Raw genomic sequence first — 57671 nt, 5'->3', positions numbered from 1 at the left:
ACCACGGCACCGACCACGCCGAGGTCCGGGCCGCCGGCCGCGCGCAGACCACGGTCGATGCCCTGTTGGATCGCCACCGGTACGGCCGCCCGGCCGATCATCGACACCAGGGCGAAGCCGAGGGTGCCGGCGAGCCCGGTGCGCAGTTCGGGCGAGAGCGCCAGACCACGCCGGAGCGTACGCCAGGTCCCCTCGGTCGGTTCGGTGCCGGCCACGGTCGCCGCGTCGGTGCTCACGCGCTCACCTCGCTCACGTCGTCGTCGGCTACGGCGGCGCGGGTCCCGGCCGGGCCGCCCGTCGTCGGTTCGGCGTCGGCCGACTGCTCCACGTACGCCTTCTCCCGTTCGCGTTCGGCTTCCGCCTTCTCGTAGGCGGTGACCAGGTCGGCGTAGCCCGGCACGGTGGCCAGCAGTTCGGTGTGGGCGCCCCGGGCGATCACCCGGCCCTGCTCCACGTAGATCACCTCGTCGGCCAGCGCGATGGTCGCCCGGCGGTAGGCGACCACCAGGATCGAGGCGGCCGACCGCCCGCCGCCCGACCCGCCCGGATCGGACCCGCCCGGGTCCGGGCCACCGGCCCCCGGATCACCGGCCGGACCACTCCGGCTCAGGGCGGCGAGGATGGCCGCCTCGACCCTCGGGTCGACCGCGCTGGTCGCGTCGTCGAGGACGAGCAGGCGAGGTCGGCCGGCCAGGGCGCGGGCCAGGGTGAGGCGCTGCCGTTGGCCGCCGGAGAGCGAGGTGCCACGTTCGCCGACGGCGGTGTCCAGCCCGTCCGGCAGGGCGGCGACAAAGCCGTCCGCCTCGGCCAGCCGCAGCGCGGCCCACACGTCGTCGTCGCCGATGCCCGGCCGGTCCAGGGTGATGTTGGCCCGGATGGTGTCGTCGAAGACAAACGGCACCTGCGCCACCAGCGCCACCGTCTCGGTGAGCGAACCGGCGGTCAGCGCCCGTACGTCGGTGTCGTCCAGGGCGACCGTGCCGGACTGCGGGTCGACCAGCCGTACGGCCAGCGACGCGATGGTCGACTTGCCCGAGCCGGTCGGCCCGACCAGCGCCACGGTGCGGCCGGACGGAACGGTGAAGGAGACGTCGTGCAGCACCGGGATGCGGGCGGAGGTGTCCCGGGACGGGGTGACCGGACCGTCGCCACCGGCCCGCCCGGCCGCGACGGCGGCGTCGTCCGGGTCGGCCAGCAGGTCGACCCCGACCGGGTCGGCCGGCACGTCCACCCCGTCCGGGTCGGGCGCGGCCGGTGGGCCGCCGAGACCGGTCGGGGCGTCCGGGTCGTCCGGGTCGGGAGGGTCGTAGCCGAACCGCACCCGGTCGAAGACGAGGGTGGCCGGTACGTCCTCGGGCTGCCGCAGCACCGTCTGCCCGTACGGCATGTCGCCGGTGGCGGTGAGCACCCGTTGCACCCGGTCCCAGCCGGCGACGCTGCGGGGCAGTTCGGCGAGGACCCAGCCGATCGCGCGTACCGGGAAGGCGAGCACGGTGAACAGGAAGGCGACGCTGACCAGTTCGGTCACGGTGACCGCGCCCTGGCTCAGCCGGAACGCCCCGACCAGCAGTACGGCGAGGGTGCCGAGGCTGGGCAGGGTGTCCAGCATCGGGTCGAAGACGCCGCGCAGCCGACCGACCGAGATCAGCGCGTCGCGCAGCTCGCCGGCCCGGTCGGCGAACCGGGCCGTCTCCTGCGCCTCCCGGCCCATCGTCTTGACCACGAGCGCACCGTCGAAGCTCTCGTGCGCGATCGCGCTGACCTCGGCCCGCAGTTGCTGGGCCCGGGCCTGGCGGGGGGCCATCCGCCGGGAGTAGACGACGTTGAGCGCGAAGAGGGCCGGGAAGATCGCCACCCCGACCATCGCGAGCACCCAGTCGGTGAAGAACAGCGAGCCGATCGCGGCGACCAGCATCACCAGGGTGCCGACGGCGAACGGCAGCGGCGCGATCGGGTACCAGGTCGCCTCGACGTCCGAGTTGGCGTTGGAGAGCAGGGTGCCGGTGGCGTGTCGGTGGTGCCAGGCCAGCGGGAGGTCGAGGTAGCGGCGGGTGACCCGACGCCGGTAGGTGGCCTGGAGCCGGTACTGCATGTAACCGGCGGCGATCCGGCGCCCGAACACCCCGAGCACCTTGAGCAGGCTGACCCCGACCAGCGCGGCGGCGGCGAGCGCCACCAGGGCGGCGTCGGCCCGGCCCTCGGTGAGCGAGGGCACGACCACCTCGCCGACGATGGCGCCGACCACGTACGCGCTGGCGATGGTGACCAGCCCGAAGAGCACGCTGCCGCTCACCGAGAGGGCGAAGATCCTTGGTTCCTCGCGGATCGCGTGCCCGAGCACCCGCAGTCCCCGGTTGAGTACATCCCGACTTGTCCTGGTCGCCACTCGCTCCCCCGCCGTAAGCCACCGGTGTCTACCTAATCCTTACCGACCGGTGTCCACCACATCCTTACCGATAAGAGTGGTCGGTGACGATCTGGGTCCGATTGTGGTGGCGGTCACACCCATCGTCGCGCGGATCGGCGGTTCGGTGTCGGGCGGCCTCGGATCGACGGCGCCTACGATCGAAAGATGCCGCGGTACGCCGAATCGGAACGCCAGTCCCTCGCCGACCTCCTCGTCACGCTCGGCCCGGACGGGCCGACCATCAACGAGGGCTGGGCCACCCGTGACCTCGCCGCCCACCTGGTGGTCCGGGACCGGCGCCCGGACGCCGCGCTGGGCATCGTGTTCCGGCCGCTGAGCGGTCACACCGAGCGGCTGCTGCGGGCGGCGGCGACCCGCCCGTACCCCGAACTGATCGACCTGCTGCGCCACCCGCCCCGGTGGAGCCCGGTGAGCAACCCCTGGCTCGACGAGCTGACCAACAGCATGGAGTTCTACATCCACCACGAGGACGTCCGGCGGGCCCTGCCCGACTGGCAGCCCCGGGACCTGTCGCCGGAGCACCAGGGCGCGCTCTGGAAGCAGGTACGGATGATGGCGCGGATGTCGTTGCGTCGCTTCCCGGCCGCGCTGCTGGTCCAGGCACCCGGACACGGCGAGGCGTCGAGCGGCGCCGGCGGGGAACCCGTACGCCTGGTCGGGTCTCCGGGCGAGCTGGCGGTCTTCCTGATGGGCCGGCAACGCGTGGCCCGGGTCCAACTGACCGGCTCGGCCACGCTGACCGAACGCCTGCGTACCAAGAAACTCGGCGCCTGACCCGGCCGGCTGCGGCGCCGGTCCGGCCACCGCACGAGGGGTGCCACCGGACGCCTCCGGTCGACGGTTCGCCGCACGGGATGCAACTTGTGCCCCACGCGGCACCCTACTCGTCGCCCGGTGCCCGTAGGCTTCATCCGCACCTCTCCCGGACACCACACGGCCGGCGGCCCGCGGTGTCCGGTCCACCTCTCGATCAACGTCAACGGCGCGGACCCGATGCGGCGGGTCACGGGCGGTTGGGTGACAAGGGGCGTTACCGGCACACCCCCTGGTGCCACCGGTCGTGGTCGACGCGGCCGCATCGTCCGTACTGGACGGTCGCCAGCCTGCCGCGCGCGTCTCGACGCCCGACCACCGCCTGTCGCGACGAGCATCGCGCGACAGGGGGCAACATGCGGTCCTTCGCCGTGGTGGCACTCATCGCGCCACCGTTTCCGGCGCGGCTCAATCCGCACGCGGCCGAGGCGGCGCGCCGGTCCGCCCGTTGGGCGACCGAACTCGGCCTGATCGTGACCTCCGACGCCGCCCGACGCCTGGACCGGGCGAACGCCGGTGACCTGGCCGGGCGGACCTGCCCGGACGCGGCGCCGGAACGACTCGGGCTGCTGACCGATCTCATCACCTGGCTGTTCGCCTTCGACGACGCCTGCGACGACGACGGCTTGGGCGCCGACCCGGGGCGGCTCTCCCCGGTGGTGAGCCGACTGCTCGACGTGCTGGACCTGCTCGGCGGCGACGCACCGAGCGGGCTGCTGACCGCCGCCGGACCGACCGGTGCCGCACTGCACGACCTGTGCCGGCGGCTGCGCGAAAGCGGCCAGCCGGACCTGCTCGTACGCTTCACCGCCCAGTTCCGCGACTACCTGCTCGCCCTGCTCTGGGAGGCCGCGAACCGGGAGCACCACCGGGTGCCGGCGGTGGACGAGTACGTCCAGATGCGACGGCACACCGGTGCCGTACATCCCAGCTTCACCCTCACCGACCACGCCCGGGACGCCCGTCCGGGCTGGTCGGAGCTGGCCGACCCGCGACTGTCCGCACTGGACCGGCTCGCCGCCGACCTGGTCTGCTGGTGCAACGACGTCTTCTCGTACGGCAAGGAGCGGCGACTGGAGCAGGACGGGCACAACCTGACCCTGGTGATCGCGCGGGAGAACGGGCAGGACGAGCAGACCGCGCTCACCGAGGCGGCCGGTCGGTTCAACACCGGGCTGGAGACGTACCTGGAGTGGGAGGGGTCCCTGCTGGACGGCGCCGAGCCGGCGGTCGAGCGGTTCGTCGCCGGGCGACGGGCCTGGATCCGGGCCACCTACGACTGGTCCATGAACGCCAGCCGGTATGCCTGACGGGGTGCACCAGCCGGGTGCCCGGTCGGAACGGAATTCCGACGACTGACGGGTACGTCGCACAGCCGGGCGGGAAGTGGGCGGGAAGCCTACTTCCCGCCCGTTCCATTCGTACCCGTCGCCGGCTCCGTCCATCCATCGAGACCGGACGAATCCAAATCGGTCGATCGCGTAACATCCTCACTTCTCTATATCGAGGTTTCCGCACGACAAGCCGTCCGGACCACCCGGGACCGGATGTTCGGCCATCGACAGACCCGGTCACTTCGGGGGTAGCCGAGGCCGCACCCGTGGCAATACTCTGCGGTAACCAACATTTAACGTGATGCCCGTCACGTACCCATATTCGGAAGGCTGACCCCCCTCATGGCTTTCGACCTCCCGTACCGGTCCGTCCCGGACATGCTTCTGCAGCGCATCGCGGCCACCCCCGACCTGGACGCGTTCGGCTACCCCGCGCCGGACGACTCCGGACCGGTCTGGCTGACCTGGTCACAGGTGGGCCAGCGGGCCAAGGCGATCGCCGCCGGGCTGCACGCGCTCGGCGTCGGTCGGGAGGAGCGGGTGGCGATCCTGGCCAGCACCCGGTTGGACTGGGTCGTCGCCGACCTCGGGGTGATGTGCGCCGGGGCCGCGACCACCACCGTCTACCCGACAACCGAGCCGGAGGACGCGAGCTTCATCGTGGCCGACTCCGGCTCCCGGGTGTTGATCGCGGAGAACGCCACCCAGGCCGGCAAGATCGCCGGGGCGGACCTGCCCGCGCTGGCCCACGTGATCCTGATCGACGGTACCGCCGACCCGGCCGCCGCCGTACCCCAGCTCACCCTGGCCGACCTGGAGATCCAGGGTACGCAGGTGCTCGACGAGGACCCGGGTCTGATCGAGCGGATCGTCGCGGAGATCAAGGGGGAGGACCTGGCCACCCTGATCTACACCTCGGGCACCACCGGGCGCCCCAAGGGCGTCGAGCTGCTGCACACCGGCTGGGTCTGGGAGGGCGTACGCCAGGCCGAGTTCGAGTTGCTCAGGCCGGACGACCTCCAGTACCTCTGGCTGCCACTGTCGCACTCCTTCGGCAAGACGCTGATCTGCGGCGTGATCCACGTCGGTCTGCCCACCTATGTCGACGGCCGGGTGGACAAGCTGGTCGACCTGCTCGGCGTGGTCCGCCCGACCCTGATGTGCGGCGCGCCCCGGGTCTTCGAGAAGGTCTACAACCGAGCGGTCACCACGGCCCAGTCCGGCGGCGGCGCCAAGGCCAAGATCTTCTCTTGGGCGGTCCGGACCGGCAAGGAGAAGGTGGTGCTGGAGCAGGCCGGCAAGCCGGTGCCGGGCGGGCTCGCGTTCCGTTACCGGCTCGCCGAGAAGCTGGTCTTCAGCAAGCTCCAGGCCCGCCTGGGCGGCAGAATCCGGGTGTTGGTCTCCGGAGCCGCTCCGCTCAGCCCGGAGATCGGCGCCTTCTTCGCCGCCGCGAACCTGCCGATCTCCGAGGGGTACGGCCTGACCGAGACCAGCGCGGGCAACTTCGTCAACCGCCCCGGCCACCTCAGGATCGGTACGGTCGGTCAGCCGCTGGGCGACCTGGAGTGCAGGATCGACACCGACGGCGAGGTCCTGCTGCGCGGGGCGCCGGTGATGCGGGGTTACCACAACCTGCCCGAGGAGACCGCCGCCGCGTTCACCGAGGACGGCTTCTTCCGTACCGGTGACATCGGTTCCCTCGACGAGCAGGGCTTCCTGAAGATCACCGACCGGAAGAAGGACCTGGTCAAGACGTCCGGCGGCAAGTACATCGCGCCGTCGCACATCGAGGGGCTGTTCAAGGCGCTCTGCCCGTACACCTCGCAGGCGGTCGTGATCGGACAGGCCCGCAACTACTGCGTGATGCTGGTCAGCCTGGACCCCGACGCGATGACCGCCTGGGCCGTCGGCGGCCCGCTGGCGGGCAAGCCGTACGCGGAGATCGTCGGCTCGCCCGAGGTCCGCGCGATGGTCGACGGGTACGTGGCCGAGCTGAACGGCAAGCTGAACCGCTGGGAGACGGTCAAGAAGGTGGCGATCCTGCCCCGCGACCTGACCATCGAGGACGGCGAGCTGACCCCGTCACTGAAGATCAAGCGCCGCGCCGTGGAGACCAGCTTCGCCGACGAGATCGAAGAGCTGTACCAGGGCAGCCTCGCCGAGATCTGATCCCCGCCCCCGGCCGCTCCCCCGGCCGGGGGCTGGGTAAGGAAGGGGCCCTTCCTTACCCAGCAGCTAGGCGATGACGGCGGGTTCGCGCCAGGACGGGCGGGTGGTGGCCCGGTCGAGGTCGTAGCGGACGGTGGCGATCCGGTGCACCGCCTCCACCAGCTCCGTGGCGGGCAGGGTGAAGGGCAGGCGCAGGAAGCGTTCCAGGGTGCCGTCCAGGCCGAACCGGGGACCGGGCGCGAGGCGTACGCCGACCTCCTCGGCGGCCCGGGACAGCGCGCTGGAGATCGGCCCGTCCAGTTCGGCCCAGAGGGTGACGCCGCCCCTCGGCACGATCACCCGCCAGTCCGGCAGCGATTCGCGCAACGCGGCGAGCAGGGCGTCGCGCTGCGCGGCGAGCTGGGCCCGCCGGGCGGCGACGATCGCCTCCCCGTCGGCGAGCAGGCGTACGGCGACGAGCTGGTCCAGCACGGGGCTGGCCATGTCCACGCCGACCCGGGCCGCCGCCAGCCGCTGCACCTGGGGCGCGGAGGCACGTACCCAGCCGATCCGCAGCCCACCCCAGTACGGCTTGCTCATCCCGCCGATCGAGATCACCCGGGAGTGCCGGTCGGAAACGGCGACGGGGGGCGGCATCGGCGTGCCGGTCAGCGGCAGGTCGACAAAGGACTCGTCCACCACCAGGTCGGTGCCGCCGGCATGGGCCGCCGCGACCACCCGCTCGCGCAGGTCGGCCGACATCAGGTGTCCGGTCGGGTTCTGGAACTCCGGGATCAGGTAGGCCAGCCGGGGCCGGCTCTGGCGCAACGCGCTGAGCAGCAGTTCGCCGTCCCAGCCGGGGGCGTCCGGGGCCAGGCCGTGGGTGGCGATGCGGGCCCGGCGGGCGGCCAGCGCGGCCAGCGCGTTCGGGTAGGTCGGGGACTCGACCAGGACGCTGCCGCCGCTGGGCAGGGTCAGTCTCAGCACCAGGTCGAGGGCGTGCTGGGTGCCGTTGGTGACCATGATCTGTTCGGCGCTGGTGGGCAGTCCGCGCACGGTGTACGCGCGGGCGACCGCGTCGCGCAGTTCGACGATGCCGGTGGGGTGGTAACCGGCGCCGCCGAGGTAGCGGGGCAGGTCCTCGGCGGCGGCGCGGGCGGCGGGGACGAGTTGGGCCGGTGCGGAGAGCGCGGCGCAGCCCAGGTCGATCATGTCCAGGTCGTCCTGCGGGGTCCAGAGGCCGGAGCTGGCCACCCGGTGGCCGCCGGGCAGCATGGTCCAGCTTCCGGCACCCCGGCGGCTGTTCAGGTGGCCGCTCTCGCGCAGTTCCCGGTACGCGGCGGTGACCGTGGTACGGCTGACCGTCAACGCCTCGGCCAGCTCCCGTTCGGCCGGCAGCCGTACGCCCAGTGCCAACCGGCCGTCGGCGAGCAGTCCGCGTACGGAGCTGGCCAGGGCGAGGTAGTCCGGACTGCGCCGACGGCCGGGCAGGGCATGCCACTGACCGAGCAACCGGGCCAATTGTGTGCCACGGACCAGGACTGTCATGGCCACCTACCCCCGATTGGCTCTCTCCCGGCTGCCGAATTGGTACTTAGGGTGGCATCCGTGACCCCGATTGGCAACCTCCGTGACCGGCTGACCCGGCGGCTCGTCCAGCTCTACATCGGACTGGCCGTGTACGGCTTCAGCATGGCGCTCATGATCGAGTCGACCCTCGGCCTCGATCCCTGGGATGTCTTCCACCAGGGCGTGGCGGAGCGGACCGGGCTCTCGTTCGGCACCGTCGTCATCCTGGTCGGCGCCGTGGTGCTGCTGCTCTGGATCCCGCTGCGCCAGCGCCCCGGGATCGGCACGGTCAGCAACGTGGTGGTGATCGGGCTGGTGGTGGACGCGGCCCAGGCGGTGCTGCCGACCCCCTCCGCGCTCGCCGCCCGGATCGGGTTCCTGGTCGCCGGGATCCTGCTCAACGGGGTGGCCACCGGTCTCTACCTGGGGGCCAGGCTCGGCCCCGGTCCCCGGGACGGGCTGATGACCGGGTACGTCGCCCGTCGCCCCGGCCGTTCGATCCGGCTGGTCCGGACCGGCATCGAGGTGACCGTGCTGGTGGTCGGGCTGCTGCTCGGCGGGACCGTCGGCTTCGGCACGGTGGCGTACGCGCTGGCGATCGGGCCGCTGGCGCACCTGTTCATCCCGATGTTCCAGGTCCCGCCGAGCGGGTCCGGCGGTCCCGTACCCGGTCGGCCGGCCGCCGCCGGCACCGGACCGGCATAGACGCGGTTCGCTGCGCCACGGTTGCCCGGGTGAACGGAATGAGGCGCGAAACACAGCCCCGGCAATGGTTCCCTGAACGGCGATCACACGGCATCATTTCCCCATGGGGGAAGAGGGTTGGCGTTGGGCAGACGCCTGGATCTTCGTGTCGCTGGTGATCGCCGGAGGCGCCGGACGGCACCGACGTTCGGCAACCACCCGGCGACCGGAGGGCGTGCGCCTCGCCGACGTGCTCTCCACCGCCGACCATCTCAACCACGCCATTCCGGCCCGGCACGAGGTCGAGGCGGCCGTCCGGCGGCTCGCCGGTGCCGGGCTGATCAACGTGGTGGACGGCTGGTTCCGGGTGACCCCGGCCGGCGAGCAACTCTGGCGCACCCGCCCGCACGGCGGGCTGGCGACCACGGTCGAGACCGTGCACGGTGTGCTGACCCGGCGGACCGAGCCCGGTTTCACCGACTGGGACCTGGACGAGGAGGAACACGCGGCGGCGGTGCAGGAGTTCGCCGCCCGCACCAGCGCGCCGCGCCCCCGACGCTCACCCGAGGGCGGGCCGCGCTAGAACGGCGGGACCGGGCCAGGACGGCCGGACCGCACCACGACGGCGGGACCGGGCCAGGACGGCGGGACCGGTCGGGGAGGTCAGCCTGGTGACGTACCCGGACCGCTGGCGCGGCCCGGGGGCTATCGGCGGACCGGGTGCCCGGCGTCCCGCAGGGCGTCCTTGACCTCACCGATGGCGAGTTCGCCGAAGTGGAAGACGCTCGCCGCCAGCACCGCGTCCGCGCCCGCCTCGACCGCCGGTGGGAAGTCGCCCACCGCGCCGGCACCGCCGCTCGCCACCACCGGCACCTCCACCACCTGCCGCACCGCCCGGATCAGCGCTAGGTCGAAGCCCGCCTTGGTGCCGTCGGCGTCCATCGAATTGAGCAGGATCTCGCCCGCGCCCAGTTCGGCGCCGCGCCGGGCCCAGTCGACCGCGTCCAGTCCGGTGCCCCGTCGACCGCCGTGGGTGGTGACCTCGAAGCCGCTCGGCGTGCCGCCGTCCGGCGCCCGCCGGACGTCCAGCGAGAGCACCAGCACCTGCCGGCCGAACCGGTCGGCGATCTCGGCGAGCAGCTCCGGCCGGGCGATCGCGGCGGTGTTGACCCCGACCTTGTCGGCGCCGGCCCGCAGCAGGGTGTCGACGTCGGCGACCTGGCGGATGCCGCCGCCGACGGTGAGCGGGATGAAGACCGACTCGGCGGTCCGGCGGACCACGTCGAGCATGGTGCCCCGGTCGTCGACCGAGGCGGTGACGTCGAGGAAGGTCAACTCGTCCGCGCCGGCCCGGTCGTACGCGGCGGCCAGCTCGACCGGGTCGCCCGCGTCCCGGAGGTCGAGGAAGTTGACCCCCTTGACCACCCGCCCGGCGTCCACGTCGAGACAGGGAATCACCCGTACCGCCACCGTCATGGTCCGAGCTTAGCCGCCCGGCCCGGTCCGCCGACCGGGCCGGGCGGGCGGCTCAGCCCGGTCCGCCGAGCGAGCCGGGTCGGTGGCTCAGAGCCGTACCAGCATCTTGCCGAAGTTCTCTCCGCGCAGCAGGCCGAGGAACGCCGCCGGGGCGTTCTCCAGCCCGTCGACCACCGTCTCGTGGTAGCGGATCTGGCCGGACCGGAGCCACTCGGACATCTCGCCGACAAACTGCTCCCGCCGCCCGAGGTGGTCGTACAGGAGGAAGCCACGCAGGGTCAGCCGCTTGGAGACGGCCAGCGACAGGTTGCGCGGGCCCGGCACCGGTTCGGTCGCGTTGTACTGGGAGATCATGCCGCAGATCGCCACCCGCCCGTTGAGGCGCATGCAGGCGATCGCGGCCTCCAGATGATCAGCACCGACGTTGTCGAAGTACACGTCGATCCCCTCCGGCGCGGCCTCCTTCAGCGAGCGGCGTACCGGTTGAGCGCGGTAGTTGAACGCGGCGTCGAAGCCCAGGTCGAGCAGACGGGCCACCTTCTCGTCCGAGCCGGCGCTGCCGACCACCCGGGCGGCGCCCTTGAGCTTCGCGATCTGACCGGTGAGGCTGCCCACCGCACCGGCGGCAGCCGAGACAAAAACGGCCTCGCCGGGCCGGAGGGCGGCCACGTCGAGCAGCCCGACGTACGCGGTCAGCCCGATCCCGCTGAGCGGCCCGAGGTACGCCGACACGGGCGCCACCGTCTGGTCGACCCGTTGCGCCGCCCGCTCGTCGAGTACGGCGTACTCCCGCCAGCCCTTGCCGTGCCGCACCAGGTCCCCGGGTCGGAACGCGTCGGTCTCGCTGCTGACCACCTCGCCGATCGCGCCGCCGTCGAGCACCTCGCCGAGGGCGTAGGGCGGGCTGTACGACCGGCGGTCGTCCATTCGCCCCCGCATGTACGGGTCGACCGACATCCACACGTTGCGGACCAGGAGCTGACCCGGTCCGGGATCCGGCACCGATACCTTGACCAGGTCGAAGTTCTCCGGGGTGGGCCAGCCGTGCGGACGGCTGGCCAGGCGGACCTCCCGACCGGCCCGGCTCACCGGGCCTGCCCCACCCGCAATACGACCTCGATGTTGCCGCGCGTGGCGTTGGAGTACGGGCAGACCTGGTGGGCCTGCTCGACGAGCTGCTCGGCGTCGGCCCGGTCGACCTCGGGCAGGTCGACGACGAGCGTCACGGCGAGACCGAAGCCCCCCGAGTCGGCCCGGCCGATGCCGACCTCGGCGTTGACGGCCGAGCCGGTGACGTCGGCCTTGACCCGGCGTCCGACGAGCTTGATCGCGGAGTGGAAACAGGCCGCGTAACCGGCGGCGAAAAGCTGCTCGGGGTTGCTGCCGCCGCCCTCGCCGCCCATCTCCTTCGGCACCGCGAGGTCGATCTCCAAGGTCCCGTCACTGGTACGCACCCGGCCGCCCCGGCCCTCGCCGGTCGACTGCGCCTCGGCGGTGTAGAGCACCTTCATCGCGATCACTGCTCCTTCTGGTGGTGGATCAGTTCGGTGATCTGGTTCAGGGTGCCGCGGAGCGCGACCAGGTCCGGTTCGGTCAGGCCGGTGCCGCCCACGATTCGCCGGGGCACCCGCCGGACCCGCTGCCGCAGGTCCCGTCCGGCCCCGGTCAGCTCGACCTCGACCAGCCGCTCGTCCCGGGCGGCCCGCCGCCTGGTCACCAGGCCGGTGCGCTCCAACCGCTTGAGCAGCGGGGAGAGGGTGCCCGAGTCCAGCCGCAGCGCGGCGCCGAGCTGTTTCACCGTGCGCGGCCGGTCGGGGCGTTCCCAGAGCACCAGCAGCACCAGGTACTGCGGGTAGGTGAGCCCGAACTCGTCCAGGATCGGCCGGTAGAGGTCGGTGACGGCGCGGGAGGCGGCGTAGAGCGCGAAACAGACCTGACGATCCAGGGCAAGCTCGTCCACGGCATCCATGAACGTCACTCTAGTGCGCGATTGAATCGCGCACAACCGATCTGACCGTACGGCGTTCGTCGAAGGTGGTCGAAGCCGTTTGTCGAAGGTGGTCAGTGCCGTTCGTCGGCGCTGTCAGTCCGGTCAGTGCCGTTCGTCGGGTGCTGTCAGTCCTGTCAGTGCCGTTCGTCGAGCACGGCCAGGGCCTCGGCGACGGTGAACGCGCCGGAGTAGAGCGCCTTGCCGGCGATCACACCCTCCACGCCGATCGGCTCCAGGGCGGCCAGCGCCCGCAGGTCGTCCAGGTGGGACACGCCGCCCGAGGCGATCACCTTCGCGTCGGTACGGGCGCACACCTCGCGCAGCAGGTCGAGGTTCGGCCCGCGCATCGTCCCGTCCTTGGTGATGTCGGTGACGACGTACCGGGTGGCGCCCGCCTTGTCCAGGCGTTCCATCACCTCGAACAGGTCACCGCCGTCGCGGGTCCAGCCCCGCCCTGAGAGGGTACGGCCGCGCACGTCCAGCCCGATCGCCACCTTGTCGCCGTACTCCCCCAGCACCCGGTCGCACCAGACCGGGTCCTCCAGCGCCGCGGTGCCGATGTTGACCCGGGCCGCCCCGGTGCCGAGCGCCGCGCGCAGGCTCTCGTCGTCCCGGATGCCACCGGAGAGTTCGACCGCCACGTCCAGCCGGCGGACCACGTCGGCCAGCAGATGGGCGTTGGAGCCCCGCCCGAAGGCCGCGTCGAGGTCGACCAGGTGGACCCAGGTCGCCCCGTCCTCCTGCCAGGCCAGCGCCGCCGCCAACGGGTCGCCGTACGTGGTCTCACTGCCGGCGGCGCCCTGGACCAGGCGTACCGCCTGCCCGTCGGCGACGTCGACGGCCGGAAGCAGGATGAGGCTCAAGGATGGTCTCCTGTCTGGGTAGTGCTGGTCAGATCCGACGTCCGAGCGCGATCACCACGACCGCCGGCAGTACGAGCAGCAGCAGCACGATCAATGCCAGGCGCAGCCCCAGGTCGTCGACGAGGAACCAGACGGCGCCGAGCGCCGTGATCGCGAGCACCACCACGCCGGCCCGCTCGCCACGGCTGCGACGGGCGAAGAGCCGACCGGTACGCCGGTCCGGCAACCGGGGGGTGAGCCGCCGCAGCAGTGCCCGGCGCCGCTGCCTCCGGGCCACCCGCCGGGCGCGTACGGCGCGCTCGCGCTCCTCCTGGGCCTGGCGTACCGCCCGCCGTCGGGCCCGCTCCTTGCTCACCCGGCCACCACCGGGCTGGCTGGCGCCGGGCGGGGTGCGGGCTGGCGCGACAGCGCGCTCACAGGGTGCCCAGCCAGTTGCGGAGCAGGGTCGCGCCGCTGTCGCCGGACTTCTCCGGGTGGAACTGGGCGGCCGAGAGCGGACCTCGCTCCACCCCGGCGACAAAGGGTCCACCGTGGTCGGTCACGGTCACCCTGGCCCCCGCACCGGAGAGCGCGGCGATGTCGGCGGCGGCGTACGAGTGCACGAAGTAGAACCGGCTCCCCTCCGGCAGCCCCGCGAAGAGCGTCGAGCCGGCGTCCGGCTCGACGGTGTTCCAACCCATGTGCGGGACCCGCTCGGCGGCCAGCCGGGTCACCCCGCCGGGCAGCAGCCCGAGCCCCTTGGTGACCAGGCCGTGCTCCTCGCCGTACTCGAAGAGGATCTGCATGCCGACGCAGATGCCGAGCACCGGGCGGCCGGCGGCGACCCGCTCGGCGATCACCGGGCCGGCACCGAGCGCCTCGATCCCGGCCATGCAGGCGGCGTACGCCCCGACCCCCGGCACCACCAGCCCGTCGGCGGCGAGCGCCGCGTCCAGGTCGGCGGTGACCGTCACCTCGGCACCGGCCCGGTCCAGGGCACGCTGCGCCGACCGGATGTTGCCCGAGCCGTAGTCGAGCACCACCACGCCGGGCATCACGCGTCACCCGGGACGAGCCAGAGCACGCCCCCGGCCGTGGCCATCAGGGCGAGCAGCCCGACGAAGACGATCACACCGACCGAGGCACCCTGGCGGTGCAGCGACCACGCCCCGCCGACCAGCACACCGGCCAGCACGAACAGTGCCGGTGCCACTACAACGCCCCTTTGGTGCTGGGTATCGCACCGGCGTTGCGCGCCTCGACCGTGACCGCCTCGCGCAGCGCCCGGGACACCGCCTTGAACTGGGCCTCCACCACGTGGTGCGCGTCCGGGTGGCCGCCCTCGCGGGCCGCCCGCAGCACCGACACGTGCAGCGTCATCCGCGCCGCCTGGCCGAACGACTCCCAGACGTGCCGGGTCAGGCTGGTCGGGTAGACCGGCCCGATGTACGGCGCCAGCGCCGGCTCGTCGTGCACGACGTACGGCCGCCCGGAGAGATCCACCGCAGCCCGGACCAGCACCTCGTCCATCGGGATGGTGGCCGAGCCGTACCGCCGGATGCCGGCCTTGTCGCCGAGCGCCTGGTCGAACGCGGCGCCGAGCGCGAGCGCGGTGTCCTCCACCGTGTGGTGCGCGTCGATCTCCAGGTCGCCGACGGTCTGCACGGTCAGGTCGAAGCCGCCGTGCCGGGCGATCTGGTTGAGCATGTGGTCGTAGAAACCGACCCCGGTGCTGATCTCGGCCAGGCCGGTGCCGTCGAGGTTGATCTCGACCAGGACCTTGGTCTCGTTGGTGGTCCGCTCGACCCGGGCGGTTCTGCTCACAGCGACTCCAGCACGATCGACAACTCGGTCAGAAAGGCGTCCGTCTCCGCCGGGTCGCCCGCGGTCACCCGGAGCCAGCCCGGCAGGCCGACGTCGCGGACCAGCACACCCCGGTCGACCAGGGCGCGCCACACCACCGCCTGGTCACCGCCGACGTGGAACAGGACGAAGTTCGCGTCGCTCTCGGCCACCCGCAGCCCCAGCCCGCGCAGCGTGGCGACGATCCGGTCGCGCTGCTCCTTGATCGCGTCGACCGTGGCGAGCAACGCGTCCCGGTGCGCCAGCGCGGCCCGCGCGGCGGCCTGGGTCAGCGCGGAGAGATGGTACGGCAGCCGGACGAGCTGCACCGCGTCCACCACCGCCGGGTCGGCGGCGAGGTAACCGAGCCGACCACCGGCGAACCCGAACGCCTTGCTCATGGTCCGGGTCACCACCAGCCGGGGGTGCGCGGGGAGCAGGCTCAACGCGGTCGGTGTGCCGGGCCGGGCGAACTCCGCGTACGCCTCGTCCACCACCACCATGCCGGGCGCGACCGCCAGCACCTCGGTCACCACGGCCGGGTCCAGCGCGGTCCCGGTCGGGTTGTTCGGCGAGCAGAGCAGGACCAGGTCCGGCCGGTGCGCCTCGACCTGCGCCACCGCGTCGGCGGCGGTCAGCCCGAACTCGGTGTCGCGGCGGCCGTCGAGCCAGGTGGTGCCGGTGCCGAGCGCCAGCAGCGGGTGCATCGAGTAGGCCGGGGTGAAGCCGAGCGCGGTCCGCCCCGGGCCGCCGAACGCCTGGAGCAACTGCTGCTGGATCTCGTTCGAGCCGTTCGCCGCCCAGAGGTTGGCCACACCCAGGCCGTGGCCCAGGTAGTCGGCCAGGTCCGCGCGGAGCGCCAGCGCGTCCCGGTCCGGGTAGCGGTTCAGGTCGGCGAGCTCGGCGTGCAGCGCCTTGCCGATCGCGTCGACCACGGTCTCCGGCACCGGGTACGAGTTCTCGTTGGTGTTCAGCCGGACGGCCACGTCGAGCTGCGGTGCCCCGTACGGCGAACGCCCCCGCAGGTCGTCCCGGAGCGGCAGGTCGTCCAGGGAGGTCACGACGGCTGCCCGAGACGCTCGTCGGGGAACCGGGCCCGGACCGCCTGCCCGTGCGCGGGCAGGTCCTCCACCTCGGCCAGGGTCACCACGTGCGGAGCCACGTCGCGCAGGGCGGCCTCGTCGTACTCCACGATGTGGATGCCGCGCAGGAAGGACTGCACCGACAGACCGGAGGAGTGCCGGGCACAGCCGGCGGTCGGCAGCACGTGGTTCGAGCCGGCACAGTAGTCGCCGAGCGACACCGGCGCGTACGGCCCGACGAAGATCGCCCCGGCGTTGCGTACCCGCAGCGCCCACTGCCGGGCGTCCCGGGTCTGGATCTCCAGGTGTTCGGCCGCGTACGCGTCGACCACCCGCAGTCCCGCCTCGAGGTCGTCGACCAGCACCACGCCGCTCTGCTCGCCGAGCAGTGCCTCGGTCACCCGGGGGGCGTGCTTGGTCGCGGCGATCTGGCGGGCCAGTTCCCGGTCGACCGCGTCGGCCAGCGCGAGCGAGGGGGTGACCAGCACGCTCGCGGCCAGCGGGTCGTGCTCGGCCTGGCTGATCAGGTCGGCCGCCACGTGCGCCGGGTCGGCGGTCTCGTCGGCCAGTACGGCGATCTCGGTCGGCCCGGCCTCGGCGTCGATGCCGACCACCCCGCGCAGCAGCCGCTTGGCGGCGGTGACCCAGACGTTGCCCGGCCCGGTGATCATGTCGACCGGCGCGCACCGCCGCTCGCCGGAGGCGTCGGTGGTGGAGCCGTACGCCAGCATCGCCACCGCCTGGGCGCCGCCGACGGCGTAGACCTCCTCGACCCCGAGCAGGGCGCAGGCGGCCAGCACCCGGTCGTCGGGCAGGCCACCGTTCTCCCGCTGCGGCGGGCTCACCACCACCAGCGACCGGACCCCGGCCGCCTGCGCCGGCACCACGTTCATGACCACGGTCGACGGGTACATCGCCAGGCCGCCGGGGACGTAGAGGCCGACCCGGTCGACCGGCACCCAACGCTCGGTGACGGTGCCACCGGGCACCACCTCGGTCGTGGTGTCCGTGCGCCGCTGGTCGTCGTGCACCCGGCGGGCCCGCTTGATGCTCTCGTTCAGCGCGGCCCGGACCGCCGGGTCGAGCGCCCGCTCGGCGGCGGCGATCGCCTCGGCCGGGACCCGGAGCTGGTCCGGAGCCACCCCGTCGAACCGATGGGTGGCCTCCCGGATCGCGGCGTAGCCATGCTCCCGCACCGCCTCGACGGTCGGGCGGATCTGCTCCACCGCCACCGAGACGTCCAGTTGGGCTCGGGGCAGCAGGCCCCGGGGGTCACGCGCGCTGCCGCGCAGGTCGATCCGGTTCAACACGCCCACGAGTCTAGGCGGCGCCAACCGGGCGGGCCGATCGACGCCCAGCGGGCGGGACGGTGAGTCGGACCACCCACACCCGGTCGGGGCGAAAACGGCTAGGCTCGACCGGTGCGCGCGCGGCTGCCGGTCTTCCCGCTCGGGACGGTGCTCTTCCCAGGTCTGGTCCTGCCGCTGCACATTTTCGAGGAGCGCTACCGGGAGCTGGTCCGGCACCTGATCGGTCTGCCCGAGGGTAGCCCCCGCGAGTTCGGGGTGGTCGCCATCCGCAGCGGCTGGGAGACCCAGCCGCCCGCCGGCCAGGCCGAGCCCGCCGCCCCGGTCACCCTGCACGAGGTTGGCTGCACCGCCGAGGTGCGCCAGGTCACCGAGCTGCCCGACGGACGGTTCGACCTGGTCACGGTCGGGCGTCGACGGTTCCGGATCAACGAGGTCGACGAGTCGACCACGCCGTACCTGACCGCCGAGGTCGAGTGGCTGCCCGAGCCGGTCGGCCAGGAGGAGGCCGCAGACCTGCTGGCGCCCCGGGTGCTCGCGGTGTTCCGGCAGTACCTGGGACTGGTCCGGGCCGACCCGGAGGAGATCTCCGAGCAGTTGCCGGACGACCCCACGGTGCTCTCGCACCTGGTGGCGGCGACCGCCGTACTGACCGTGGCGGACCGGCAGCGGCTGCTCGCCACCCCGGACACCGCCGGCCGGCTCCGCGCGGAGCTGCGGCTGCTCAGTCGCGAGGCGGCTCTGCTGCGTCGGGTGCGGGCGGTGCCGGTGCCGGTGGCGGAGCTGGGAGCGCCGCCGAGTCCCAACTGACCCCGATCGGCTCCGGCTCCGCGCCGAGCCCGGCGTACCGGGACCAGCCGGCCAGCATGGTGTACATCACCACCGCACCGAACGCCGGCATCAGCAGGTCGCCCCGGAGCGCGGGGACGAACCCGAAGAGCCACTCGAACCGGCCGGCACGCAGGTCCGGCGGCTTGCCGAACGAGGTCCCCGCCGCGGCGGTCTCCAGCATCCGGTGGTACTGGTCGAGACCGATCTGACGGCCCACCTGCCAGGCGACCACGGCCGCGCCGATCGAGCCGAGCGCGACCAGGACCATGCCGGCCGGTCCCCGGTAACGGCGCAGGACCACCCAGACCACGATCGCCGCCAGCAGACCGAAGACCAGACCGAACAGGCTGAACCACCCGTCGGCGGCGACGAACTCCTCCGGCTGCGGCTGGGCCAGCACGGCCCCGCCGTCGGCCTGGATCACCGGCACCGAGGGCGCGACCGCCCGCCACGCCAACCCGAGCGGTACGCCGAGCAGGACGATCACCAGCACGGTGCCCACCGCCACGGCCAGGGTGCGCCACGGGGCACGGGGCCGGGCGGGCACCGGATGCTCGTACGCCAGGAAGTAGCCGTCGGACGTCGGGCCGGGCAGCTCACCGGCGGCCCCCACCGCCACGGGTGCGTCCGGGCCGACGACCTCCCGAGAGTCCGGCCCGACCGCGGCACCGGCGGAATCGTCCGAGCGGGTAGTGGTACCGGCAGGATCTCCCGGACCGGCAGCGGCACCGGCGGAGACCGGAGCCGGCGGCACCGACGGCACCGGCGGAACCGGCGACGCGGCCGGCGAGGCGCCCGGACCGGTGGCCCCGCCATGGCTCGGACCAGTCGCCTCGCCGTGGCTCGGGTCGGTGGCCTCGCGATGGCTCGGGTCGGCCGCACCGGGCCGGGGTACGTCATCCCGGACGGGGTCGACCTCGTCCTCGGGGTGCTCTTTGTCGGGGATCGCCGGACTCACTCCGTGATCCTCTCAGGCCGACCGCCCCCACCGGGCAGCGGATCCACGACTCCACCCCACCCTCCCCCTCCCACACCCCCACCCTTCGTCGATCTAAGGCAAATCCGCCCTGATCACAGATCAACTAGCGCGGATTTGCCCTAGATCGGCGCGGTGGGGGCGGGGGGTGGGGGCAGGGGGGGGTTAGCCGGCTACGGCGCTGGGGCCTAGGAGCGCTTTGAGGTCGGCCATGAGGGCGGTGCTGGGGGCGACCCGCATCCGGCCGAGTCGCAGCAGCGTGGCCCGGGAGCCGTTGACCAGCTTGACGTGCACCTCGGCCGAGCCGGGGTGGCTGGTCAGCACCTCGCGCAGCCGCTCGACCAGCGGCGGCGTGCAGCGGGACGGTGGCAGCGCGAGCACCACCGGTTTGACCTCGTCGGCCGCGGTGATCTCCGGCATGGACATGTCCATCGCCATCATCCTGGGTTGGTCGTCGCGCCGGTCGACCCGGCCCTTGATCACCACGATGGCGTCCTCGGCGATGTACTGCCCGACCACCTCGTAGGTGTTCGGGAAGAAGAGCACCTCGACGGCGCCGCCGAGGTCCTCCAGGGTGGCCGAGGCCCAGGCCCGGCCCTGCTTGGTGATCCGCCGTTGTACGCCGGAGAGGATGCCGGCGAGGTTGACGATCTGACCGTCGCTGACGTGCCCCTCCTCGGCCAGGGACGAGATCGACATGTCGGCCGCCGCGGCGAGCACGTGCTCCACCCCGAAGAGCGGATGGTCGGAGACGTAGAGTCCGAGCATCTCCCGCTCGAAGGTGAGCAGGTCGGTCTTGTCCCACTCGGTGGTGGGGATGGTCGGGGTGACCGAGATGCCGGGGGCGGCGCTCGCGTCGCTGTCGAAGGCCGTACCGAACAGGTCGTACTGCCCGGTGGCCTCCTTCTTCTTCACGTCGAGGAACGAGTCGATCGCGTCGGTGTGGACCGCGAGCAGGCCCTTGCGGGTGTGCCCGAGCGAGTCGAAGGCCCCCGCCTTGATCAGCGATTCGATCGTCTTCTTGTTGCACGCGACCGCGTCCACCTTGCGCAGGTAGTCGTAGAAGTCGGTGAACTTGCCCTTCTCCTTGCGGGAGCGGCGGATCGACTCGACCACGTTCGTGCCGACGTTACGGACCGCCGCGAGCCCGAACCGGATGTCCTCGCCGACGGCGGCGAAGCGGGCGTTGGACTCGTTCACGTCCGGCGGCAGGACCTTGATTCCCATCCGCCGGCACTCGGCCAGGTAGACCGCGGACTTGTCCTTGTCGTCACCGACGGAGGTGAGCAGCGCGCCCATGTACTCGGCCGGGTAGTTCGCCTTCAGGTACGCCGTCCAGTACGACACCACCCCGTACGCGGCACTGTGCGCCTTGTTGAAGGCGTAGTCGGAGAACGGGACCAGGATGTCCCAGAGGGTCTTGATCGCGTCGTCGCCGTACCCGTTGTCCTTCATGCCCGCGGCGAACGGCTTGAACTCCTTGTCGAGGATCTCCTTCTTCTTCTTGCCCATCGCCCGGCGGAGCAGGTCCGCGGCGCCGAGGGAGTAGCCGGCGACCTTCTGCGCGATCGCCATGACCTGCTCCTGGTAGACGATCAGCCCGTAGGTGTCGCCCAGGATCTCGGAGAGCGACTCGGCCAGTTCGGGGTGGATCGGCACCACCGGCTTGCGGTTGTTCTTCCGGTCGGCGTACTCGTTGTGCGCGTTGGCGCCCATCGGACCGGGGCGGTAGAGCGCGCCGACGGCGGAGATGTCCTCGAAGTTGTCCGGCGCCATCGAGCGCAGCAGGGCCCGCATCGGCCCGCCGTCGAACTGGAACACGCCCAGCGTGTCACCCCGGCCGAGCAGTTCGTACGTCGCCTTGTCGTCCAGTGGCAGGTCCTCCAGGACCAGGTCGATCCCCCGGTTGTCCTTGATCGACTCCAGGCAGTCGTCCATGATCGTGAGGTTCCGCAGGCCGAGGAAGTCCATCTTCAGCAGGCCGATGGTCTCGCACGCACCCATGTCCCACTGGGTGATGATCGCCCCGTCCTGCTCCCGCTTGTGGATCGGCAGCACGTCGAGCAGCGGATCCCGGGAGAGAATCACCCCGGCCGCGTGTACGCCCCACTGCCGCTTGAGCCCCTCCAGCCCCTTGGCGGTGTCGACGATCTTCGCCACCTCGGCGTCGGCGTCGTAGAGCGCCCGGAACTCGGCCGCCTCCGGGTAACGCGGGTGGTTCGAGTCGAAGATGCCGCCGAGCGGGATGTCCTTGCCCATCACGGCGGGGGGCATCGCCTTGGTGATCCGGTCGCCGACCGCGAACGGGTAGCCGAGCACCCGGGCGGCGTCCTTGATCGCGGCCTTCGCCTTGATCGTGCCGTACGTGATGATCTGCGCGACCCGGGCCTCGCCGTACTTCTCCGTGGCGTACCGGATCATCTCGCCGCGCCGACGCTCGTCGAAGTCCATGTCGATGTCGGGCATCGAGATGCGGTCCGGGTTGAGGAACCGCTCGAAGAGCAGGCCGTGCTGCATCGGGTCGAGTTCGGTGATGCCGAGCGCGTACGCGATCAGGGCGCCGGCGGCCGAACCACGGCCCGGACCGACCCGGATACCCGCCCGCTTGGCGTGCGCGATGAGGTCGGCGGTGACCAGGAAGTAACCCGGGAAGCCCATCTTGAGGATGACGTCGAGTTCGTACTCGGCCTGCCGCTGCCGGTCCTCCGGCACCCCGTTCGGGAACCGCCGGTTCAGTCCGCGCATGACCTCCTTGCGCAGGAAGGTCTCCTCGGTCTCGCCCTCGGGGACCGGGAACTGCGGCATCAGGTTCCGGGAGGCGAACATCGCCGAGTAGTCGCCGACCTTCTCGGCGATCTCCAGGGTGTTGTCGCAGGCGCCCGGCACCTCGGCGTCCCACATCGCCCGCATCTCGGCCGGCGACTTCAGGTAGAAGTCCCGGGCGTCGAACTTGAACCGCTTCGGGTCCGCCATGGTCGAGCCGGACTGCACGCAGAGCAGCACCTCGTGCGCCTCCGCGTCGGCCGCGTGGGTGTAGTGCAGGTCGTTGGTGGCGATCGGCTTGAGGTTCAGGGTCTTGCCGAGCCGGATCAGGTCCTGCCGGATCCGGGTCTCGATGTCGAGGCCGTGGTCCATCAACTCCAGGTAGAAGTTGTCCGCCCCGAAGATGTCCCGGAACTCGGCCGCCGACGCGCACGCCTTCTCGAAGTTGCCGATCCGCAGCCAGGTCTGGATCTCACCGGAGGGGCAGCCGGTGGTGGCGATGATGCCCTTGCCGTACTCGTTGAGCAGCTCCCGGTCGGCCCGGGGCTTGTAGAAGTAGCCCTCCAACGACGACCGGGAGCCGAGCGCGAACAGGTTGCGCAGCCCGTCCGCGTCCTGGGCCAGCATCGTCATGTGGGTGTACGCACCACCACCGGAGACGTCGTTCTCGCCGCCGTCGGCCCACCGCACCCGGGTCCGGTCCCGCCGGTCGGTGCCCGGCGTCAGGTACGCCTCCAGGCCGATGATCGGCTTCACCCCGGCGCTGGTCGCCTGCCGGTGGAAGTCGTACGCGCCGAACAGGTTGCCGTGGTCGGTCATCGCGAGCGCGGGCATACCGAGCCGGTTGGTCTCGGCGAACAGCTCCTTGAGCCGGGCCGCACCGTCGAGCATCGAGTACTCGGTGTGCGTGTGTAGGTGCACGAACGAGTCAGACACCGAAACCCCCTTCATCTCAGCGTCAACACGATCGGGCGCCCCCCGGAGGAGACCGGCCGGGGGCCGGCCCGGGGTCGCCAGACCGAGAAGCCTAGCCCTTCTCGGCCGGGGATCGGAGCCGCCCGGCCGGGGAGACACGACACATCGCATCGGGCCGTGCCGTCACCGCGTCGGCTCGCGCGACACGGACTGCGATACCGTCTCAATCCAGTCGTGGCGCTCGCCATGCATCCCTAGCTCCCCTTCCAAAAGGAACGATCATGACCACCCAGGACAGCACGATGGTGCCGAACCCTCGGCTGGTGGTGACGACCCCGCCGGACCAGGGCGAAACGGTCCGCACCGACCGACCGGAGAGCGGTACGCCGGTCGCGCGGACCAGCCCCGGTGGCACCGACCCACGGGCCCGTCGGGCGCTGTGGCTCGGGATCGAGGCGGTGGCCAGCGTCGGAACGGCGGTCGCGTTCCTGGCCTGGAGCCGGAACATCGACGTCGACCCGCTCGACCGCAAGGGGCAGGTCAGCGGTCTGGCCGCGTTGCAGTTCCGGTTCGCCGTGGTGGCCATCGTCCTGGTAGCGGCACTGGTCGTGGCGCACCGACTGCTCGACGACACGCGCCGCAAGCGGGCCGTCACGGTGGGTTGTGCGGTCATCGCGGGCCTGACCACCGGGCTGGTCGCCGGTGGGATCGACGTCGCCCTGCGTGGCACCCAGTGGGGCCTCTGGGCCGGCGGCGGCGACTACGGCTGGATTCTCGACTGGATCAGCCGGATGGGGCGCGGCGAGAGCGTGCCGAACCACTACCCGCCGGTCATCTTCTGGCTGATCGGCGGCTGGGCGAAGCTGAGTGACCAGCCCGCGGCGTTCGCGATCAAGGAGATCCAGCTCGTCGGCACCGCCCTGTTCGGTCCGGCCGCCTACCTCGCCTGGCGGCTGGTCCTGCGCCCGGTCTGGGCGCTGGGCATCGGCGTGGTCGCCATGCTCCCGTTCATCGAGCCGGTGAAGCCCTACCCGCAGATCACCCTGGTCATGCTGATGCCGGTGCTGGTCAGCTTCCTCCAGCTCGTACGGCGCAGCGCGGCACTGACCACCGTCCGGGCGATCGGCTACGGCGTGGCCTTCGGCACCGGCCTGGGCCTGCTGTTCCTGCTCTACTCCGGCTGGTTCGTCTGGTGCGCGCCCGGGGCGGCGGCGGCCTTCCTGCTGCTCGCCCCCTGGCGACGCGGCTGGGCCAGGGTGTTGACGGTCGGCGCCTCCGCGCTGGTCTCCATGCTCCTGGTCTCCTGGGTGCACCTGCGCGGCCTGCTCGCCGACACCGGCGGCACCTCCGACAACTACTTCTACTTCGACACCGACACCGAACCGACCTACTTCGCCATGTGGCGTAACGACCGTCCGGCCGACGTCGGCCCGGTCTGGCCGCCACTGGGCGAACTGGGCGGTGTCGGGCTCTTCACAATCCTGCTCGCGATCGGGCTCGGCCTCGCGCTCTGGTTCGGCTGGCGACGTACCGTCGTGGCCACCATCGGCCTCAGCGCGGTCAGCAGTTGGCTGTTGCGGATGTGGCTGGCCAGCGAGCAGTGGGAGACGCAGACCGTACGCCTGTACCCGCGTACCACGATGATCCTGTTCTACTGCATGTTGATCCTCGCCGGCTTCGGGCTGATGTTCGCGTTCAGCGCGCTGCGCGAACGACTGCGCCACAGCTCGTACGCCAACCCGCTGGCCGGGAGCAGGGTCGGTGCCACGGTGCCGGTCGGGCTCATGTTCATCCCGCTGCTGCTGGTGCTCGCCTCGGCCGGCTCCGCCACCGCGAACCACTACATGCCAGACTCCCGCCGCAACAGCACCGGTTACTTCGCCTGGATCGCCCAGACCAGGTGGTACCCGCACGTGAAGACCTGCTCGGTCTACGGCAGCGACCACGACGCGTGCGGCAAGGACACCCTGCCCCCACCGGCGCCCGCCGCCACCACCCCGACGCCGACGCCCACCGCCACGCCCGGCCAGGCGTCACAGCCGGCGGCTCCGCCCTCCGGCCGGGCCGGGTCGCCGTCGGGCAAGACGCCGTCGCCGAGCATCACGGCGACCCGCTGATCCGGTAACCCGACAACCGGCCGGTCCGCCCCTCGGGAGGGGTCGGGCCGGCCGGCTCGTTGTCGGGGAGATCAGCGGGCGAACGGCTCGATCATCACCGAGGCTGCCTTCAACCACGCCTGTCGGGTCTCGTGCTGCAGGTTGGCGTACTCGATCGACGAGCCGCTCTCCAGCGCCGGGTCGTACGGCACCACCACCACCGCCCGGGTACGGGTGGCGAAGTGGCGCTCCAGGTCGGCCTGCAACGGCGACCGGCCCGGGGTCGGGCAGGAGACCAGGGTGACCGCGTTGTCGGCCAGCTCACCCATGCCCACCTCGTGCAGCAGGTCGAGCATCCAGTCGGCCGCGAACGCCGCGTCCTCCCTCGGCACCGTGGTGACCACCAACTGGTCCGCGGCCTGGATCACCGTCTGCCAGTTGACGCTCTCCACGTTGTTGCCGGTGTCCACGCAGATCACGTCCTGGGTACGCCGCAGCAGGTCGAGCACGCGCCGTACGGTCTCCTTGTCCAGCCGGGAGGCGAACCGGGGGCTCTCCTCACCCGCCAGCACGTTGTACGACCCGTCCGAGGCGTGCCGCAGGTAGTCGTCCAGCCGGCCGGTCAGGTCCGTACCGTTGCGCAGTTCGACCTCGGCCAGGTCCGTGATCAGGTGCCGGATGGTCCGGGCGTGCCGGGCGCTGCCGGCCCGCAGCCCGAGCGTGCCGCGCAGTTCGTTGTCGTCCCAGGCCAGCACGCCCCGGCTGCGTACGCTGCCGATGGTGGCGGCGGCGAGCACGGTCGCGGTGGTCTTGTGCACCCCGCCCTTGGGATTCGCGAACGCCAGCACCCTGGGGGTGCCGAGGTCGCGGCGGAGCACGCTGACCGCCCGTTCGACCTCCGGGTCCGCCTCGGCGTCACGCCGCTCCGGCCGGGCGGTGACGTACCCGTTGCCGCCGCTGCCGTTGACCGGCGCGGCGGCGACCCGGGCGGTGCCCGCGCCGCGTGCCGGCGCGGCGACCCGCGCCGCCGCCGTCACCGGGACGGCCGGCACCGGTTCGGTGACCGGTGGTGCGACCGGTGCCAGGGTCGGCACCGGGGCCGCGGCGGTGGCAGAGGCCGCCGCCTTCGGCACCGGGACGGCGGTCGGCACCGAGGCGGCACCGGCCGGAACTGCGCCGACCGTTGGTGGGCGGGGGACCGCGAGGTTCTGGTCGGGCCGTGGGTAACCGCCGGCCGCCCCCGCCTCCGGCCGCCCGTAGTCCTGGACCCGGGGGTAGTCCGGTTCGGCCCGGCCGTAGCCGGTGCCGGTGTCCGGGCGACCGTAGGTCGGTTCGGCCCGGCCGTAGCCGGCACCGGTCTCCGGCCGCCCGTAGTCGTTCTCCGGGGCACTGCGGCGGGGCGCCGGATCGACCCGGGCGTAACCCGCCGGAGCATCCGGTCGGCCGTACGCCGCCGGGTCGGCCTCGGGCCTGCCGTAGGGCTGCTCCGCCTGGCCGTAGCCGGCCGGGCTCTCCGGGCGGCCGTACTGCTGCTCGGCTTGGCCGTAGCCGGCACCGGTCTCCGGTCGACCGTAACCCGGCTCGGGCTGCGCACCGTAGCCCTGGCCGGACTCCGGCTTCGTGCCGTAGCCGGGGGTGGAGTCGGGCTTCGCGCCGTAGCCGGGGCTGGGCTCGGGCTTCACGCCGTAGGCGGGGGTGGAGTCGGGTTGCGCACCGTAGCCGGACTCCGGCTGCGCACCGTAGCCGGGAACGGCGTCAGGTTGCGCGCCGTAGCCGGGGGAGGACTCGGGCTTCGCGCCGTAGCCGGGGCCGGTCTCCGGACGGCCGTAGGGCGGCGGTTCGGCCTGGCCGTAACCCGCCCCGGTCTCCGGACGGCCGTAACCCGGCTCGGCCCGGCCGTAGTCGGCCTCCGGCGCGGCCCGGCGGTAGTCCGACTCCAGCGCCGCGTAACGGGACTCGATCGGTGGTCCCGCGTCGCGGTAACCGTTGTCCAGCACCGCGTACCGTGACGGGATCTGCTGGCCGGGATCGGAGTCGTAACCGGGATCCACCCGGTGTCCGCCGTCGTCCGGGGCGCCGAAGTCCCATCCGGACCGCCCGCCCGAACCCGGTCGGGGGCCCGCCAGTTCGGCCGACCCGCCGGCCGCGCGGATCTCGTCCACCCAGCGGTCCTCGGGCTCGGGCTGCTGTTCGGGGGAACGGCCGCCAAGCCTCGCTCGGTCCAGCAACGCGCGCCAGCGCGGTGCTGGTTCCGCCGGCCGGCTCCAGCCGGTCTCGGTGCCGTCCACGGCTCGCCCTCCCAGCGCCTTCGGTGCCCCGCCTGACAAGGCTATGAGGCAAACCCTATTAAGGCCACACCGGAGGGCTTACACCAGTGTCCGGTTCGGCAGACATTGCACTGCCCGCTCCGTCGTGACCCGGTTGGTCAGCGCGTCGCCGCCGGGTCGTTCTCGGTGGGCTCCACCAGCACGTCGTCGACAAAGCTCGGTGGCGGCGACGCCGTCGCCGGGGCCGTCGGACCGGCCGGGGACGGCGGCTCGACCGACGGCGGGGCACCGGTCGGCTCGTACGTCGGCAGGGTCACAGTCGGTGTGGCGGTGGGCGGGACCACCGTCGGCGGCATCGACTGGTTGGGCCCGGGTACCGGGTTCGAACTCGGGCCGACGGTCGGCGTGCCGGTCGGCCCGCCGGTGACCGGGGTGGGCAGGCCGCCGTCGACCGGTGGGCGGGCCACGTCGTGTTGCTCCGGCAGGGGCGGGGTGAACACCGCCCGGTCCAGGCGGCGCACCTCCGGCGCGGCGTCGACCGCCCGTACGCCGTTCCGGGCCGCGATCCGGTCGAGCACCTGCGGGGTGGCGCGGACGATCGCCGCGTACACGCAGGAACAGCCGGCCTGGTAGCCGGTCGCCTCGTCGAGGGCGACCTGCGCGCCGGTGTCGTAGAGCCGCCGCAGTTCCGGGTCGGCGTCGGGTGGCAGGTCGGCGGCGCGGTCCCGGTAGTCGGCGGCCTCCCGCTGCTTGCGCGCCGCGACCTCCCGCATCCCCGCCAGCACGTCGGAGGGGATGCGCATGGCCGGGATGCGGACGAGTTCGGTCTGGGTCTGCGGCCTCGGCACCCGGCCGAACACCTCCGACACCGACACGTCACCGATGATCGGGGTGAGCCGGTCGGGTGCGAGGTATGCGGCGAGGGTGACCAGCGCGTACGTCTGCCCGCCCGGCTCGGGCGGTGGCGTGGCGACCAGTGCCTTCAGCTCGCTGCGGCTGGACTCGACGTAACCCGGGATGGACTCCCCCTCGATCACCCCGACCCGGGTCACCTCGCCCACCGTCCGGTCGCCCCCGACCTGGCCCCGCTCCGCCGCCCAGACGGCGGTGACCAGCACGGCCACCGAGGAGAACAGGGCGGCGGTGGTGAGCACCCGCATCCGCACCGGTCCCTGACCGAGTCGGGCCAACCCTCTGGCGAGCGGTGGCAGCAGGCGTCGATCCAACTGTCGCAGCAGATCGCCGGCGCGCACGGACGGAACTCCCCCTTGTCGGGCGATCGATAGTGGTCGCTTCGACGCTCAGTCGCGCAGTACGGCGAGAGCGTGCTTCAGATCGTCAGGGTAGTCGCTGACGAACCGAACCTCTTCGGCCGTACGGGGGTGGAGAAAACTGAGCTCTCGGGCATGTAGCCACTGCCGTTCCAGACCGAGTCTGCCGGAAAGCGTCGGGTCCGCGCCGTACGTCAGGTCACCCACACAGGGGTGACGCAGGGCGGAGAGGTGCACCCGGATCTGGTGGGTACGCCCGGTTTCCAGCCGTACGTCCAACAGGCTCGCGGCCGGGAAGGCCTCGATCGTGTCGTAGTGGGTGATACTCGGCTTGCCGTCGGCGACCACCGCCCAGCGGTAGTCGTGGTGCGGGTGCCGGTCGATCGGGGCGTCCACCGTGCCGCGCAGCGGGTCGAGGTGTCCCTGCACCACGGCGTGGTAGCGCTTCTCCACCTCGCGGACCTTGAAGGCCCGTTTCAGCACGCTGTACGCCTGCTCGCTCTTGGCCACCACCATCACACCGGTGGTGCCGACGTCGAGCCGGTGCACCACGCCCTGTCGCTCGGCGGCGCCACTGGTGGCGATGGTGTGCCCGATGCCGGCCAACCCGCCGATCACCGTCGGCCCGGTCCAGCCCGGGCTGGGGTGCGCCGCGACGCCGACCGGCTTGTCCACCACCACGATGTCGTCGTCGGCGTAGATCACCCGCAGACCGGGCACGGACTGCGGGATGACCTGGGGCGCCACCGGCGGTGCCGGCAGCGTCACCTCCAGCCAGGAGCCCGCGCTGACCTTGTCCGACTTCGGGCGGGGAGTGCCGTCGACCCGCGCGTCGCCCGCCTCGACCAGGGTGGCCGCGGCGGTCCGGGAGAGCCCGAACAGCCGGGCGACGGCCTGGTCCAGCCGCATCCCGTCGAGGCCGTCCGGCACCGGCAGCGACCGCTGGTCGCCGACCGCGCGGGCGGGGCCGGAGTCATAGGTGGAGGTCATGCGCTGTCCCGATCCCGAGTGTCCGGACCCGACTCCGGGTCGGCACCCGACGCCGCCGGGGTGCCGGTGCGGGCACCACCGTCGGCCGAGCCGCTCCGGATCCGGGTGCCGTCCCGCTGCCGGCCGGTCAGTTCGAGCAGGATCGCCAGGATCACGCCGCTGACCAGCGCACTGTCGGCGAGGTTGAAGATCGGCCAGGTCTGCCCGTACGGGTCGAAGAGGCTGACCATGTCCACCACGTGCCCGAGCAGCGGGCCGGGGGCGCGGAAGATCCGGTCGACGAAGTTGCCGAGCGCCCCGGCCAGCACCAGCCCGAGCGAGATGGCCCAGGGCAGCGAGCGCAGCCGGGTCGCCATCCAACTGATCCAGCCGACCACGCCGACGGTGACCAGCGGGAAGACCCAGGTGTAGTCGGAGCCGAGGCCGAACGCCGCCCCGCTGTTGCGGATCAGCGTGAGGTAGACCGTGCCACCGAGCAGGCGCACCGGGTCACCCGGGTCGAGGTTCGACAGGGCGAGCTGTTTGGTGCCGATGTCGGCGAGCAGGACCAGCGACGCGGTCGCCACGAGGATGGTGATCGCCCGCCGACGGCCCACACCCGCCTTCGGCTCGGCGGTGTCGGGCCCGGCGGGCCGTACTGCGGTCATCTGCTCCCCATCGACGTTCAGCGGTACTGCCCTTCACCAGTGGCGACGCAGCCGCTTGGCCGGAGCGCCCGGGGTCCCGCCCCGGGCCACTCCGAGCCGGTCGCTCAGCGCCGCTCCTCCAACTGCTTGCACGAGACGCACAGGGTGGCGGACGGGAACGCGGCGAGCCGCTCCACCGGGATCGGGTTGCCGCACTTCTCGCACCAGCCGTAGCCGCCCTCGTCGAGCCGCTCCAGCGCCCGTTCCACCTGCGTGATCCGCTCCAGGATGCTGTTCGCGAGAGAGATCTCCTGCTCCCGCTCGAACGTCTTGGTCCCGGTGTCGGCCTGGTCGTCCCCGGCCGAGTCGGTCAGGCGGTCGCGCTGGAGTTCGGTGATCTCGCTCAGCGTCTGATCGTACTCGGCGCGCAAGTCGTCCCGCCGGGCCGCCAGGGCCGCACGGATCTTCTCGGTCTCCGCGACGCTGCGGGTGGCCCTCTCCGCGGGCTTGCGGCCCGCGGCGGTCTTGGTGTCAGCTGGCTTCGCCATCGTCGCTCCCTCGGCCGCGTTCCCCGCGGCGATCGGCGGTGCCTGGAAGGATCTGATCCGCGACACGGAGGCTGGACCCGGCCGCGCCGTTCGCGGGCACCGTGCCGGCGTCCGCCCCCCGCGTGCCCGGCGCCCGTCGAGCCATCGCCCACTTCGCCAGCGTGGCCGGACTCGGCGGGGTCACGGGTGTGACCGACGGCGGCCGGCCGTCCCCCCGGCCTTCCGGTTTGGCTTCCGCCGCTTCCGGTTTGGCTTCCGCCGCCTCCGGCGCGGGTGTACCCGTGGTCCGCCCGTCGTCGGTCTCCGACGACGACGCTGGATCCGGGGCCGCCCCGCCCGCGGTTTGCGCCCGCTCGGCCATTGCGCCCCCCAGTTGCAAAACGGGCGCGCGGCGGGCCGCCGCGCACTCCGGAGGTTGGCAAGAATACGGAACGTACACGCGTCCGACAACACGCCGCACCGATGTCACGCATTTCACCCCGGACTAATCCCTAATCCGGGCAAAAAGAACCTAGCAGATCATCCCTCGCGATCGTCCCCGCTTTCCCCGAACCAGCGGGCCAATCGGCCCCGCCGGCTGACCGCCCGGAGGCGACTCTCGGCCGCGTCCCGAACCTGCTCGGTGGCGACCACGAGCAGGCTGTCGCCGACCTTCAGCCGGGTGTCCGGCGCGGGTACGAAGCCGGTGCCGTCGCGCAGCACCAGGGTGATCGCGGCCCCGACCGGCAGCCGGAGCTCGTCGACGTGCACCCCGGCGAGTCGGGAACCCGACGGTATTTCGAGCTGGAGCAGGTCGGCGCCCATCTGCTCCAGCGGCGCCGTCTCCACCCGCAGCTCGGCGACCTCGGCCGGTGCCACCACACCGAGCCAGCGGGCCACCGGGGCCAGCGTCGAGGTCTGCACCACGGTGAAGATGACCACCAGGACGAACACCGCGTCGAAGAGCCGATCGGCGCCGGGCATCCGCTCGGAGAGCGGGATGGTGGCCAGCACGATCGGGACCGCCCCGCGCAGCCCCGCCCAGGAGAGGAAGACCTGGTCCCGTAGCCGGGTGGCGAACGGGAACGCGGAGACCGCCACGGAGAGCGGTCGGGCCAGCAGGACCAGTGCCAGCCCGGCCACCACCGCCGGCAGCAGGGCGTTGTCCAGCCGGCTGGGCGAGACCAGCAGGCCGAGCAGGACGAACAGGCCGATCTGGGCCAGCCAGGCGAGGCCGTCGGCAAAACCGAGGATCGCCTGACGGTGCGGTAGCCGGGCGTTGCCCAGCACCACCCCGGAGACGTACACGGCGATGAAGCCGGAGGCGTGCAGCAGCGTGCCGGCGCCGTACGCCAGCACGGTCAGCCCGACCGCGGCGATCGGATAGAGCCCGGAGGAGGGCAACGCCGCACGGCGCAGCGCCCAGCGCCCGCCGACCCCCACGCCGATCCCGGTCGCCACGCCGGCCAGCAGCTCGTAGCCGACCAGGAGCACCTCCTGCCACCACGGGTGCGCGCCGAGCGCCGGGGTGGCGAGCAGGACGACCAGCAGCACCACCGGGGCGTCGTTCATCCCCGACTCGGCCTCGACGGTGGCGACCAGCCGGGGCGGCAGCCGCAGCCGGCGCAGGGTGGCGAAGACGGCCGCCGCGTCGGTCGAGGAGAGCACCGCGCCGTAGAGCAGTGCGAGTCGCCAGTCCAACCCGAGCAGGAGGTGGACCACCACCCCGACCACGGCGATGCTGACCACCACGCCGATCGTGGAGAGGGTCAGCGAGAGCCCGAGCACCGGACGCAGCGTGCTCCACCGGGCGGTCAGTCCGCCCTCGGCGATGATCACGATCAGGGCGCAGAAGCCGAGGACCCGGGTCAGCTCGGCGTCGTCGAACCGGATGCCGAGGCCGGACTCGCCGATCCCCACCCCGATGGCGAGGTAGACCAGGAGACTGGGCACACCGAACCGGGTGGAGAGCCGGACCGCGCCGACGGCGACCAGCAGTACCGCCGCACCGACCAGGAGTGCGACATCGAGGCCGTGGGTCATGCGCGCCCCGGGTGCGGGGTCCTCACCCGCCGGATCCGTCACGCAGCCGGCGCAGCCGGGCGTCGATTTCGCCGGCCGGACCGTCGACCAGGAAGAGCTTGTCGCGACTGGCCGCGCCAGCGCGCAGCGTCACCGCGCCGGGACGGACCTCCAACGCGCGGGCCAGTGCCACCCGGGCGGCCTCGGTCGCCCGACCGTCGACCGCCGGCGGGTTGACGGCGACGACCAGGGCCGAGCCGTACGGGCCGGGAAAGCAGCCGCCGACGCGGACCCGTGCGGATCCCGGCCGGACCCGAACCGCGACGGTCACGGCGTCGGGCGGGGTGGCGCCTCCGGTCGGCACAGCCGCGCGACTCAACCGCGGTGGGAGTCGGCCAGCAGCACGGTGTCCGGTTCGCAGACGGCACACGGCGTGAAGCCGAGTTCCACCGCCTCGCCGACCGGCAGGGGTTCGGTCTCCCGATCCCGCAGGTGGGGGCAGTCGACCAGGTGGTAGCGCGGGCGGCCGTCGACCACCAGCACGTCGTCGACCATCCGGGCGATCCTGGCCGCGTCGGCCGGCGCGACGCGCTGTTCCGCCGGCTCGTCCGGGTACGGGTCCTCGTTGGTCGCCCCGGTACGGTCCTCGGGCCGACGCGCCGCCCGGTCGATCAGCTCCGCTGCCTCGGCCGGTTGCCGCCGGCCTCGGTCGTCGGTGCTCATCGGATCCGGGCGACCGTGCTGGTAGCCGCCCTGGTGGGGGACCAGCACCTCGACCGGCGCGTCGTGACCCGGCTGACCGAATCCGGTCGCCAGGTCGTCGGGATCAACTTCTTCGTCCCACCGCCGTTGCCCGGCGACGGTCGCGGACCGGCGAGGGTGCGGATCACCGACACCCTCGCCACCGGACCGCGGGAGTGACTCCTCGTCGGAATCACCAGCCCCAGCGCGGGTAGCGGCCGCCTGGCGGGCGCCCACCACCAGCGCGACGGCAGCCAGCAGGCTCGCCGCGATGGAGGCGACCAGCAGCACGCTCGAACCGTTGGCCAGCCCGAGCACGAGCAGCGCGACCGCGACGAGGATGAGCAGGAGACTTCCGACTATCACGGCTCACCCCTCGCCGCTTCGTTTCCAGCTGTTGTCGTGTCGTGCGGGCCGAACCGGTGCGAGCGGATCAGCGGCCGGCTTCAAGCGCGCCGGACCGGCTGCCACCGTAGGAATTGGCCAAGCCGGCCGCGGCCAGGCTCGCGGATCCGCCGCCGGACCGATTGCCGTCGGTCCGGGTCATCTCCGCCTCGAGACCCTGTCCACGTCCGTCGAGGTCCCGCAACTGGCTCTCCAGGTATGCCTTGAGCCGGGTGCGGTACTCACGCTCGAACTGCTTGAGCTCCTCGATGTGCTTCTGCAGCGCGGTGCGCTTGGCGTCCAGGCCGCCCATGGCCTCCTGGTGCCGCTGCCGCGCGTCCCGCTCGAGCGCGTCGGCCTTGGCCCGCGCCTCACGGGTGACCTCCTCGGCCTTGGAACGCGCGTCGGAGAGCAGCTTGTCGGCCTCGCGGCGGGCGTCGGACACGTGGTCGTCGGCCGTACGCTGCGCCATCATCAGCACCCGCAGTGCCTGCTGCTCGCCGTCGGCGCCCGAGACCGGGCCACCCTGCGAGCGCACCTGCTCCAACTCGGCCTGCATCGCCCGGGCGGCCTGCTCGGCCGCCGCCTTGTCGCGCTGCACCCGGTCGAGCTGGGCCTTGACATCGTTCAGCTCGGCGGCCAGTCGCGGGTCGGCGCCCGGGCCGGCTGGTGCGCCGCCACGTCCGCCGCGCTCCACCTGGGCGCGAAGCTCGTTGTTCTCCTCGATCAGACGGGCGAGCTCTCGCTCGACCTCGTCCAAGAAGGCGTCGACCTCCTCCTCGTCGTACCCCCGCTTGCCGATCGGCGGCTTCTTGAAGGCGACGTTGTGTACGTCAGCCGGGGTCAGCGGCATCGAAACTCCTCGGGTCAGTTGCGGCCGCGTAGCGCGCTGGTCACCAGGCTGTTCACCCGTGGATCAACGGCCTTAACACGAACTCCATCAGCACGAACAGGATAACCAGGAGCACAAGGGAGGCCAGGTCGATGCTCACGGTACCAATTCGCAACGGTGGGATCACACGCCTCAACGCCTTGAGGGGCGGATCAGTGACGCTCCACACCGTTTCGAGTCCTGCCGACGCTCCACGACCCGGCTGCCAGCGACGTCCGTACTGGAGCACGGCGCCTAGGACAAATCGGGCCAAAAGAACCAGCAAAAAGACGTAGAGGATCAGGTACAGGACTTGGAACAGGATCGAAGACACGGCAGGCGAGATCCCTCGGTCGGGCTAACTCAGGCTGAAAAACCCACCCTCAGCGATCTTGGCCTTGTCCTCCGCGGTGACCTGGACATTGGCCGGTGAGAGTAGGAACACCCGGTTGGTCACGCGCTCGATCGTACCGCGCAGCCCGAAGGCCAACCCGGCCGCGAAATCGACCAATCGGCGGGCATCGGCCTCATCCATCTCGGTGAGGTTGATGATCACAGGTACGCCGTCGCGGAAGTGCTCCCCGATCGTTCGTGCCTCACGGTAGGTGGTCGGATGCAGCGTGGTGATCTGGTACCGCTGGTCCTCGTCCGGCACCGACCGTTCCCGCAACTGCACCTGCGGCGCGAGCGCCAGATTGTCGCGGGTGTGGTAGGTGAGCGCGGACGACGGCTCCGGCGCGGTGGGCCGGGTGATGGACCTGACACTGGAGCGTTCGGTCCGCTCCGGACGTTCGGTCCGCTCCGGACGGTCACTGTCCGTACGGTCGTGCTCGCTCGCCCGGGTGCTGCTGCGCTCGCTCAGCCGGCTCCGGTCGGTGGACCGGGCGCGTGGCACCGCCGGTGGCTCGTCCGGCTCGTCGTCCTCGTCGGCGAACTCCTCGGCGTACCGGCTCTGCCGGTAACGCGAGTCGCCACGGTAACCGGCCTTCTCGTAGCCGTCGTCGTAGGCTCGCTCGTCGTCCTCTTCGACCAGTCCGAGCCAGACCCCCGCCTTGCGCAGTGCACCCATCGCCGCGCCCCTCCGTCCGCCGTGCGACACGCCCCCCGTGCCCATGCCACTGTCACGCGCGTGAACACTGCAGTGCCCACAGGTTCGAGACCCGCTCGCCGACGGCCGGTGTCCCGGTCGTCCCCCCTACCCCCCGATGGCGGTGAGTACGCCTCAAACAACACTGTTGTAGTTTGGTGTCCGTTGCCAGGCTACCGCAGCGTGGAACGCATTCCGAGCAACGCGCTGCCGACGCGCACATGTGTCGCGCCGTAAGCGATTGCCGCCTCCAGGTCACCACTCATGCCGGCGGAGAGCAGTCGTGCCCCGGGATGGTCGACCCGCAGCCGCTGTGCCACCTCGGCCAGCCGCGCGAAGGCGCGCTCCGGCTCCCAGCCCAGCGGCGCCACGGCCATCAGCCCGGCCAGCCGCAACGCGTCCTGCCCGGCGATCGCGGCAGCCACCTGGTCCAGCCCCCGGTCCGCGTCGGCGCTGCCGGCCAGTGCCCCGCCCCGGTCCGCGTCCCCGTCCACGCTGAGCTGGACCAACACCGACAGCGGTCGGTCCCGCTCGCGTGTCGCCGCGCCGGCCAGCGCGCCCGCCAGCCGTACGCTGTCCACCGAATGGACCAGGTCGGCGTACCCGACCACCGAGCGGGCCTTGTTGCGCTGCAACTGGCCGACGAAGTGCCACCGTACGTCCGCGCCGCCCGCCGCCACCTCGACTGCCTTCGGCGCCGCCTCCTGGTCCCGGTTCTCCCCCATCTCCCGCACACCGAGCCCGGCCAGCAACAACACGTCACTGGCCGGGTAGGTCTTGGTCACCGCGATCATGGTCACCGCGTCCGGCGATCGCCCGACGGCCTCGGCGGCACGGGCGATCCGCTCCCGGGTCCGGGCCAGCCCGGCCGCGAGCTGCGCGCGGCGGTCGAGCGGCACCGCGCCTGCTGGTACGTCCGTCACCGCCGGCTCAGGAGCCGTTCTTGAGGAAGTCCGGTACGTCCACGTCGTCGAAGAGAACCCGACGGGGCGACTGGGTGGGCGTGGTCGGCGTGTTCGGGGCGGTCGGGCCCGAACCGTGTGCCGTGGCGGGCTGCGGCTGGGGCGGCACCGCCTTGCGCGGCGCCTCGGCCGCCTTGTACGACGGAGTGCCCCCGTCGAAGCCGGCCGCGATCACGGTCACCCGCACCTCGTCGCCGAGCGCGTCGTCGATCACCGCGCCGAAGATGATGTTGGCGTCCGGGTGCGCCGCGTCGGTGACCAGTTGGGCGGCGTCGTTGATCTCGAACAGGCCCAGGTCGGACCCGCCCGCGATGGAGAGCAGCACGCCGCGCGCGCCGTCCATGCTCTGCTCCAGCAGCGGGCTGGAGATGGCCGCCTCGGCGGCCTCCACGGCCCGGTTGTCGCCGCGCGCGCTGCCGATGCCCATCAGCGCGCTGCCGGCGCCGCTCATCACGCTCTTGACGTCGGCGAAGTCGAGGTTGATCAGACCCGGGGTGGTGATCAGGTCGGTGATGCCCTGGACACCGGAGAGCAGCACCTGGTCGGCCTGCCGGAAGGCGTCCATCATGCTGATCCCCCGGTCACCGAGGGCGAGCAGCCGGTCGTTCGGGATCACGATCAGGGTGTCGCACTGGTTGCGCAGTTCCTCTATTCCCGCCTCGGCCTGCACCTGCCGGCGCTTGCCCTCGAACGAGAACGGGCGGGTGACCACACCGATGGTCAGGGCGCCCAGCTTGCGGGCGATGTTCGCCACCACCGGGGCACCGCCGGTGCCCGTACCGCCGCCCTCGCCACAGGTGACAAAAACCATGTCGGCGCCCTTGAGCACCTCCTCGATCTCGTCCCGGTGGTCCTCGGCGGCGTTCTTGCCGACGTCCGGGTTCGCCCCGGCCCCCAGCCCCCGGGTCAGCTCGCGACCCACGTCCAGCTTCACGTCGGCGTCGCTCATCAGCAGCGCCTGGGCGTCGGTGTTGATCGCGATGAACTCGACGCCCTTGAGTCCAACCTCGATCATCCGGTTGACGGCGTTGACGCCGCCGCCACCGATGCCGACGACCTTGATGACCGCCAGGTAGTTGTGCGGAGGTGTCATCGGGGTCCTTCCCTTCGAGATTGGCGGGCGCCGACCCGTCGCGTGGCCCGGCCGGACCATGGTCGACGTCCACTCCCGGTACGAGCGGGCGAAGGAAACCCTCACCCTCTACTAGAGAGTTATAGTTATGTCAACCACTGATCCTCTCCGGGCAACGTAAGCGCCCTCGCGTCCGCAACCAAGGACCTGCGCGGCGTGTCGCCACGCCCGTCCACAATCGGCGAAGGCCGGCTCCGGCGAACCGCGTACCGGACTCAGCGGATGGTCGCCACGTCCGGTGCACTCACGTCGATGGTGTCGCTGTCCTGGGCGAGCAACGCACTCGCCACGGCGGCCTTGTCGGCGCTGCGCGTCGCGTCGCCCCAGACCACGGTCCGGCCCTCACGCAGCTTGACCACGATCCGGGCCGGGCCCTCCACCGCGACCTCGACCAAACGCTCGCGCAACTGTGGGGTCAGCACGGCCACCACCTCGAGCGCGGCGCCGGTCGCGGCGTCCTGGCGCCCCGGGTGCGCCACCCGGACCAGCGGCAGCCCGGCCGGTCGCTGGGCGAGCGTCTGGAACACCACCCCGGACCGGTCCACCACCGCGAACTGCCCGCCCTGCGGCACCACCGCCGCCGGGGTGCGTTCGACCACCTCGATGAGCAGCGCGCCGGGCCAGTGCCGGGAGACCGACGCCCGCTCGACCGGGGCCAGCTCGCCGACCCGGTCGCGTACCCGGTCGAGGTCCACCCGGGCCAGCGGAAGGCCCGCCCGCACCCCGGCCGCCTGGCGTACCTGCTCGGGAGTGGTCAGCGTCGCGCCGGTGACCCGTACCTCGGCGACGCCGAACAGCGAGGTGCCGTAGACGACCCAGGTGACCAGTCCGGCGACGACCAGCACGCCGGCCGCGACCGCCCAGGGCATCGCCGCCCGCAACCGCCGCTGGCGGGCCCGGCGCATGAACCGGCGGGCCGAGGGCGGCACCGCGTCGCTGTTCGCCCGGACCAGCCGCCAGCGCCGCTCGGCCCCGGTACGACCGCCCGACCCGCCGCCGCCCCGACCGGGCGAGCCGGAAGAGTTGGCGCCGCCCCGGCCGGGGGTGCCGGAAGAGTTGGCGCCGCCCCGGCCGGGGGTGCCGGCGGAGCCGGAGCCCGAACCCCGGCCTGGCGTGCCGGAGCCCCCGGACGAGCCGGAACCGCCCCGGCCGGGCGAGCCGGAGGAGCCGGAGCCCGCCCCGGTGGCCCGGCCGCGCGGCGTACCCGGTGTCACGCGTCGGAAGGGGTCGATCCGACCGGTCCGGGAGCGGTGACCGGATCGCGCCCGGCGTCCGTCACCCCGGACGCCTCGGTGAGGGCGGCGAGCAGTTCGTCGCCCATCAACGAGATCGGCGGCGCGCCCATGGTCACCACCACGTCACCCGCGCCGGCCCGCCGGACCACCTCGGCCGGCACGTCCTCCCAGGACTCCAGGAAGATCTTCCGCTCCGCCGGCAGCGGCACCGCCGCGACCAACGCCGCCGCGCCCTCCCCCGGCTGGCGCACCTCGCCGGGCCCGAAGACCTCCAGCATCACCACCTCGTCGGCGATGCCGAGCGCGGCGGCGAGCTGCTCCTGGAGGTCACGGGTGCGGTAGACCCGGTACGGCTGGAAGACCACGACCAGCCGTCCCTCCCCGGCGACCTCACGCAGCGTCTGCAACGCGGCCGTCATCGAGGTGGGGTGGTAGGCGTACTCGTCGTAGACCAGCACGCCGCCGACCACGCCCTTGCGCTCGAACCGGCGGCGTACGCCGGGGAACGCCCCGAGCGCGGTCACCGCGGCGGTCAGCGGCAGGCCCAGTTTCACCGCCGTCAGCACGGCGGCGGCGCTGTTCAGCGCCAGGTGCCGGCCGGGCACCGGGAGTTGGATCTCGCCCAGCGACTCACCGTCCAGGTTGGCCAGGTAACGCGCCCCGGCGGCCGACGAGGCCACCTCGGACAGCCGCAGGTCGGCGTCGGCGGAGAGCCCGTACGTGAAGACGCTCCGGCCCTCCGCCCGCAGTGCCTCGGCCAGTCGGCGGGTGCCCGGGTCGTCGGCGCAGGTGACCACGAAGCCGTCCGGGTCGGTCAGCCGGGCGAACTCGCCGAACCCGGCCTCCAGCCCGGCGTAGTCGCCGTACGTGTTGAGGTGGTCCTCGTCGATGTTGGTGATGATCGAGACGTACGGCCGGTAGAGCAGGAAGGACCGGTCGCTCTCGTCGGCCTCGGCGACGAAGTACTGCCCGCTGCCGTGGTGGCCGTTCGAGCCGACCTCGGAGATCTCCCCGCCGATCACGAAGGACGGGTCCTCGCCGGCCTGCTGGAGGATCAGCGTGAGCATCGAGGTGGTGGTGGTCTTGCCGTGGGTGCCGGCGACCGCGATCGCCCGCCGGCCGGTCATCGCCGCCGCCAGCGCCTCGGAGCGGTGCATCACCCGCAGCCCGCGCCGCCGCGCCTCGACCATCTCCAGGTGGTCCTGCGGGATCGCGGTGGAGTAGACCACGGTGTCCACACCGTCGAGGTTGGCCGGCTCGTGGCTCATGTGGATGGTGCCGCCGAGGGCGCGCAGGGCAGCCAGCGCGGGCCACTCCCGCAGTTCGCTGCCGGAGACCGGGATGCCCCGGGTCAGCAGCAGGCGGGCCACCCCGCTCATGCCGACCCCGCCGATCCCGATCAGGTGTACGGTGCCCAGGTCCTCGGCGGCGACCGTACCGGCCGGGCTGGACTGCGCGGTGTTCATAGGGCCAACCTTCCGTTCGCGGTGCGCCGGCTCACCGACCCACCGCCTCGTAGACGAAGTCCAGCAACGCCTCGTCGCCGTCGCGCCGGCCGTAACCGCCGACGGCGTTGCTCATCTCGGCCAGCCGGCGCGGGTCGCGGGCCAACGGCAGCACGTTCTGCTCCACCCAGCCCGGGGTCAGCTCCCCGTCGTCGACGAGCAGACCGCCGCCCGCCTCGACCACCGGCAGCGCGTTGCGCTTCTGTTCCTGGTTGCTGTACGGGTACGGCACGTAGATCGCCGGCAGCCCGACCGCGGAGACCTCGGCGACCGTCATCGCCCCGCCCCGGCAGAGCATCAGGTCGGCGGCGGCGTAGCCGAGTTCCATGTCCGACAGGTAGGGCACGGTCACGTACGGCACCGGCAGGTCGGTCGGGATCGACACCGGCTCGTTGCGCGCGCCGATCACGTGCAGCACCTGCACCCCGGCCCGGGACAGTTCCTTGGCCGCCCCGGCGACGGCCAGGTTGATCGAGCGGGCCCCGGCGGAGCCGCCGGAGACAAAGAGGGTCGGCAGGTCGGGCCGGAGTCCGAAGTGGGCGCGGGCGGAGTTGCGCTGGGCGATCCGGTTCAGCCCGGTGATGCTGCGGCGCAGCGGTACGCCCACCACCCGGGCGTCGCGCAGCGACTCGGCCTGGGCCGGCTGGTGCGGGAATCCGACCGCGACGTGCTTGGTGAACTTCATCCCGAGCCGGTTCGCCACCCCCGGCGGCACGTTCACCTCGTGGATCACGATCGGCGTCTCCCGCCGCCAGGCGGCCAGGTACGCCGGCACGGAGACGTAACCGCCGAAGCCGACGACCACGTCCGCGATCACCTCGTCGAGCACCTTGCCGGCGGCGCGGGCGGCCTTCCACATCCGGTCCGGCGTACGCATCAGGTTGACGTTGACCGACCGGGGCAACTGGTGCGCCGGGATCTGGCGCAGTTCGTAGCCGTGTGGCGGGATCAGCTCGTTCTCGAGCCCCCGGTAACTGCCGATGCAGGTGATCCGGACTCCCGGGTCGTGACGGCGCAGGCAGTCGGCGAAGGCCAGCAGCGGGTAGATATGCCCCCCGGTGCCACCTCCGGCAAGCACCACCGACCGCAGCGGACCCATCAGCGTCTCCTCTCGTTCGCCGGACCGGCACGCTCACGTGCCGTCCGACCAGCCGCCGCCCGTCCGCCATCCGGTCGGGCCTGCCCGTCGCGCCGCTTACCCGATCGGGACTGGGCATCACGGGCGGCCGGGGCGGGACTGGTGCCCGCCCGGCGGCCCGTCGGAAGCGGCGGCAACGGGGCCCAGACTAGTCGTACCCACCTGGCCGGCGGGCGGGCGTTCAGGGCTCGGGCGGCGTCCGGTTCGGCCCGGGCGAACGAGGCGAGCATGCCGATCGCGGCCAGCGTCACGACCAGGGCACTTCCGCCGTCGGAGATGAACGGCAGCGGCAGACCGGTGATCGGCAGCAACCCGGTGACGCCGCCGATGTTGATGATCGCCTGACCGACCAGCCAGGTGGTCGCGGCGGCTGCGGCCAGCCGCCGGAACGGGTCGTCCACCCGCCGGGCGATCCGCAGGCAGCTGTACGTCAGCACGGCGAACAGGGCGAGCACCACGCCGCACCCGATCACCCCCAGTTCCTCGGCCACGACGGCGAAGATGAAGTCGTTGTGCGCCATCGGCAGCCAGTCCCACTTGGCGGTGCCCCGGCCGAGCCCCACCCCGAACCAGCCGCCGTGGTCGATCGCCACCAGGGCCTGGCGGGCCTGGTAGCAGGCCTGCTCGCCGCAGTCGGCGGGCGGGTCGATGAACGCGGTGAGCCGTTCCCAGCGGTAGTTCGGCTGGCCGTCGGCGCCCGACCCGCCACCGCCGGAGGCCGCCGCGACCAGCAGCCCGACCCCGGCCAGGCCGAGCAGGGAGAGGGTGGCGAAGACCCGCAGCCGGACCCCGGCCGCCCAGAGCAGGCCGACCAGGAGGGAGAGCAGGCAGAGCATGGTGCCGAGGTCGTTGAAGCCGACCAGCACGAAGAGCAGCCCGACCACCGGGAAGAGCGGCAGCGCCAGTTCCCGCCAGTAGCCGAGCGCGGCCCCCTTGCGGGCGACCAGGTCGGCCCCCCAGAGCACCAGCCCGAACTTGGCCAGCTCCGACGGCTGGAACTGGATCGGACCGACGTGCAGCCAGTTGAGGCTCGCCTCCAGCGGCCCGAGCCTGGCCGCCGGCAGGTCGGCCGCCTTCTGCATCAGCAGCAACCCGCTCAGCATCAGCAGCAGGACCACCGCCAGGCCGAGCACCGGCCGCCCCAGGGCCCGGAAGGTCCGGGCCGGCAGCCGCTGGCAGGCCCAGAACGCGACCAGCCCGATCAGCGCGAAGAGGGTCTGCTTGGCCAGCGCGCCGAAGGCGTTGCCGCCGTCGGCGTACTCCCGGACGCTGGTCGCCGAGAAGACCATGGTCAACCCGATCACCAGCAGCAGACCGGCGCTGGAGAGCAGCAGGTAGTAGGAGGCCAGCGGGCGGTCCAGCAGGCCGCGCAGCGCGGCCAGGCCGCCGGCCAGGTCCAGGTCGGTCCGGGTGGTGGCGGCCGGTCCGGGCCGGGTGCCGCCGGCCGGTCCCGGCGTACGTCCGCCGCCGGCCGGGTTCCGTGGCTGCTCGCCCGTCATCTCGCCGACCCCTCGGCCTCCCCCAGCGCAGTCATCGGCCCATCATCGACGCTCACCGCGCCCGCTCACCGCAGGTGTCGGTCGGCGTGTCGGGGTGGGGGGCGCACCGGCACCGGGCCACTACCGCACGCGCCGCGCCGACCGGTCGGAACCGGTGGGCGCGGCGCGTGGCGTGTCCGGGGGGGTCGGTACGGCGCTCCGGTCAGGTGACCGCGGCGAGGAAGTCGCTGTAGAACAGGCCCAACGCGATCGCGACACCGATCCCGGCGATGATCCAGAACCGGACCACGATATTGACCTCGCTCCACCCGGCGAGTTCGAAGTGGTGTTGCAGCGGGGACATCCGGAACACCCGTTTGCCGGTGGTGCGGAACGAGATGATCTGGATCACCACCGACATCGTGATGATCACGAAGAGACCACCGATGATCGGCAGCAGCAGCACCGTCCGGGTGGACATCGCCATGCCGGCGATCAGGCCACCGAGGCCGAGCGCACCGGTGTCCCCCATGAAGATCCGGGCCGGCGAGGTGTTCCACCAGAGGAACCCGACACAGGCACCGGCCGCCGCTCCGGCGATCAGCGCGATCTCCAACGGGTCGCGTACCTCGTAGCAGTAGATCGAGGGCCTGATGTTGTAGTCGGGGTCGGCGCACCAGTGGCGGTACTGCCAGAACGCGATCAGCGCGTACGCCGCCAGCACCATCACCGAGGCGCCGGTGGCCAGGCCGTCCAGCCCGTCGGTCAGGTTCACCCCGTTGGTCGAGGCCATCACGACGAAGATGAAGATGACCACCGAGGCGATCTTGCCGATCTCCAGCGCGTCGATGTCCCGGATGAACGAGAGCGTGGTGGCACCGACCGTCTGCCCGTTCGTGCTCGGGAAGTAGAGGGCGATCACCCCGAACACCGCGCCGACCAGGATCTGTCCCAGCAGCTTGCCGCGCTTGTTCAACCCGGCGCTGTTGCGCTTGCGGACCTTCAGGAAGTCGTCGATGAACCCGACCGCGCCGGAGAAGACCATCAGGCCCAGCAGCACCAGCGCGGTGATGGTCGGCTGGACCTGCGCGATCTGCTGGCTCGGCAGGGTGGTCAGGGCCAGGTGACCGGCGACGTACGCGACCACCGTGGCGATGATGAACACCACCCCGCCCATCGTGGGGGTGCCCTTCTTGCCCTGGTGCATCACCGGACCCTCGGCCCGGATCGGCTGCCCCGCCTTGAGCCGGGTGAACACCTTGATCGCCAACGGTGTCGTGAAGAGCGACACCAGGAAGGCCACGCCGATGGCGACGATGACCGCCCTCACGCGCTAACCCCTTCGGTCCCGTTCCCGGTCGCCGTGGCGGCGTCCGCGCGTAACGCGTCGACCACCTCCCAGGTGCGGTAGCGCGAGCCCTTCACCAGGACCACGTCGCCCGGGCGCAGTTGGGCCCGCACCGCGGCCACCGCCTCCGCCTGATCGGTCACCAGCACCGACACTCCTCCCCAAGTCTTCACCGCCGACGCCCCGTGGTGGATCGGCGCCGCCGACTCACCAACCACGAAGAGCCGGTCGACAGCCAGGTCGGCCGCGAGCCGGCCGACCTCATCATGTCCCTGCCGCTCGAACTCGCCGAGTTCGGCCATGTAGCCGAGCACCGCGAGAGTCCGGCGGTCCCGCCCGAGATCGGCCAGCGCGCGCAGCGCGGCCGACATGGAGGCGGGATTTGCGTTGTACGAGTCGTCGATGACCGTCACCCCGTCGGGGCGGTCGAAGACATCCATCCGGCGGGTCGACGCCGGGCGCAGTTCGCCCAGCGCCGTCGCCAGGTCGGCCAGCGGCAGCCCGACCTCACGGGCCACGGCGGCCGCCGCGAGCGCGTTGCCGACCTGGTGGCGACCGGTCAGCCCGAGCCGGACCGGCGCGCTGCCCTCCGGTGTCACCAGGACGAAGGCGGGGCGGCCCCGCCCGTCCACGGTCACCCCGGTGGCGCGCACCTCGGCGTCGTCGGCCTCGCCGACCAGCACCACCCGGGCGGTGGTGCGCGCCGCCATCGCCCGTACCCGGGGGTCGTCGGCGTTGAGCACCGCGACCCCGCCGTCGGCACGCGCCGGCAGCGCCTCGACCAGCTCGCCCTTTGCCACGGCGATCCCGTCGACCGAGCCGCCGTACTCGCCGACGTGTGCCGTGCCGACGTTGAGCACCACCCCGATCCGGGGCGGCACCACGCTGGTCAGGTAGCGGATGTGTCCCGGCCCCCGGGCACCCTTCTCCATCACCAGGAAGCGGGTGCGCTCGTCGGACTTCAGCGCCGTGTACGGGTGCCCCAGCTCGTTGTTGAACGAGCCGGGCGGTGCCACGGTCGGGCCGAGCCGGGCCAGCAACTGGGCGATCATGTCCTTGGTGCTGGTCTTGCCGGACGAGCCGGTCAGCCCGATCACGGTCAGCTCGGACAGCCGGTCCACCACCGTACGGGCCAGCGGTCCCATCGCGGTCAGCGCGTCGTCGACCAGCACCATCGGCACCCCGTCGACCTGCCGGGTGCCGAGCACCGCGACCGCGCCCGCCTCGATCGCGGCGGCCGCGTAGTCGTGCCCGTCGACCCGTTCGCCGGGGAACGCGACAAAGAGCGACCCGGGTTCGACCTTGCGCGAGTCGAACTCGACCGGGCCGGTGACCCGGGTGGTCGGATCCGCCGCCACCAGCCGTCCGCCGACGGCCGTGGCCACCTCGGCCAGGGTGAGGGCGATCATGACCGCTCCGCCAGGTGACCGAAGCGGGCGGTGAGCGCGGCGACCAGTTCGACCTGGTCGTCGAAGGGGTGCACCTGGCCGTCGACCTCCTGCCCCCGCTCGTGCCCCTTGCCGAGCAGGGCGATCACGTCGCCGGGGCCGGCGATCCGGACCGCCTCGTCGATGGCGGCCCGCCGGCCGGCGATCTCCACGATCCGCGCCCCGCCGCCGGAGGTGACCGCGCCCTGGACCACCTCGGCCCGGATCGCGGCCGGGTCCTCGGTCCGGGGGTTGTCGTCGGTGACGATGACCAGGTCGGCGCCGCGCGCGGCGGCGGCGCCCATCACCGGTCGCTTCTGCCGGTCCCGATCACCACCGGCACCGATCAGGCAGATCACCCGGCCACCTCCCACGGTGAGTTCACGCAGGGCGGCGAGGACGGCCACCACCGCGTCCGGCTTGTGCGCGTAGTCGACCACCCCGCGCACCGGGCCGGGCGCCTCGACCAGTTCCAGCCGGCCCGGTACGCCGGTGCACGCGGCCACCCCGGCGGTCGCCGTCGCCGGGTCCACCCCGGCGGCGGTCAGCAGGGCGATCGCCAGCAGCGCGTTGGCGACGTTGTGCCGGCCGGGGAGCGCTACCGTGGCCGCGCGGGCCAGCCCGTCCGGGCCGACGGCGGTGAACCGCTGGGCGTAGCCGGAACCGGTGATCCCGGTGGCCCGCCAGGTGGCGTCCGGGTTCCCGGCGGCCGAGTAGCTGACCGTGGCCGGCTTGAACAGCGGGCGCAGCGCGGGGTCGTCGAGGTTGAGCACCTCGACGTCGCAGCGGCCGTCGAAGAGCTGCGCCTTGGCCGCGAAGTAGTCCGCCGCGTCGGCGTGGAAGTCCAGGTGGTCCTGGCCGAAGTTGGTGTAGCCGCCGGCGGTGAACCGGACCCCGCCGACCCGGCCCATGGCCAGCGCGTGGCTGGACACCTCCATCACCACCGCGGTCACCCCGCGTTCCCGGGCGGCGGCGAGCATGGCGTGCAGGTCGGTCGCCTCCGGGGTGGTACGGACGCTGTCCAGGCTCAGGTCGCCGAGCCGGGTCTCGACCGTGCCGATCAGGCCGGTGACGTGTCCCGCCGCGCGCAGCCCGGACTCGACCAGGTACGCGGTGGAGGTCTTGCCCGCCGTACCGGTGATGCCGATCATGATCAGCCCGTCGGTGGGGTGCCCGTAGACGGCCGCCGCGACGGTGCCGAGCACCGCCCTCGGGTCCGGTACGACCAGCACCGGGAGTCCGGCCTCGGCGGCTGCGGGCGCCCCCGTCGGATCGGTCAGCACCGCCACCGCACCGGCTGCGGCGACCGCCGGGACGAACTCGGCGCCGTGACGGCGCGCTCCGGGTAACGCTGCGTAGAGGTCACCGGGACGGACCTCACCACTGGCGTGGGTCACCCCGGTCACCACCAGGTCGGTGACGTCGGGCGGTTCGATCCCGAGCCGGTCGGCGAGTTCGCGGAACCGGGTCGGATTCACCGTGCGTGGACGTGGATTGCCGGGCACGGCGTCAGACCCTACCGGGTCGACGGACCCGCATCGCACAGCCGCCCCGGTGGTTTGCCCGCACCCACCGATGATGTCCCGTAATGGCCGCTCAGCGGGGATAGACAACAAACTTCGGCGGTTTGGTCCCCGTTTGAGGAACCCGGTAATGGGTCAGGGTGAAGTTCATCATCTTCTGGAAAGCCGGGGCGGAAACGTCCCCGCCACCGCCACCCGGTGTGTACGCGAAGACCGCGATGACGTACCTCGGGTTCTCCGCCGGAGCCATGCCGATGAACGACGCCACCTCACCCGGGGCGTACTTGCCGTCGACCACGCGTAGGCCGGTGCCGGTCTTGCCGGCCACCCGGTAGTCGGAGATCCGCGCCTTGACGCCGGTGGCGTCCGGCACCACCACCGGTGCCTCCAGCATCTCCCGCAGCGTGGCGGCGGTCTCGGGGCTGATCACCTGCCGGGTCTTCGGTGCCTCGGCCGGCGTACGGGTGCCGTCGGGGGCGATCGTCTCCTTGATCAACTGCGGCTGGACCCAGGTGCCGTTGTTCGCGATGGCGGCGTACGCGGCGGCCATCTGCAACGGGGTCGCGTCGACGCTGTGCCCGATCGGGATCGACCCGTAGGACGAGTCGCTCCACTGGTCCGGCGGCAGCACCCGACCGGTCGCCTCACCGGGCACCCCCACGTCGGTCGCCTCGCCGAGCCCGAACTTGCGCTGGTACTCGTAGAGCTTCTGGGCGCCGAGCTTCTCCGCGACCCGGATCGTGCCGACGTTGGAGGAGTAGGCCAGGATGCCGGGCAGGCTCATCTTGGTGCCCGGCGGGGCGTAGTGGGTGTCCTCGAACAGCTTGCCGCCGATCCGGACCCTGGGGTCGACCCTGATGGTGTCGCCCGGCTTGACCACACCCTCCTGCAACGCCGCCGCGAAGGTGATCGCCTTGTGTACCGAGCCGGGGTCGACCACGAAGCTGGTCGCCGCGTCCTCCCGGTCGGTCGGCGCGCTCTTCTTCCAGTCGGCGGCGCTGTACGTCGGATGGCTCGCCTGGGCCAGCACCTGACCGGTACGCACGTCGAGCACCACGGCGGCGGCGACACTGGCCTTGACCTCCTTGGCCGCCGCGCTGAGGATCCGCTGGCACTCGAACTGGAGGTCCCGGTCGATGGTCAGCACCAGCGAGTTGCCCGGCTTGGCCGGCGTCACCTTGTCGTACCCGCCCGGAATGGCGGTGCCCAGGTCACCGTGCCCGACCTCGAAGACCCGCTTGCCGTCGACCCCGTGCAGCAGGTCGTCGTAGCGCGCCTCGATCCCCTCCAGGCCGTTCATGTCCTCGCCGATGAAACCGATCAGGTTCGCCGCCACGTCACCACCGCCGGGCACCTCACGCCGCTCGTCCAGGTCGGTGTAGATGCCCGCCAGGTTCAGCTCGGTGATCTTCTTGGCGATCGGGATCTCGACGCCCCGGGCCAGGTACTGGAACTGGGAGACGCTGCCGTCCGGCCGGGTCTTCTTGTTCAGGTCCTCGATCAGCTTGGACCGGGGGATGCCGAGCAGCGGGGAAAGCGCGTCGGCTGTGCCCGCCACGTCCTTGACCAGGCTCGGGTCGGCGGAGACGTACCGGGCGTCGACGCTGTGCGCCAGCAACGCCCCGGAACGGTCGTAGATTCCGCCCCGGGGCGCGGAGAGGATCACCGGCCGGTACCGGTCGCCGAGCCCTTCGGCGTACGCCGGGGTCTGCACCACCTGCAGGACGATCAGCCGGATGCCGATGGTGGCGAAGAGCGCGAGCGCGAGCAGCGTGCCCAGGCGCAGCCGTCGGCCGGAATCCGCCAGCCGGGGCGGACGCCGGGGTTTGCGCGGCGGCCGAACCGGGGCGGCGCCGGCCCGGCCGGTGCCGGGTTCACGACGACCGGCGGTGGCGGTGGGTCGACGCCGGGGTGCCGGCATCGGTTTGGCCACGTCGGCGGCGCGGGCGGCGCGCGGCGGCACGGTCGTGCCGGTGCCGGCGCGCGCACCGGTGGCCGGCTCGACCGGCTCGCGGCGAGTGCGCCCGGCAGCCCCCCGACCCCCGTCGAGCACCTGCAACGCGGGCCGGAACGGGTCCGACGACCTGGTCGAACGGGGGGTACGCCGCAGTTCCGGGGCGTCCCGCACGGTACGACCTCGGGGGGTGTAGGCGCGCGCCCCGGAGATCCCGCCGAGACCGGGGTCGCTCTCGGGCTCGACGCCCCGGCCCCGTCCACCGGTGTCCCGGGCGCCTCCCCGGGCGTTCCCGCGCGCGGCGGCGCCCCGGGAACCGCCGCTGTCCCGCTCCGAACCGGTCGCGGACGCACCGCGCCGGGACGCTGACCCGTCCCGGCGCGGTTCATCGGAGCGTGACGCCACCGCTAACCCCCCGTGTTCTGCTGACTCGTGATCGCCGGCTGGCCGGCGGCCGGTTTCGGCACCCCGATCAGCCGGCCGTCCGGCAGCCGGATGAAGGCGGGCCGACCGGAGTCCACCAGACCCAGCTTGCGGGCCTCGGCGACCAGGTTGCCCGGCGCCTTGGCGTCGGCGATCTCCCGGTCCAACTGCTGCTGCTGGAGGTCGAGCGTGGCCTGCTCCTTCTCCAGCTTGTCCAGCCGGATGGCGTTCTCGTTGATCTTGGTGTTGACCACCAGTACCCCGAGCACCCCGCCGACCACCATGGCCAGGATCAGCCCGACGAAGGGGGCCCTCGGCACACTCACCGGCAGCGGCGGCGCGACCCGCAGCCGGGGTGCCTCGGTGCGCCCGGTGCCCGCCGGGTGCGCCTCGCGGGCGCTGTTGCCGGCCCGCTGGGCCGCCGCCGCGCCGGAGCGCTCGCCGCCGGCCGGGTGCGCCGCCCGGGCGCTTTCGCGCGCGGCCGTGTCGCGTACCGCCACCGAGGAGAGCTCCGGTGCGCGCAGCGCCGCACTTCCCTGGATCGGGTAACTGCCCTGCGTCGGAAACTCGCGCGCCCCCCGGGCACGAGTCTCCCGGCCCGGCACCGGCCGGGCCGTCCGGGTGATCCGCTCTGTCGTGACCCGCTCCGCCGCGGTCCGGCCCCCCGACCGCGGTGTGCGCGGCTCCGCTCCGGCGTGTTCCCGGTGGTCGCGCTTGTTGACGTTCATGATCCCTCCCCCTCTGTTTCCGCTCCGTCTGCGTCCCCTGGCCCCGATGGCCCCTTCTGCCGGTCCACGTTGGACCGTCCCGGCGCCACCGCACCGGGGATGTGCAACGCCTTCACCCGCTGGCGGGACCGCTCGCGGCCGGTCCCCTCCGGCCCGACCGCCCGGTCGGGGTCGATCCGCTCCGCCGCCCGCAGCCGCACCGACGCGGCCCTCGGGTTCGCGGCCACCTCCGCCTCGCTCGGCAGCTCGGCGCCCCGACTGAGCAGCCGCAGCGTCGGACCGGTGCCGGGCAGTTCGACCGGCAGGTCGACCGGGCCGGTACTGCGGGCCCGGCCGGCGAACGCCTGTTTGGTGATCCGGTCCTCCAGCGAGTGGTACGAGAGCACCACCAGCCGACCACCAACGGCGAGCGCGTCCAGCGCGGCCGGCAGCGCCGTCTCCAGCGCGGCCAGCTCCCGGTTTACCTCGATCCGCAACGCCTGAAACGATCTTTTCGCCGGGTGCCCGCCGGTCCGTCGGGCGGCCGCCGGAATCGAGTCCCGGACCAGCTCGGCGAGGAACGCCGAGGAGGTGATCCGGGACCGTTCCCGCTCCCGGACGATCGCCGAGGCGATCCGCCCGGCGAACCGCTCCTCGCCGTACACCCTGAGCACCCGGGCGAGCTCGCCGTGCGGGTAGCCGTTGACGATCTCCTCCGCGGTCACCCCACGGGTCTGGTCCATCCGCATGTCCAGCGGCGCGTCCTGGGCGTAGGCGAACCCGCGGTCGGGCGCGTCGAGTTGCAGCGACGACACCCCGAGGTCGAACAGCAGGCTGTCCACCCGGGGATGGCCGAGCCGGTCGAGCACCTCCGGCAGTTCGTCGTAGACCGCGTGCACCAGGTGGATCCGGTCGGCGTAGCGCGCCAGCCGGGCGCGGGCGTGGGCCAGCGCCTCGGAGTCGCGGTCGAGGCCGATCAGGATGGTCTCCGGGTGGGCCGCCAGCACCGCCTCGGCGTGCCCGGCCAGGCCGAGCGTGGCATCGACGTGGATCGTGGGGCCGCCCCGGTCCAGCGCGGGGGCGAGCAGCTCGAGACACCGCTCAAGCAGCACCGGCACGTGTGTGCCCCGCAGCTCCCCCATGTCGACCCCCACTGACCGGCTTCCTTGTCTGTTCACGTCTGTATGCTGTCAACCGCTCGTCATACCGCCAGATCCCCATCCGCTCTGGCCCGCCGACCCGCCCCTGGTAAGGCCGGTCGCCGGATCGCGCGCCTGGCACCGGGGAAGAGGCGCCAGGAACAGGAGCGGCTGGAGATCTCGCAGTACGTCAGGCGCGTCGGCCCGCACTACAGCCCGCCCGGCAACACCCCCTCCTCGATGTCGGCGAAGTCGTCTTCGCTCTCCGCGAGGTAGGTCTCCCAGGCCCGCTTGTCCCAGATCTCCACCCGGGTGCTCGCCCCGATGACCACGAGATCGCGGTCGAGTGCGGCGTACTCCCTCAGGTGGCCCGGTATGGTCACCCGTCCCTGCTTGTCCGGCACCTCGTCGTGGGCGCTGGCGAAGAACACCCGGCTGTAGGCCCGCGCCGCCTTGTGTGTCATGGGTTGCTCACGCAACTGGTCCGCGATCCGCTGGAACTCGGGCGTCGGAAAGACGTACAGGCAGCGCTCCTGCCCCTTCGTGATCACGACACCTCCCGCCAGCTCGTCCCGGAACTTCGCCGGAAGGATCAGCCGACCCTTCTCGTCCAGGCGCGGGGTGTGCGTGCCGAGAAACACGGCTCAACCCCCTCGCCCTTCCAGCGGCGTTCGCGGCGCCGCTGTCCCCCGGGCCGGCAGGCCCTCCCGGCCCCACCAATGCGCCCCACTCTACTCCACTTCCCTCCACCCGCAACCGGAAACGCGTGGAAACCACGACGGCGTAATTCGTAAAACAGCACGTCAGAGGGGGTGGTGCGAAGTGGAGGGGCGCCGGGGGCCCGCCCCGCGTCCGCTTTCCGACAAAGATCAAATGCAACGCCCGGTACGCCGCCGCAGCGCCCGTCGCGCGGTCGACGTACCCGATTTGCCCGAAGCCGTACGTCCGGTTGGGAGGCGGACCGGTCGACGGTGGAGGAAAGTGGGGGGAAAAGGTGGAGGGAGACGACGGTGGAGAGCGGCGTGCGACGTACCCCCGGGGTCACGACCGGGCCGGTCGGAGGGTGGGGCCCGACCGAACGCCTCGTGCGACGGTCTGGGCGCCTTCGCTGTCCGGTAACCTCGCTCGAGTGACGGACGCGAGAATGCCCCTGCGGGCGAAGGTGGCCAGCTCCGTGTCGCGCACCGCGGCGGCGCTGTCCCGGGCCGCCGGCCGTGGCGACGGATCGGTGATCGGCGGTTGGATCGGGCTCAAGATCGATCCGGACCTGCTGGCGCACCTCTCCGCCGGCCGGGCCATCGCCCTCATCTCGGGCACCAACGGCAAGACCACCACCACCCGGCTGAGCGCCGCCGCCGTGGGTGTGCTCGGCCCGGTGGCGACCAACTCCTTCGGTGCCAACATGCCCACCGGCCACACCTCGGCCCTGGCCAAGGCGGGCAGCACCCCCTATGCCGTGCTCGAGGTCGACGAGCACTACCTGCCCGAGGTCCTCGAGGCCACCGAACCGCACGTGGTCGCCCTGCTCAACCTCTCCCGGGACCAGCTCGACCGGGCCAAGGAGGTCAGCATGATGGCCCAGCTCTGGCGGTCCGCGCTGGTCCGCTACCCGGAGATGCGGGTGGTCGCCAACGCCGACGACCCGATGGTGGTCTGGGCCGCGACCCCGCCGGAGAAGCGCAGCGGCACGCTGAACACCCCGGCGGTGAGCTGGTTCAGCGCCGGGCAGCGCTGGCACGACGACTCGTGGGTCTGCCCCGAGTGCGGCTCCCCGATCGAGCGCGCCCAGGACCAGTGGTGGTGCACCGGCTGCTGGCTGCGTCGACCGGAGCCACAGTGGGTGGTCGAGGACGACGGCGTGGTCGACCCGGGCGGCGCCTGGCACAAGGTGGTGCTCCAACTCCCGGGCCGGGTCAACCTCGGCAACGCCGCCACCGCGCTCGCCGTCGCCGCCGAGTTCGGCGTACGGCCGGCGGACGCGGTCTCCCGGCTCGGCGGGGTCGCCTCCGTCGCCGGGCGGTACGCCCAGGTCGTCCGCACCGGACGCAACATCCGGCTGCTGCTGGCGAAGAACCCGGCGAGCTGGCTGGAGGCGTTCGACATGGCCGACGAGGCGCCGACGCTGCTCTCCATCAACGCGCGGGACCCCGACGGGCTGGACACCTCGTGGCTGTTCGACGTGGACTTCTCGCCACTGCGCGGCCGGCAGGTGCTGATCACCGGCGACCGGGCGTACGACCTGGCGGTCCGGCTGGACGTCAACGGGGTGCCGTTCCGGCACGTACAGACGTTCTCCGAGGCGGTCTCGGCGGTGCCGCCGGGGCGGCTTGAGGTGATCGCGAACTACACCGCATTCCAGGACATCCGAGCGGAGTTGGACCGTGTCAACTAACTCGTACTTCCCGGTGAACCAGCCCAGCGGTTACGCCACCGGCTCGCCGAGCGGCTCGGAGAGCACCCTGCGGATCGCCTGGATCTACCCCGACCTGCTCTCCACCTACGGCGACCGGGGCAACATGCTGATCCTGGCCCGCCGGGCGCAGCAGCGGGGCATGCCGGTGGAGACCGTCGAGGTCCGCTCGGACCAGCCACTGCCCACCGTCGCCGACATCTACCTGCTCGGCGGTGGCGAGGACGGGCCGCAGCAGCTCGGCGCCCAGCGGCTGATCGCCGACGGCGGGCTGCACCGGGCGGTCGCCCAGGGTTCGGTTGTCTTCGCGGTCTGCGCCGGTTACCAGCTCCTCGGCGGTTCGTTCTTCGCCAAGGGCGCCAAGTGTGCCGGCCTGGACCTGCTGGACCTGCACTCGGACCGGGGCCAGTCCCGGGCGGTCGGCGAACTGGCCGGCGACATCGACCCCCGCCTCGGACTGCCGCCGCTGAGCGGCTTCGAGAACCACGGTGGGCGTACCCACCTCGGCCCGGGTGTCTCGCCGCTGGCCCGGGTCAGCACCGGCATCGGCAACGACGGCAGCAGCGAGGGCGCCTGGCGCGGCAAGCTGCTCGGCACCTACTCGCACGGTCCGGCGCTGGCCCGCAACCCGGCCCTGGCCGACCTGCTGTTGCGCTGGGCCACCGGGATGAACAACCTGCCGCCGCTCGACGACAGCTGGCAGGAGCGACTGCGGGCCGAGCGGGTGGCCGGCGTGGCCGCCGCCCGGTCGTGACCCTCCCGCACCTCCGGCGGCTGCTGCGGCAGCGGTCGGTCGTGCGGTTCGGGTCGCTGCTGCTCCTGCTCGGGCTGCTCGGTCTGGCCCTGCTGGTCGTCCAACCCGACCTGGCCTCGGCGCCGCGTCTGGTCGACCGGCTCGGCCCGGCCGCTCCGGTGGCGGCGGTGCTCGGCGGCGCGCTGCTGATGGTGGCGCTGGTCCCCCGGACGTTGATCACCGTGGCCTGGGGCGCGCTCTTCGGCCCGCTCGGCGGCGCCGGCTACACCCTGGCCGCCGCGCTGGTCGCGGCCGGACTCGGCTTCGCCGTCGGACGGATGCTCGGCCGCGACTTCGTCGCCGAACGGGTACGCGGCCGGCTGGCCCGGCTGGACGGTTGGTTCAGCCGGCAGAGCGTGCTCGGTGTGATCACCGTACGGCTGCTGCCGGTCGGCGGGTTCGGGCTGGTCAGCTACGGCTACGGGACGACCGGCGCGCGGGTGTTGCCGTTCCTGGTCGGCAGTGTGCTGGCCTCGGTGCCGTCCGCCTTCGGTTACGCCGCGATCGGTGCCGCCGTGGCGGACCCGGACGAGTTCAACTGGTTGGCGGTGGCGCCGGCCAGCTTCGGCCTGGTCGCCGCCGCCGTACTGGTCGCCCGTTGGCGCCGGGCCGAACGCGCCCACCGCCAGCGGTCGGCCGCCGCCGCACCGGACTGAACGCGGCCGGCGTAACCGGTTCTCGCACGCCGAAGGGCGGCCGTCCGCTCGGGACGACCGCCCTTCGTTCCGTCACCGCGCCCGGGGCGTGGGACCGGCCCGGTCAGGCGACGACGCTGACCATCCGGCCGGGCACCACGATCACCTTGCGCGGCTCCTTGCCGGCCAACTGGTCGGCGATCTCGGCCAGCGCGGCGGCCCGTACGGTCTCCTCCGCCGCGTCGGCGGCGACCTCGACCCGGCCCCGGACCTTGCCGTTGATCTGCACCGGGTACGTCACCGTGTCGGCCACCAGCAACGCCGGGTCGGCCACCGGGAACGACGCGTACGTCAGCGAGGTGTCGTGGCCCAGCCGCTGCCACAGCTCCTCGGCGATGTGCGGGGCGAACGGCGCCAGCATCAGCACCAGCGGCTCGGCCACCTCGCGGGGCGTGCCGGCCAGCCGGGTCAGCCCGTTGGTCAGCTCGATCAGCTTGGCGATCGCGGTGTTGAACCGGATCGCGTCCATGTCGGCCCGCACCCCGTCGACCGTCTTGTGCAGCAGTCGCCGGGTCGCCTCGTCGGCCGGTGTCTCCACCACCCGCGACGCGCCGCTCTGCTCGTCGACCAGGGCCCGCCAGACCCGTTGCAGGAACCGGTACGACCCGACCACCGCCCGGGTCTCCCACGGCCGGGAGACCTCCAGCGGCCCCATCGACATCTCGTACACCCGGAAGGTGTCGGCGCCGTACGCGGCGCACATGTCGTCCGGCGTGACAACGTTCCGCAGTGACTTGCCCATCTTGCCGTACTCGCGGGTGACCTGGTTGTCACCGTGGAACCAAGAGCCGTCCCGCTCGACCACCTCGGCCGCCTCGACGTACCGCTCCCGCTCGTCGGTGTACGCGTACGCCTGGATCATGCCCTGGTTGAACAGCTTGCGGAACGGCTCGACCGAGGAGACGTGGCCCAGGTCGTACAGGACCTTGTGCCAGAACCGGGCGTACAGCAGGTGCAGCACCGCATGCTCGGCGCCGCCGACGTACAGGTCGGTGCCGCCGGTGTCGCCGTCGGAGCGCGGGCCCATCCAGTAGCGCTCGTTGGTCGGGTCGACGAACCGGTCGGAGTCGGTCGGGTCCAGGTAGCGCAGCTCGTACCAGCAGGAGCCGGCCCACTGCGGCATCACGTTGGTCTCGCGGGTGTAGCGCCTGGGCCCGTCGCCCAGGTCCAGCTCGACCTCGACCCAGTCGGCCTTGCGCGACAGCGGGGTCTCCGGGTTGGAGTCGGCGTCCTCCGGGTCGAAGGTGCGCGGCGCGAAGTCCTCCACCTCGGGCAGCTCGACCGGCAGCATCGACTCCGGCAGCGCGATCGGGGTGCCGGCCTCGTCGTAGACGATCGGGAACGGCTCGCCCCAGTAGCGCTGGCGGCTGAACAGCCAGTCCCGCAGCCGGAAGGTGACCGCGCCCCGGCCGTGCCCGTTCGCCTCCAGCCACTCGATGATCTTCGCCTTGGCCTCCGCCACGGCCAGGCCGTCCAGGTCCAGGCCGCGCTCCGGCGCGCTGCTGTTGATCGCCGGGCCGTCGCCGGTGTACGCCTTGCCTTCGAAGCCGGCCGACGGCCGCACGGTACGGACGATCGGCAGGTCGAAGACCTCCGCGAAGGCCCAGTCCCGCTCGTCCTGACCGGGCACCGCCATGATCGCCCCGGTCCCGTAACCGGCCAGCACGTAGTCGGCGACGAAGATCGGAATCGGCGCGCCGGTGACCGGGTTGGTGGCGTACGCCCCGACAAAGACGCCGGTCTTCTCCTTGGTGTCGGCCTGCCGCTCGACGTCGGTCTTGGCACCGGCGGCCTCGCGGTACGCCCGGACGGCGGCCCCGGGGTCGGCGTGCCCGCCGGTCCAGGCGTCCTTCGTCCCCTCCGGCCAGGCGGCCGGGACCAGCAGGTCGACCAGTTCGTGCTCGGGCGCCAGCACCACGT

50 protein-coding genes and 1 pseudogene (2 of these 51 running past the window's edge) are annotated in these 57671 nt (G+C 72.4%); 10 read left to right on the top strand and 41 right to left on the bottom strand.

What is annotated here, in order from left to right; all coding sequences use genetic code 11:
• Positions 1-236 carry the 5' end (the start) of an ABC transporter ATP-binding protein gene (locus tag ACI2K4_RS17490; RefSeq protein ID WP_404512482.1) on the bottom strand. 1558 nt of this gene lie to the left of the window's left edge, so only the first 236 of its 1794 coding nucleotides appear in the window; it begins with the start codon at positions 234-236; its stop codon lies beyond the left edge, outside the window.
• Positions 233-2221 carry an ABC transporter ATP-binding protein gene (locus ACI2K4_RS17485; protein ID WP_404512974.1) on the bottom strand — a complete coding sequence of 663 codons (1989 nt, stop codon included), beginning with the start codon at positions 2219-2221 and terminating at the stop codon, positions 233-235. Before ACI2K4_RS17485 ends, ACI2K4_RS17490 begins: the two co-directional genes overlap by 4 nt.
• Positions 2222-2572: 351 nt before the next feature.
• On the opposite strand from ACI2K4_RS17485, the gene ACI2K4_RS17480 reads away from it, so the two are divergent.
• The 3 genes from ACI2K4_RS17480 to ACI2K4_RS17470 all read left to right on the top strand — a co-directional run bounded on the left by ACI2K4_RS17480 (position 2573) and on the right by ACI2K4_RS17470 (position 6744).
• Positions 2573-3202: a TIGR03085 family metal-binding protein gene (locus ACI2K4_RS17480; RefSeq protein ID WP_404512479.1), complete on the top strand. Its 630-nt coding sequence runs from the start codon at positions 2573-2575 to the stop codon at positions 3200-3202.
• A gap of 395 nt (positions 3203-3597) precedes the next feature.
• A complete protein-coding gene (locus tag ACI2K4_RS17475; protein WP_404512477.1) occupies positions 3598-4551 on the top strand; it encodes a terpene synthase in 954 nt (317 codons plus the stop codon).
• A gap of 366 nt (positions 4552-4917) precedes the next feature.
• Complete coding sequence (locus ACI2K4_RS17470) at positions 4918-6744, top strand: AMP-dependent synthetase/ligase (RefSeq protein ID WP_404512475.1); 1827 nt, start codon at positions 4918-4920, stop codon at positions 6742-6744.
• A 66-nt stretch (positions 6745-6810) separates the two neighbouring features.
• On the opposite strand, the gene ACI2K4_RS17465 is transcribed toward ACI2K4_RS17470, so the two are convergent.
• Entirely contained in the window at positions 6811-8271 is a 1461-nt protein-coding gene (locus ACI2K4_RS17465; RefSeq protein ID WP_404512473.1) for a PLP-dependent aminotransferase family protein, read from the bottom strand.
• Between the two features lie 60 nt (positions 8272-8331).
• Here ACI2K4_RS17465 and ACI2K4_RS17460 point away from each other — a divergent pair, with 60 nt between their 5' ends.
• Positions 8332-8997, top strand: coding sequence for a YitT family protein (locus tag ACI2K4_RS17460; RefSeq protein ID WP_404512471.1), 666 nt, complete (start codon positions 8332-8334; stop codon positions 8995-8997).
• A 103-nt stretch (positions 8998-9100) separates the two neighbouring features.
• Positions 9101-9559, top strand: coding sequence for a hypothetical protein (locus ACI2K4_RS17455; protein ID WP_404512469.1), 459 nt, complete (start codon positions 9101-9103; stop codon positions 9557-9559).
• A 122-nt stretch (positions 9560-9681) separates the two neighbouring features.
• On the opposite strand, the gene hisF is transcribed toward ACI2K4_RS17455, so the two are convergent.
• The 11 genes from hisF to hisD all read right to left on the bottom strand — a co-directional run bounded on the left by hisF (position 9682) and on the right by hisD (position 17518).
• Positions 9682-10452, bottom strand: coding sequence for an imidazole glycerol phosphate synthase subunit HisF (gene hisF, locus ACI2K4_RS17450; RefSeq protein ID WP_404512467.1), 771 nt, complete (start codon positions 10450-10452; stop codon positions 9682-9684).
• 87 nt (positions 10453-10539) lie between these two features.
• Positions 10540-11541 carry an NADP-dependent oxidoreductase gene (locus tag ACI2K4_RS17445; protein ID WP_404512465.1) on the bottom strand — a complete coding sequence of 334 codons (1002 nt, stop codon included), beginning with the start codon at positions 11539-11541 and terminating at the stop codon, positions 10540-10542.
• A complete protein-coding gene (locus ACI2K4_RS17440; protein WP_404512463.1) occupies positions 11538-11963 on the bottom strand; it encodes an organic hydroperoxide resistance protein in 426 nt (141 codons plus the stop codon). Before ACI2K4_RS17440 ends, ACI2K4_RS17445 begins: the two co-directional genes overlap by 4 nt.
• Before the next feature lie 5 nt (positions 11964-11968).
• Positions 11969-12421, bottom strand: a complete 453-nt coding sequence (locus tag ACI2K4_RS17435; protein ID WP_404512461.1) for a MarR family winged helix-turn-helix transcriptional regulator — start codon at positions 12419-12421, stop codon at positions 11969-11971.
• 155 nt (positions 12422-12576) lie between these two features.
• Positions 12577-13305, bottom strand: coding sequence for a bifunctional 1-(5-phosphoribosyl)-5-((5-phosphoribosylamino)methylideneamino)imidazole-4-carboxamide isomerase/phosphoribosylanthranilate isomerase PriA (gene priA / locus ACI2K4_RS17430; RefSeq protein WP_404512459.1), 729 nt, complete (start codon positions 13303-13305; stop codon positions 12577-12579).
• A gap of 28 nt (positions 13306-13333) precedes the next feature.
• Positions 13334-13660, bottom strand: coding sequence for a hypothetical protein (locus ACI2K4_RS17425; RefSeq protein ID WP_404512457.1), 327 nt, complete (start codon positions 13658-13660; stop codon positions 13334-13336).
• A gap of 58 nt (positions 13661-13718) precedes the next feature.
• Positions 13719-14339 carry an imidazole glycerol phosphate synthase subunit HisH gene (gene hisH, locus ACI2K4_RS17420; RefSeq protein ID WP_404512455.1) on the bottom strand — a complete coding sequence of 207 codons (621 nt, stop codon included), beginning with the start codon at positions 14337-14339 and terminating at the stop codon, positions 13719-13721.
• The gene (locus ACI2K4_RS17415) at positions 14339-14497 is read right to left on the bottom strand and encodes a hypothetical protein (RefSeq protein WP_404512453.1); all 159 of its coding nucleotides are present in this window, start codon (positions 14495-14497) and stop codon (positions 14339-14341) included. The genes hisH and ACI2K4_RS17415 overlap by 1 nt, the downstream gene beginning before the upstream one ends.
• Positions 14497-15108, bottom strand: a complete 612-nt coding sequence (gene hisB, locus ACI2K4_RS17410; protein WP_404512451.1) for an imidazoleglycerol-phosphate dehydratase HisB — start codon at positions 15106-15108, stop codon at positions 14497-14499. The genes ACI2K4_RS17415 and hisB overlap by 1 nt, the downstream gene beginning before the upstream one ends.
• Entirely contained in the window at positions 15105-16187 is a 1083-nt protein-coding gene (locus ACI2K4_RS17405; protein ID WP_404512449.1) for a histidinol-phosphate transaminase, read from the bottom strand. The genes hisB and ACI2K4_RS17405 overlap by 4 nt, the downstream gene beginning before the upstream one ends.
• Positions 16184-17518 carry a histidinol dehydrogenase gene (gene hisD, locus ACI2K4_RS17400; protein ID WP_404512447.1) on the bottom strand — a complete coding sequence of 445 codons (1335 nt, stop codon included), beginning with the start codon at positions 17516-17518 and terminating at the stop codon, positions 16184-16186. Before hisD ends, ACI2K4_RS17405 begins: the two co-directional genes overlap by 4 nt.
• Positions 17519-17629: 111 nt before the next feature.
• Between hisD and ACI2K4_RS17395 the strand changes: the two genes are divergently transcribed.
• Positions 17630-18325, top strand: a complete 696-nt coding sequence (locus tag ACI2K4_RS17395) for an LON peptidase substrate-binding domain-containing protein (RefSeq protein ID WP_404512445.1) — start codon at positions 17630-17632, stop codon at positions 18323-18325.
• On the opposite strand, the gene ACI2K4_RS17390 is transcribed toward ACI2K4_RS17395, so the two are convergent.
• Both ACI2K4_RS17390 and dnaE read right to left on the bottom strand, forming a co-directional pair.
• Positions 18240-19304, bottom strand: a complete 1065-nt coding sequence (locus ACI2K4_RS17390) for a DUF2567 domain-containing protein (protein WP_404512443.1) — start codon at positions 19302-19304, stop codon at positions 18240-18242. The two genes, ACI2K4_RS17395 and ACI2K4_RS17390, sit on opposite strands and share 86 nt — an antisense overlap.
• Positions 19305-19487: 183 nt before the next feature.
• Positions 19488-23021, bottom strand: coding sequence for a DNA polymerase III subunit alpha (dnaE, locus tag ACI2K4_RS17385; protein ID WP_404512441.1), 3534 nt, complete (start codon positions 23019-23021; stop codon positions 19488-19490).
• A 260-nt stretch (positions 23022-23281) separates the two neighbouring features.
• Here dnaE and ACI2K4_RS17380 point away from each other — a divergent pair, with 260 nt between their 5' ends.
• The gene (locus ACI2K4_RS17380) at positions 23282-25117 is read left to right on the top strand and encodes a hypothetical protein (protein WP_404512439.1); all 1836 of its coding nucleotides are present in this window, start codon (positions 23282-23284) and stop codon (positions 25115-25117) included.
• A gap of 71 nt (positions 25118-25188) precedes the next feature.
• Here the strand turns inward: ACI2K4_RS17380 and ACI2K4_RS17375 are convergent.
• From ACI2K4_RS17375 to mraZ, 24 genes and pseudogenes are all read right to left on the bottom strand, one after another.
• Positions 25189-26445 (bottom strand): annotated as a pseudogene (locus ACI2K4_RS17375) (ATPase); the annotation flags it as partial.
• Positions 26446-27521: 1076 nt separating this feature from the next.
• Positions 27522-28616: a hypothetical protein gene (locus tag ACI2K4_RS17370; RefSeq protein ID WP_404512437.1), complete on the bottom strand. Its 1095-nt coding sequence runs from the start codon at positions 28614-28616 to the stop codon at positions 27522-27524.
• A gap of 48 nt (positions 28617-28664) precedes the next feature.
• Entirely contained in the window at positions 28665-29624 is a 960-nt protein-coding gene (locus tag ACI2K4_RS17365; protein WP_404512435.1) for an RluA family pseudouridine synthase, read from the bottom strand.
• Positions 29621-30271 (bottom strand): signal peptidase II, encoded by a 651-nt coding sequence (gene lspA / locus ACI2K4_RS17360; protein WP_404512433.1) that lies wholly within the window; start codon positions 30269-30271, stop codon positions 29621-29623. The genes ACI2K4_RS17365 and lspA overlap by 4 nt, the downstream gene beginning before the upstream one ends.
• 104 nt (positions 30272-30375) lie before the next feature.
• A complete protein-coding gene (locus tag ACI2K4_RS17355; RefSeq protein WP_404512431.1) occupies positions 30376-30798 on the bottom strand; it encodes a TraR/DksA family transcriptional regulator in 423 nt (140 codons plus the stop codon).
• A 519-nt stretch (positions 30799-31317) separates the two neighbouring features.
• The gene (locus tag ACI2K4_RS17350; RefSeq protein WP_404512429.1) at positions 31318-32820 is read right to left on the bottom strand and encodes a potassium/proton antiporter; all 1503 of its coding nucleotides are present in this window, start codon (positions 32818-32820) and stop codon (positions 31318-31320) included.
• Positions 32821-32842: 22 nt separating this feature from the next.
• Positions 32843-33163, bottom strand: coding sequence for a DUF167 domain-containing protein (locus ACI2K4_RS17345; protein WP_404512427.1), 321 nt, complete (start codon positions 33161-33163; stop codon positions 32843-32845).
• 11 nt (positions 33164-33174) lie between these two features.
• Entirely contained in the window at positions 33175-33906 is a 732-nt protein-coding gene (locus tag ACI2K4_RS17340; protein WP_404512425.1) for a hypothetical protein, read from the bottom strand.
• Positions 33907-33973: 67 nt separating this feature from the next.
• Positions 33974-34777: a DivIVA domain-containing protein gene (locus ACI2K4_RS17335; protein ID WP_404512423.1), complete on the bottom strand. Its 804-nt coding sequence runs from the start codon at positions 34775-34777 to the stop codon at positions 33974-33976.
• Positions 34778-34829: 52 nt separating this feature from the next.
• Positions 34830-35129 carry a YggT family protein gene (locus ACI2K4_RS17330; RefSeq protein ID WP_404512421.1) on the bottom strand — a complete coding sequence of 100 codons (300 nt, stop codon included), beginning with the start codon at positions 35127-35129 and terminating at the stop codon, positions 34830-34832.
• A 24-nt stretch (positions 35130-35153) separates the two neighbouring features.
• Positions 35154-35864: a cell division protein SepF gene (locus ACI2K4_RS17325; protein ID WP_404512419.1), complete on the bottom strand. Its 711-nt coding sequence runs from the start codon at positions 35862-35864 to the stop codon at positions 35154-35156.
• A gap of 191 nt (positions 35865-36055) precedes the next feature.
• Positions 36056-36805 carry a YggS family pyridoxal phosphate-dependent enzyme gene (locus ACI2K4_RS17320; RefSeq protein ID WP_404512417.1) on the bottom strand — a complete coding sequence of 250 codons (750 nt, stop codon included), beginning with the start codon at positions 36803-36805 and terminating at the stop codon, positions 36056-36058.
• Between the two features lie 7 nt (positions 36806-36812).
• On the bottom strand, positions 36813-37937 hold the full coding sequence (gene ftsZ / locus ACI2K4_RS17315; protein WP_404512415.1) for a cell division protein FtsZ: 1125 nt from the start codon (positions 37935-37937) through the stop codon (positions 36813-36815).
• A 254-nt stretch (positions 37938-38191) separates the two neighbouring features.
• Positions 38192-38929 (bottom strand): cell division protein FtsQ/DivIB, encoded by a 738-nt coding sequence (locus ACI2K4_RS17310; RefSeq protein WP_404512973.1) that lies wholly within the window; start codon positions 38927-38929, stop codon positions 38192-38194.
• A 257-nt stretch (positions 38930-39186) separates the two neighbouring features.
• A complete protein-coding gene (gene murC, locus ACI2K4_RS17305; RefSeq protein WP_404512413.1) occupies positions 39187-40677 on the bottom strand; it encodes a UDP-N-acetylmuramate--L-alanine ligase in 1491 nt (496 codons plus the stop codon).
• A gap of 31 nt (positions 40678-40708) precedes the next feature.
• A complete protein-coding gene (gene murG / locus ACI2K4_RS17300; protein ID WP_404512411.1) occupies positions 40709-41815 on the bottom strand; it encodes an undecaprenyldiphospho-muramoylpentapeptide beta-N-acetylglucosaminyltransferase in 1107 nt (368 codons plus the stop codon).
• The gene (locus ACI2K4_RS17295) at positions 41815-43236 is read right to left on the bottom strand and encodes an FtsW/RodA/SpoVE family cell cycle protein (protein WP_404512972.1); all 1422 of its coding nucleotides are present in this window, start codon (positions 43234-43236) and stop codon (positions 41815-41817) included. The genes murG and ACI2K4_RS17295 overlap by 1 nt, the downstream gene beginning before the upstream one ends.
• 319 nt (positions 43237-43555) lie before the next feature.
• Positions 43556-44662, bottom strand: a complete 1107-nt coding sequence (gene mraY / locus ACI2K4_RS17290; RefSeq protein WP_404512409.1) for a phospho-N-acetylmuramoyl-pentapeptide-transferase — start codon at positions 44660-44662, stop codon at positions 43556-43558.
• On the bottom strand, positions 44659-46089 hold the full coding sequence (gene murF, locus ACI2K4_RS17285; protein WP_404512407.1) for a UDP-N-acetylmuramoyl-tripeptide--D-alanyl-D-alanine ligase: 1431 nt from the start codon (positions 46087-46089) through the stop codon (positions 44659-44661). The genes mraY and murF overlap by 4 nt, the downstream gene beginning before the upstream one ends.
• Complete coding sequence (locus ACI2K4_RS17280; RefSeq protein ID WP_404512405.1) at positions 46086-47612, bottom strand: UDP-N-acetylmuramoyl-L-alanyl-D-glutamate--2,6-diaminopimelate ligase; 1527 nt, start codon at positions 47610-47612, stop codon at positions 46086-46088. Before ACI2K4_RS17280 ends, murF begins: the two co-directional genes overlap by 4 nt.
• A gap of 91 nt (positions 47613-47703) precedes the next feature.
• Positions 47704-49989: a penicillin-binding transpeptidase domain-containing protein gene (locus ACI2K4_RS17275; protein WP_404512403.1), complete on the bottom strand. Its 2286-nt coding sequence runs from the start codon at positions 49987-49989 to the stop codon at positions 47704-47706.
• 2 nt (positions 49990-49991) lie between these two features.
• Positions 49992-50735 carry a hypothetical protein gene (locus tag ACI2K4_RS17270; RefSeq protein ID WP_404512401.1) on the bottom strand — a complete coding sequence of 248 codons (744 nt, stop codon included), beginning with the start codon at positions 50733-50735 and terminating at the stop codon, positions 49992-49994.
• Entirely contained in the window at positions 50732-51856 is a 1125-nt protein-coding gene (gene rsmH, locus ACI2K4_RS17265; RefSeq protein ID WP_404512971.1) for a 16S rRNA (cytosine(1402)-N(4))-methyltransferase RsmH, read from the bottom strand. The genes ACI2K4_RS17270 and rsmH overlap by 4 nt, the downstream gene beginning before the upstream one ends.
• A gap of 206 nt (positions 51857-52062) precedes the next feature.
• Positions 52063-52494, bottom strand: a complete 432-nt coding sequence (gene mraZ, locus ACI2K4_RS17260; RefSeq protein ID WP_404512399.1) for a division/cell wall cluster transcriptional repressor MraZ — start codon at positions 52492-52494, stop codon at positions 52063-52065.
• Between the two features lie 503 nt (positions 52495-52997).
• On the opposite strand from mraZ, the gene ACI2K4_RS17255 reads away from it, so the two are divergent.
• The 3 genes from ACI2K4_RS17255 to ACI2K4_RS17245 are packed head-to-tail and all read left to right on the top strand — an operon-like array spanning position 52998 to position 55712.
• Positions 52998-54245 (top strand): MurT ligase domain-containing protein, encoded by a 1248-nt coding sequence (locus ACI2K4_RS17255; RefSeq protein WP_404512970.1) that lies wholly within the window; start codon positions 52998-53000, stop codon positions 54243-54245.
• Positions 54246-54258: 13 nt separating this feature from the next.
• On the top strand, positions 54259-55017 hold the full coding sequence (locus ACI2K4_RS17250; RefSeq protein ID WP_404512969.1) for a type 1 glutamine amidotransferase: 759 nt from the start codon (positions 54259-54261) through the stop codon (positions 55015-55017).
• Positions 54960-55712, top strand: a complete 753-nt coding sequence (locus tag ACI2K4_RS17245) for a TVP38/TMEM64 family protein (RefSeq protein ID WP_404512968.1) — start codon at positions 54960-54962, stop codon at positions 55710-55712. Before ACI2K4_RS17250 ends, ACI2K4_RS17245 begins: the two co-directional genes overlap by 58 nt.
• 103 nt (positions 55713-55815) lie before the next feature.
• On the opposite strand, the gene leuS is transcribed toward ACI2K4_RS17245, so the two are convergent.
• A protein-coding gene (gene leuS, locus ACI2K4_RS17240) for a leucine--tRNA ligase (protein ID WP_404512967.1) crosses the window boundary here: on the bottom strand, positions 55816-57671 show its 3' portion. The gene runs 1000 nt beyond the window's last position; the window shows 1856 of its 2856 coding nt (coding positions 1001-2856); the start codon falls outside the window, past its right edge — the gene reads right to left on this strand; it ends in the stop codon at positions 55816-55818.

Origin of the sequence: Micromonospora sp. NPDC050397 (assembly GCF_044901685.1) — a bacterium.
Taxonomy (GTDB): domain Bacteria; phylum Actinomycetota; class Actinomycetes; order Mycobacteriales; family Micromonosporaceae; genus Micromonospora_G.
This window is presented reverse-complemented; position numbering and strand designations above follow the sequence as displayed.

Coding starts and splice junctions, on each gene's coding strand:
- ACI2K4_RS17435 (WP_404512461.1), bottom strand. CDS start 12,421: ATGGATGCCGTGGACGAGCTTGCCCTGGATCGTCAGGTCTGTTTCGCG.
- ACI2K4_RS17455 (WP_404512469.1), top strand. CDS start 9,101: ATGGGGGAAGAGGGTTGGCGTTGGGCAGACGCCTGGATCTTCGTGTCG.
- ACI2K4_RS17325 (WP_404512419.1), bottom strand. CDS start 35,864: ATGGGTGCACTGCGCAAGGCGGGGGTCTGGCTCGGACTGGTCGAAGAG.
- ACI2K4_RS17470 (WP_404512475.1), top strand. CDS start 4,918: ATGGCTTTCGACCTCCCGTACCGGTCCGTCCCGGACATGCTTCTGCAG.
- murC (WP_404512413.1), bottom strand. CDS start 40,677: ATGAACACCGCGCAGTCCAGCCCGGCCGGTACGGTCGCCGCCGAGGAC.
- ACI2K4_RS17365 (WP_404512435.1), bottom strand. CDS start 29,624: ATGACCTCCACCTATGACTCCGGCCCCGCCCGCGCGGTCGGCGACCAG.
- ACI2K4_RS17440 (WP_404512463.1), bottom strand. CDS start 11,963: ATGAAGGTGCTCTACACCGCCGAGGCGCAGTCGACCGGCGAGGGCCGG.
- ACI2K4_RS17355 (WP_404512431.1), bottom strand. CDS start 30,798: ATGGCGAAGCCAGCTGACACCAAGACCGCCGCGGGCCGCAAGCCCGCG.
- ACI2K4_RS17465 (WP_404512473.1), bottom strand. CDS start 8,271: ATGACAGTCCTGGTCCGTGGCACACAATTGGCCCGGTTGCTCGGTCAG.
- hisF (WP_404512467.1), bottom strand. CDS start 10,452: ATGACGGTGGCGGTACGGGTGATTCCCTGTCTCGACGTGGACGCCGGG.
- ACI2K4_RS17480 (WP_404512479.1), top strand. CDS start 2,573: ATGCCGCGGTACGCCGAATCGGAACGCCAGTCCCTCGCCGACCTCCTC.
- ACI2K4_RS17350 (WP_404512429.1), bottom strand. CDS start 32,820: ATGACCCACGGCCTCGATGTCGCACTCCTGGTCGGTGCGGCGGTACTG.
- ACI2K4_RS17335 (WP_404512423.1), bottom strand. CDS start 34,777: ATGCCGCTGACCCCGGCTGACGTACACAACGTCGCCTTCAAGAAGCCG.
- lspA (WP_404512433.1), bottom strand. CDS start 30,271: ATGACCGCAGTACGGCCCGCCGGGCCCGACACCGCCGAGCCGAAGGCG.
- ACI2K4_RS17270 (WP_404512401.1), bottom strand. CDS start 50,735: ATGAACGTCAACAAGCGCGACCACCGGGAACACGCCGGAGCGGAGCCG.
- murF (WP_404512407.1), bottom strand. CDS start 46,089: ATGATCGCCCTCACCCTGGCCGAGGTGGCCACGGCCGTCGGCGGACGG.
- murG (WP_404512411.1), bottom strand. CDS start 41,815: ATGGGTCCGCTGCGGTCGGTGGTGCTTGCCGGAGGTGGCACCGGGGGG.
- ACI2K4_RS17380 (WP_404512439.1), top strand. CDS start 23,282: ATGACCACCCAGGACAGCACGATGGTGCCGAACCCTCGGCTGGTGGTG.
- ftsZ (WP_404512415.1), bottom strand. CDS start 37,937: ATGACACCTCCGCACAACTACCTGGCGGTCATCAAGGTCGTCGGCATC.
- ACI2K4_RS17475 (WP_404512477.1), top strand. CDS start 3,598: ATGCGGTCCTTCGCCGTGGTGGCACTCATCGCGCCACCGTTTCCGGCG.
- hisH (WP_404512455.1), bottom strand. CDS start 14,339: ATGCCCGGCGTGGTGGTGCTCGACTACGGCTCGGGCAACATCCGGTCG.
- ACI2K4_RS17255 (WP_404512970.1), top strand. CDS start 52,998: ATGCCCCTGCGGGCGAAGGTGGCCAGCTCCGTGTCGCGCACCGCGGCG.
- rsmH (WP_404512971.1), bottom strand. CDS start 51,856: ATGGGGGAGCTGCGGGGCACACACGTGCCGGTGCTGCTTGAGCGGTGT.